The 48,910-nt window shown below is 72.2% G+C and carries 46 protein-coding genes; 17 read left to right on the top strand and 29 right to left on the bottom strand.

Annotation, left to right across the window (positions count from 1 at the left end; translation table 11 throughout):
• Positions 1–400: 400 nt before the first annotated feature.
• The 3 genes from ACFVYX_RS29115 to ACFVYX_RS29105 form a co-directional block, all read right to left on the bottom strand.
• On the bottom strand, positions 401–643 hold the full coding sequence (locus ACFVYX_RS29115; RefSeq protein WP_389684467.1) for a chaplin: 243 nt from the start codon (positions 641–643) through the stop codon (positions 401–403).
• Between the two features lie 152 nt (positions 644–795).
• Positions 796–1,443 (bottom strand): response regulator, encoded by a 648-nt coding sequence (locus ACFVYX_RS29110; RefSeq protein WP_389684466.1) that lies wholly within the window; start codon positions 1,441–1,443, stop codon positions 796–798.
• On the bottom strand, positions 1,436–2,581 hold the full coding sequence (locus tag ACFVYX_RS29105) for a GAF domain-containing sensor histidine kinase (RefSeq protein WP_389684465.1): 1,146 nt from the start codon (positions 2,579–2,581) through the stop codon (positions 1,436–1,438). Before ACFVYX_RS29105 ends, ACFVYX_RS29110 begins: the two co-directional genes overlap by 8 nt.
• A 428-nt stretch (positions 2,582–3,009) precedes the next feature.
• Between ACFVYX_RS29105 and ACFVYX_RS29100 the strand changes: the two genes are divergently transcribed.
• Complete coding sequence (locus ACFVYX_RS29100; protein WP_389684464.1) at positions 3,010–3,774, top strand: transglycosylase SLT domain-containing protein; 765 nt, start codon at positions 3,010–3,012, stop codon at positions 3,772–3,774.
• A gap of 82 nt (positions 3,775–3,856) precedes the next feature.
• Here the strand turns inward: ACFVYX_RS29100 and ACFVYX_RS29095 are convergent, their stop codons facing one another.
• Positions 3,857–6,454 (bottom strand): FHA domain-containing protein, encoded by a 2,598-nt coding sequence (locus ACFVYX_RS29095; protein WP_389684463.1) that lies wholly within the window; start codon positions 6,452–6,454, stop codon positions 3,857–3,859.
• A gap of 197 nt (positions 6,455–6,651) precedes the next feature.
• On the opposite strand from ACFVYX_RS29095, the gene serB reads away from it, so the two are divergent.
• On the top strand, positions 6,652–7,866 hold the full coding sequence (gene serB, locus ACFVYX_RS29090) for a phosphoserine phosphatase SerB (RefSeq protein ID WP_389684462.1): 1,215 nt from the start codon (positions 6,652–6,654) through the stop codon (positions 7,864–7,866).
• A gap of 123 nt (positions 7,867–7,989) precedes the next feature.
• Here serB and ACFVYX_RS29085 read toward each other — a convergent pair whose 3' ends face one another.
• From ACFVYX_RS29085 to ACFVYX_RS29070, 4 genes are all read right to left on the bottom strand, one after another.
• Positions 7,990–8,508: a SixA phosphatase family protein gene (locus ACFVYX_RS29085; RefSeq protein ID WP_389684461.1), complete on the bottom strand. Its 519-nt coding sequence runs from the start codon at positions 8,506–8,508 to the stop codon at positions 7,990–7,992.
• A 35-nt stretch (positions 8,509–8,543) separates the two neighbouring features.
• A complete protein-coding gene (locus ACFVYX_RS29080; RefSeq protein ID WP_389684460.1) occupies positions 8,544–8,747 on the bottom strand; it encodes a hypothetical protein in 204 nt (67 codons plus the stop codon).
• Between the two features lie 156 nt (positions 8,748–8,903).
• On the bottom strand, positions 8,904–9,020 hold the full coding sequence (locus ACFVYX_RS29075) for an SGM_5486 family transporter-associated protein (RefSeq protein WP_389684459.1): 117 nt from the start codon (positions 9,018–9,020) through the stop codon (positions 8,904–8,906).
• A 17-nt stretch (positions 9,021–9,037) separates the two neighbouring features.
• Positions 9,038–10,495, bottom strand: a complete 1,458-nt coding sequence (locus ACFVYX_RS29070) for a CynX/NimT family MFS transporter (protein WP_389684458.1) — start codon at positions 10,493–10,495, stop codon at positions 9,038–9,040.
• Between the two features lie 77 nt (positions 10,496–10,572).
• Here ACFVYX_RS29070 and ACFVYX_RS29065 point away from each other — a divergent pair, with 77 nt between their 5' ends.
• Positions 10,573–11,286 carry a FadR/GntR family transcriptional regulator gene (locus tag ACFVYX_RS29065; RefSeq protein WP_389684457.1) on the top strand — a complete coding sequence of 238 codons (714 nt, stop codon included), beginning with the start codon at positions 10,573–10,575 and terminating at the stop codon, positions 11,284–11,286.
• Here the strand turns inward: ACFVYX_RS29065 and ACFVYX_RS29060 are convergent.
• The 5 genes from ACFVYX_RS29060 to ACFVYX_RS29040 form a co-directional block, all read right to left on the bottom strand.
• A complete protein-coding gene (locus tag ACFVYX_RS29060; RefSeq protein ID WP_389684456.1) occupies positions 11,255–11,641 on the bottom strand; it encodes a hypothetical protein in 387 nt (128 codons plus the stop codon). The two genes, ACFVYX_RS29065 and ACFVYX_RS29060, sit on opposite strands and share 32 nt — an antisense overlap.
• A 177-nt stretch (positions 11,642–11,818) precedes the next feature.
• Positions 11,819–12,595: an enoyl-ACP reductase FabI gene (fabI, locus tag ACFVYX_RS29055; RefSeq protein WP_389684455.1), complete on the bottom strand. Its 777-nt coding sequence runs from the start codon at positions 12,593–12,595 to the stop codon at positions 11,819–11,821.
• A 5-nt stretch (positions 12,596–12,600) separates the two neighbouring features.
• Positions 12,601–13,305: a 3-oxoacyl-[acyl-carrier-protein] reductase gene (gene fabG, locus ACFVYX_RS29050; RefSeq protein WP_389684454.1), complete on the bottom strand. Its 705-nt coding sequence runs from the start codon at positions 13,303–13,305 to the stop codon at positions 12,601–12,603.
• A 179-nt stretch (positions 13,306–13,484) separates the two neighbouring features.
• The gene (locus tag ACFVYX_RS29045) at positions 13,485–15,095 is read right to left on the bottom strand and encodes a hypothetical protein (RefSeq protein ID WP_389684453.1); all 1,611 of its coding nucleotides are present in this window, start codon (positions 15,093–15,095) and stop codon (positions 13,485–13,487) included.
• A 1-nt stretch (position 15,096) separates the two neighbouring features.
• A complete protein-coding gene (locus tag ACFVYX_RS29040) occupies positions 15,097–21,174 on the bottom strand; it encodes a hypothetical protein (protein WP_389684452.1) in 6,078 nt (2,025 codons plus the stop codon).
• Between the two features lie 198 nt (positions 21,175–21,372).
• Here ACFVYX_RS29040 and ACFVYX_RS29035 point away from each other — a divergent pair, with 198 nt between their 5' ends.
• The 3 genes from ACFVYX_RS29035 to tyrS are packed head-to-tail and all read left to right on the top strand — an operon-like array spanning position 21,373 to position 25,605.
• Positions 21,373–22,896, top strand: a complete 1,524-nt coding sequence (locus ACFVYX_RS29035) for a TldD/PmbA family protein (protein WP_389684451.1) — start codon at positions 21,373–21,375, stop codon at positions 22,894–22,896.
• Positions 22,893–24,284 carry a metallopeptidase TldD-related protein gene (locus tag ACFVYX_RS29030; RefSeq protein ID WP_389684450.1) on the top strand — a complete coding sequence of 464 codons (1,392 nt, stop codon included), beginning with the start codon at positions 22,893–22,895 and terminating at the stop codon, positions 24,282–24,284. The genes ACFVYX_RS29035 and ACFVYX_RS29030 overlap by 4 nt, the downstream gene beginning before the upstream one ends.
• A 52-nt stretch (positions 24,285–24,336) precedes the next feature.
• Positions 24,337–25,605 carry a tyrosine--tRNA ligase gene (gene tyrS, locus ACFVYX_RS29025; protein ID WP_389684449.1) on the top strand — a complete coding sequence of 423 codons (1,269 nt, stop codon included), beginning with the start codon at positions 24,337–24,339 and terminating at the stop codon, positions 25,603–25,605.
• A gap of 75 nt (positions 25,606–25,680) precedes the next feature.
• Here the strand turns inward: tyrS and ACFVYX_RS29020 are convergent, their stop codons facing one another.
• Positions 25,681–25,956 carry a GlsB/YeaQ/YmgE family stress response membrane protein gene (locus ACFVYX_RS29020; RefSeq protein WP_389684448.1) on the bottom strand — a complete coding sequence of 92 codons (276 nt, stop codon included), beginning with the start codon at positions 25,954–25,956 and terminating at the stop codon, positions 25,681–25,683.
• A 169-nt stretch (positions 25,957–26,125) separates the two neighbouring features.
• Here ACFVYX_RS29020 and ACFVYX_RS29015 point away from each other — a divergent pair, with 169 nt between their 5' ends.
• Both ACFVYX_RS29015 and ACFVYX_RS29010 read left to right on the top strand, forming a co-directional pair.
• Positions 26,126–26,470, top strand: coding sequence for a DUF3099 domain-containing protein (locus tag ACFVYX_RS29015; protein WP_389684447.1), 345 nt, complete (start codon positions 26,126–26,128; stop codon positions 26,468–26,470).
• A 197-nt stretch (positions 26,471–26,667) separates the two neighbouring features.
• Entirely contained in the window at positions 26,668–26,883 is a 216-nt protein-coding gene (locus ACFVYX_RS29010) for a hypothetical protein (protein WP_389684446.1), read from the top strand.
• 11 nt (positions 26,884–26,894) lie between these two features.
• Here ACFVYX_RS29010 and moaA read toward each other — a convergent pair whose 3' ends face one another.
• From moaA to ACFVYX_RS28995, 3 genes are all read right to left on the bottom strand, one after another.
• Positions 26,895–27,884, bottom strand: a complete 990-nt coding sequence (gene moaA / locus ACFVYX_RS29005) for a GTP 3',8-cyclase MoaA (RefSeq protein WP_389684445.1) — start codon at positions 27,882–27,884, stop codon at positions 26,895–26,897.
• A gap of 165 nt (positions 27,885–28,049) precedes the next feature.
• The gene (locus tag ACFVYX_RS29000; RefSeq protein ID WP_389684444.1) at positions 28,050–29,690 is read right to left on the bottom strand and encodes a cation acetate symporter; all 1,641 of its coding nucleotides are present in this window, start codon (positions 29,688–29,690) and stop codon (positions 28,050–28,052) included.
• Positions 29,687–30,061 carry a DUF485 domain-containing protein gene (locus tag ACFVYX_RS28995; protein ID WP_389684443.1) on the bottom strand — a complete coding sequence of 125 codons (375 nt, stop codon included), beginning with the start codon at positions 30,059–30,061 and terminating at the stop codon, positions 29,687–29,689. The genes ACFVYX_RS29000 and ACFVYX_RS28995 overlap by 4 nt, the downstream gene beginning before the upstream one ends.
• Before the next feature lie 272 nt (positions 30,062–30,333).
• On the opposite strand from ACFVYX_RS28995, the gene ACFVYX_RS28990 reads away from it, so the two are divergent.
• Both ACFVYX_RS28990 and ACFVYX_RS28985 read left to right on the top strand, forming a co-directional pair.
• Positions 30,334–31,872, top strand: a complete 1,539-nt coding sequence (locus tag ACFVYX_RS28990) for a S8 family serine peptidase (protein WP_389684442.1) — start codon at positions 30,334–30,336, stop codon at positions 31,870–31,872.
• Between the two features lie 85 nt (positions 31,873–31,957).
• Positions 31,958–33,259, top strand: a complete 1,302-nt coding sequence (locus tag ACFVYX_RS28985) for a CoA transferase (protein WP_389684441.1) — start codon at positions 31,958–31,960, stop codon at positions 33,257–33,259.
• Here ACFVYX_RS28985 and ACFVYX_RS28980 read toward each other — a convergent pair.
• The 7 genes from ACFVYX_RS28980 to ACFVYX_RS28950 form a co-directional block, all read right to left on the bottom strand.
• Positions 33,249–34,292 carry a zinc-dependent alcohol dehydrogenase family protein gene (locus tag ACFVYX_RS28980; protein ID WP_389684440.1) on the bottom strand — a complete coding sequence of 348 codons (1,044 nt, stop codon included), beginning with the start codon at positions 34,290–34,292 and terminating at the stop codon, positions 33,249–33,251. The genes ACFVYX_RS28985 and ACFVYX_RS28980 overlap by 11 nt on opposite strands.
• Positions 34,293–34,310: 18 nt before the next feature.
• Positions 34,311–34,943: a lysoplasmalogenase gene (locus tag ACFVYX_RS28975; protein WP_389684439.1), complete on the bottom strand. Its 633-nt coding sequence runs from the start codon at positions 34,941–34,943 to the stop codon at positions 34,311–34,313.
• A complete protein-coding gene (locus tag ACFVYX_RS28970) occupies positions 34,940–35,821 on the bottom strand; it encodes a sterol desaturase family protein (protein WP_389684438.1) in 882 nt (293 codons plus the stop codon). The genes ACFVYX_RS28975 and ACFVYX_RS28970 overlap by 4 nt, the downstream gene beginning before the upstream one ends.
• Before the next feature lie 165 nt (positions 35,822–35,986).
• On the bottom strand, positions 35,987–37,213 hold the full coding sequence (locus ACFVYX_RS28965; RefSeq protein WP_389684437.1) for an amidohydrolase family protein: 1,227 nt from the start codon (positions 37,211–37,213) through the stop codon (positions 35,987–35,989).
• Positions 37,210–38,493: an amidohydrolase family protein gene (locus ACFVYX_RS28960; RefSeq protein ID WP_389684436.1), complete on the bottom strand. Its 1,284-nt coding sequence runs from the start codon at positions 38,491–38,493 to the stop codon at positions 37,210–37,212. The genes ACFVYX_RS28965 and ACFVYX_RS28960 overlap by 4 nt, the downstream gene beginning before the upstream one ends.
• An 11-nt stretch (positions 38,494–38,504) precedes the next feature.
• Positions 38,505–39,389, bottom strand: coding sequence for an SDR family NAD(P)-dependent oxidoreductase (locus tag ACFVYX_RS28955; RefSeq protein WP_389684435.1), 885 nt, complete (start codon positions 39,387–39,389; stop codon positions 38,505–38,507).
• Positions 39,389–40,186 carry an acetoacetate decarboxylase family protein gene (locus ACFVYX_RS28950; protein WP_389684434.1) on the bottom strand — a complete coding sequence of 266 codons (798 nt, stop codon included), beginning with the start codon at positions 40,184–40,186 and terminating at the stop codon, positions 39,389–39,391. Before ACFVYX_RS28950 ends, ACFVYX_RS28955 begins: the two co-directional genes overlap by 1 nt.
• Positions 40,187–40,281: 95 nt before the next feature.
• On the opposite strand from ACFVYX_RS28950, the gene ACFVYX_RS28945 reads away from it, so the two are divergent.
• The 6 genes from ACFVYX_RS28945 to ACFVYX_RS28920 all read left to right on the top strand — a co-directional run bounded on the left by ACFVYX_RS28945 (position 40,282) and on the right by ACFVYX_RS28920 (position 45,743).
• The gene (locus tag ACFVYX_RS28945) at positions 40,282–40,950 is read left to right on the top strand and encodes a TetR/AcrR family transcriptional regulator (protein ID WP_389684433.1); all 669 of its coding nucleotides are present in this window, start codon (positions 40,282–40,284) and stop codon (positions 40,948–40,950) included.
• The gene (locus ACFVYX_RS28940) at positions 40,947–41,933 is read left to right on the top strand and encodes a DEDDh family exonuclease (protein WP_389684432.1); all 987 of its coding nucleotides are present in this window, start codon (positions 40,947–40,949) and stop codon (positions 41,931–41,933) included. The genes ACFVYX_RS28945 and ACFVYX_RS28940 overlap by 4 nt, the downstream gene beginning before the upstream one ends.
• Before the next feature lie 64 nt (positions 41,934–41,997).
• A complete protein-coding gene (locus tag ACFVYX_RS28935; RefSeq protein WP_037631103.1) occupies positions 41,998–42,231 on the top strand; it encodes a hypothetical protein in 234 nt (77 codons plus the stop codon).
• Between the two features lie 108 nt (positions 42,232–42,339).
• On the top strand, positions 42,340–43,158 hold the full coding sequence (locus ACFVYX_RS28930; RefSeq protein ID WP_389684431.1) for an SURF1 family protein: 819 nt from the start codon (positions 42,340–42,342) through the stop codon (positions 43,156–43,158).
• 34 nt (positions 43,159–43,192) lie between these two features.
• A complete protein-coding gene (locus ACFVYX_RS28925; protein WP_389684430.1) occupies positions 43,193–44,983 on the top strand; it encodes a glycoside hydrolase family 15 protein in 1,791 nt (596 codons plus the stop codon).
• A 4-nt stretch (positions 44,984–44,987) separates the two neighbouring features.
• Positions 44,988–45,743 (top strand): SDR family oxidoreductase, encoded by a 756-nt coding sequence (locus tag ACFVYX_RS28920; RefSeq protein WP_389684429.1) that lies wholly within the window; start codon positions 44,988–44,990, stop codon positions 45,741–45,743.
• 22 nt (positions 45,744–45,765) lie between these two features.
• On the opposite strand, the gene amaP is transcribed toward ACFVYX_RS28920, so the two are convergent.
• From amaP to ACFVYX_RS28895, 5 genes are read right to left on the bottom strand one after another with little or no spacing between them, the layout of a single operon-like run.
• The gene (amaP, locus tag ACFVYX_RS28915) at positions 45,766–46,353 is read right to left on the bottom strand and encodes an alkaline shock response membrane anchor protein AmaP (protein WP_389684428.1); all 588 of its coding nucleotides are present in this window, start codon (positions 46,351–46,353) and stop codon (positions 45,766–45,768) included.
• A gap of 5 nt (positions 46,354–46,358) precedes the next feature.
• Positions 46,359–46,982, bottom strand: coding sequence for a DUF6286 domain-containing protein (locus tag ACFVYX_RS28910; protein WP_389684427.1), 624 nt, complete (start codon positions 46,980–46,982; stop codon positions 46,359–46,361).
• Entirely contained in the window at positions 46,979–47,335 is a 357-nt protein-coding gene (locus ACFVYX_RS28905) for a hypothetical protein (protein ID WP_389684426.1), read from the bottom strand. The genes ACFVYX_RS28910 and ACFVYX_RS28905 overlap by 4 nt, the downstream gene beginning before the upstream one ends.
• A 3-nt stretch (positions 47,336–47,338) precedes the next feature.
• Positions 47,339–47,530 (bottom strand): hypothetical protein, encoded by a 192-nt coding sequence (locus ACFVYX_RS28900; RefSeq protein ID WP_389684425.1) that lies wholly within the window; start codon positions 47,528–47,530, stop codon positions 47,339–47,341.
• A 57-nt stretch (positions 47,531–47,587) separates the two neighbouring features.
• Positions 47,588–48,064 carry an Asp23/Gls24 family envelope stress response protein gene (locus tag ACFVYX_RS28895; RefSeq protein ID WP_389684424.1) on the bottom strand — a complete coding sequence of 159 codons (477 nt, stop codon included), beginning with the start codon at positions 48,062–48,064 and terminating at the stop codon, positions 47,588–47,590.
• A gap of 93 nt (positions 48,065–48,157) precedes the next feature.
• Between ACFVYX_RS28895 and ACFVYX_RS28890 the strand changes: the two genes are divergently transcribed.
• Positions 48,158–48,841, top strand: a complete 684-nt coding sequence (locus ACFVYX_RS28890) for a hypothetical protein (RefSeq protein WP_389684423.1) — start codon at positions 48,158–48,160, stop codon at positions 48,839–48,841.
• Positions 48,842–48,910: the final 69 nt, after the last annotated feature.

Raw genomic sequence — 48,910 nt, 5'->3', positions numbered from 1 at the left:
AACGGAGCGATCAACGCCCACGACTCATCCGTCAGTTCATGTCGACGCACCACGAACAGAGCAACGAGCCACCAACTTTACGGACACGCCCTAGGCCTGGGAGGCGTCTCGGCGCCGAGCGGCGCGGGGGCATCAAGCCCATCGGCGCGGGGGCATAAAGAGGAGGCGCCGGCGTCAGGGGGTGTTGTGGCGCCGCGACGCCCGCCGCCGGGGTGGTCAGGGTGGTGGGGCGGCTGCGCGCCGGTGGGGCTGGTGGGCCCGTCCGTGCCGGCCCCTGCGGAACGTATGGGTGCGTCCGTCCCCGTGCCGCCCCCTGCGGAACGTGTGCCCGCACCAGGGCGGAACGGCAAACCCCCGGCCGCGGGGGGATCGTCCGCGGCCGGGGGTTGGATGACGGGGGTCAGCCGTTGATGGCCTGGTTGCCGAAGGCCGGGTTGAGCAGGCCGATCACGTTGACCGTGTTGCCGGAGACGTTCACGGGGACGTGGACCGGGACCTGCACCAGGTTGCCGGAGGCGATGCCCGGCGAGTTGAGGGCCTTGCCCGTGGCCTCGGCGCCGTGGGCGGAGGCGACACCCGCGCCGGCGGCGACGATGCCACCGGCGACCATGGTGAGGGCAGCGGCCTTCTTGAGGTTCTTCACTTGGTACATCCTCCTGGTCATCGCTGCGGCCGGTCAGCCGCAGCACGCCATGGAGAACGCCGTACGCCCCCACAGGTTGCGCCGAATGGGGGACATATACACGACGGTATGAAGTACTGAACGGTCGTGCGCCCGGCGTGCGAGGGGGCGCGTCAGTTGGTGAGGCCGTGGCGGACCGCCCAGAGGGCTGCCTGGGTGCGGTCCGCGAGGTCGAGTTTCATGAGGATGTTCGATACGTGCGTCTTGACCGTCTTCTCCGAGAGGACGAGCGCGCGGGCGATCTCGCGGTTGGACCGGCCGTCCGCGATGAGGCCGAGGACCTCGCGCTCCCGTTCCGTGAGCGTCGTGCCGCGTCCCGTGCCGCCCCCGGCGGAGTCGTCCCGGGCGAGGAGCGCGTCCGCGACCTCGGGCTGGAGCAGGACGTGCCCCGCGTGGACGGAGCGGATCGCGCCGGCCAGGGCGTCGGGGTCGATGTCCTTGTAGACGTATCCGGAGGCGCCCGCGCGGAGCGCGGGGACCACCGTGCGCTGCTCGGTGAAGCTGGTGACGATCAGGACCCTGGCCGGGTTGGCGAGCTCGCGGAGCCGCTTCAGCGCCTCGATGCCGTCCGTACCGGGCATCTTCACGTCCATGAGGACCACATCGGGGCGGAGCTCCTCGGCCCTGGCGACGCCCTCGGCGCCGTCGGACGCCTCCCCCACGACCTCTATGTCGTCCTGTACCTCCAGGAACGTGCGCAGGCCCCGCCGGACGACCTGGTGGTCGTCGACGAGCAGGACGCGGATCCGGTTGTCAGCCACCGGGGACCTCCATCTCGATCGTGGTGCCCTCGCCCCGGGCCGAGGTGACGGTGAGCGATCCGCCGGCGCCGCTCGCCCGGTCCCGCATGGAGACCAGGCCGAGGTGGCGCCCGGCGCTGCGGACCGTACGCGGGTCGAAGCCCTTGCCGTCGTCGGTGACGGTCAGCCGCGCGCCCTGGCCGGCGCGGGTGAGGGAGACCGTGACGAGCTGCGCGTCCGCGTGCCGCAAGGCGTTGTGCAGGGCTTCCTGGGCGACGCGGAGCACGGCCTCCTCCTGCGCGGCGGGCAGTGCGCGTGCCCCCTGGCTGTCGAAGGTGACCCGGGCGGTGTGGGCGCGGTCCAGGACCTGGATCTGGGTACGGAGGGTGTGGACGAGTCCGTCCTCGTCGAGGGCGGCGGGGCGGAGCTCGACGACGGCGGCGCGCAGTTCGTCGGCGGCCTCGGCGGCGAGCGCGGCGACCTGCTGGAGCTCGCCCTTGGCGCGGGCGGGATCGCGGTCGACGAGGGCGGCGGCGGCCTGGGCGGTGAGCCGGAGGGAGAAGAGCTTCTGGCTGACGGCGTCGTGCAGCTCGTGGGCGAGGCGGGAGCGCTCCTCGGCGATGGTGAGCTCGCGGCTGCGCTCGTACAGACGGGCATTGGTGAGGGCGATGGCCGCGTGCTGGGCCAGGATCGAGAGCAGTTCCTCGTCCTCGGAGGTGAAGCCGCAGCCGCCGCCCTCCTTCGGGCAGCGCTTGTTGGCGAGGAAGAGGGCGCCGAGGATCTCGTCCCCGTCCCTGACGGGGAGGCCGAGGAAGTCGGACATCTCGGGGTGGGCGTCGGGCCAGCCGAGGAAGCGGGGGTCCTCGCGGACGTCGGCGAGGCGCTCGGGCTCGGCCTTGTGGAGCATCGACGCGAGGATGCCGTGCTGCCGGGGCAGCGGGCCGATCGCCTTCCACTGCTCGTCGCTGACGCCGTCGACGACGAACTGGGCGAAGCCGCCGTGGTCGTCGGGGACGCCCAGGGCGGCGTACTCGGCGTCGAGCAGCTCGCGGGCGGAGGCGACGATCGTCTTGAGGACGTCGCGGACCTCCAGGTGGCGGCTCATCGCCAGGAGGGCGGTACTCACGGCGGCCAGGCCGGAGCTCGGTCGATGGCTCATGGGGTCACCGTACCGGCGGGCGGTGACGGTGCGTATCCGTCCGAAGACCTCGGAGGAGGGGGACCGGGGACCTAGGTCGCAGGGCCCCTGGGGCCCTCTCATCCTTCAGGTGGAGGGGGCTCACTGTGTGCATTGCTGCCGCAACGAGGGGTGAGGTGGGTAGCTGCCCGGTGTGAGCCCGGGCATAGGACCCACATCACTTACGAAGCCCCCTAGTGGACGTCCGGAGGGCCGGGCAGGGTGGGGTGAGTCCGACATAAGGGCCCTTCGGTGGCCCGTGCACGGGCCCCTGATCCACTACCCGGGATCGTACGTCACACCTTTGCCACAGGATTTTGCTGCCGCTAAGAATTGCCACCGTCGCCGCCAAGCAGGCGCAGCGCCGCCCCGGCGGAGCGACTCCCAGCGATTCGAAGAGGTAGTCCGGAATGTCTGCGAACACCCCTGGCCACAGTCGTGGTCTCAAGAAGACCCACAAGGCCACGATCGCCGGCGTCGCCGCTCTGGGCGCCGCAGCCCTCACTCTCTCCCTCGTGCCGGGCAACGGCAGCACCGAGACGGAGCCCCAGGCCCTCTCCGGTACTCAGCAGGTGGCCTGGTCGTACAACGCGAACAGCCCCCAGGCGAAGGCGCTGGCCGCCAGCGTCACCGAGCAGCAGACCACCATCGGTCTGAAGGCCAAGCAGGAGGCCGAGGCGAAGGCCAAGGCGGCCGCCGCGGCCAAGGCGAAGGCGGACGCCCAGGCCAAGGCCGAGGCGAAGGCCAAGGCGGACGCCCGGGCGAAGGCCCAGGCCCAGGCGAAGGCCGCGGCGAAGAAGCGCGCCGCGGAGAAGGCGGCCGCGAGCCGTTCCGTGGCCCGTACCCCGGTCTTCGCGAACAACCTCGACGGCTGGATCCGCGAGGCGCTGTTCATCATGGACAAGCACAACATCCCGGGCACCTACAACGGCCTGCACAAGAACATCATGCGTGAGTCCAGCGGCAACCCGCGGGCCATCAACAACTGGGACATCAACGCCATCAACGGCGTCCCGTCCAAGGGTCTGCTGCAGGTCATCTACCCGACCTTCAAGGCCTACCACATCCCCGGTACCAAGTTCGACCAGTACGACCCGGTCGCCAACCTCGTCGCCGCCGCCAACTACGCGGCCGACCGCTACGGCTCGATCGACAACGTCAACAGCGCCTACTGATCCCGGTCGGTCCGCTGTCGTACGCCGAAGGGCGGCACCCCCGTGCGGGGTGCCGCCCTTCGGCGTACTGCCGTTCCCGTGGCTACTTGCGCATGACCTCGGGCTCGTGGCGGCGCAGCAGCCGCGCCACGACGACGCAGCAGACGACGGCCATCAGCAGCTGGATGCCGAGGTCCATGCTCCACTGGCCGACCGTGTGCTCCCACAGCGGGTCGGTGTTGGTGGGGTTCTTCGGGTCCCACGGCGGCATCAGGCGAGCCAGATCGAGCGTGGTGCCCGCGCCCGCGATGCCCCAGCGGGAGGGCATCAGCCAGGCGAACTGCTCCAGGCCGGGCGAGCCGTACACCTGGAAGAGGATGCCGGTGAACACGACCTGGATGATCGCGAACATGACCAGCAGGGGCATGGTCTTCTCGGCGGTCTTCACGAGCGCGGAGATGACCAGGCCGAACATCATCGAGGTGAGGCCCAGCGCGATGACCTGGATGCACAGCTCGACGGCGGGAGGCATGAAGAGGCCCTCCTCGGGCAGCGCCCGGGTGGAGAAGCCGATGCCGCAGATGATGACGCCCTGCAGGGCCGTGATCACACCGAGGACGATGACCTTGGACATCAGGTACGCCGAGCGGGAGAGGCCGGTGGCGCGCTCCCGTTCGTAGATGACCCGTTCCTTGATCAGTTCTCGGACCGAGTTGGCCGCGCCGCTGAAGCACATGCCGACCGCGAGGATCAGCATGATCGTGCCGGCGTCGCCGTTGAAGCGGGACGGCGGCGTCGGCGAGCCCAGGCCGAAGTCGGCGGGAATGACCACCGAGACCGCGCCGAGGACGGCGGGCAGGATGACCATCAGGCCCAGGAAACCCTTGTCGGAGGCGATCACCGAGACGTAGCGGCGCATCAGGGTCCACAGCTGGGAGCCCCAGCCCTGCGGCTTCGGCGGCCTCGACATCGCCTGCTGCGGCATCTGGACGGGCTGGGCGGCGACGGCGTCGATGTCCGCGGCGTAGAGCTGGTAGTGCTGCGAGCCCTTCCAGCGGCCGGCCCAGTCGTAGTCGCGGTAGTTCTCGAAGGCGGAGAAGACATCGGCCCAGGTGGAGTAGCCGAAGAAGTTCAGCGCCTCGTCCGGCGGGCCGAAGTACGCCACCGAGCCGCCGGGGGCCATCACGAGGAGCTTGTCGCAGAGGCCGAGCTCGGCCACCGAGTGGGTGACGACGAGGACCGTGCGGCCGTCGTCCGCGAGGCCGCGGAGCAACTGCATGACGTCACGGTCCATGCCCGGGTCGAGGCCGGAGGTCGGCTCGTCCAGGAAGATCAGCGAGGGCTTGGTGAGGAGCTCCAGGGCGACCGAGACGCGCTTGCGCTGACCACCGGAGAGGGAGGTGACCTTCTTCTCCTTGTGGATGTCGAGCTTGAGCTCGCGCAGCACCTCGTCGATGCGGGCCTCGCGCTCGGCCTCGGCGGTGTCGCCGGGGAAGCGGAGCTTGGCCGCGTACTTGAGGGCCTTCTTGACGGTCAGCTCCTTGTGCAGGATGTCGTCCTGCGGGACCAGACCGATGCGCTGGCGCAGCTCGGCGAACTGCTTGTAGAGGCTCCGGTTGTCGTAGAGGACATCGCCCTCGTTGGCCGGGCGGTAGCCGGTCAGCGCCTTGAGCAGGGTGGACTTTCCGGAGCCGGACGGGCCGATGACACCGATCAGCGACTTCTCCGGGACGCCGAAGGAGACGTCCTTGAGGATCTGCTTGCCGCCGTCGACCGTGACCGTGAGGTGGCGGGCCGAGAAGGAGACCGAGCCTGTGTCGACGAACTCCTCGAGCTGGCCGCCGACGAGCCGGAAGGTCGAGTGACCGACACCGACGATGTCCTGCGGGCCGAGGAGGGCCGTGCCGCCCTTGGTGATCGGCTGACCGTTGACGTACGTGCCGTTGTGCGAGCCGAGGTCACGGATCTCGAAGCGGCCGTCGGGCGTCGCGTGGAACTCGGCGTGGTGCCGTGAGACCTGGAGGTCGGAGACGACCAGCTCGTTCTCGAGGGCACGGCCGATGCGCATGACGTGGCCGAGGGCCAGCTGGTGGAAGGTGGTCGGGCTGCGGTCGGCGTAGGCCGAGGAGGCACCCGCGGGTCCGCCGGTGGCCGGAACCTTCTGCGCGAGCTGCTCGACGGGGCCGCCCTGCCCCGGGTGGCCGGCCGGGACCTGCTGGTGCGGGACCTGCTGGTGCGCGGGGGCGTGTCCGCCCTGTGCGCCCTGCTGCGGCCAGCCCTGCTGCTGCGGGGGCGCCTGGTGCGTGGCCCAGTCGGCCTGGGCGGCGGCTTGGCGGGCCGGGGCGGCCTGGTGGGCCTGGGCCGGGGCCTGCTGCCCGGGCACCTGGTGCTGGGGCGCGGCGGCGGCGAGGCTCAGCCGCGGGCCGTCGGTGGCGTTGCCCAGGTGGACGGCCGAACCGGGGCCGATCTCCACCTGGTGGATCCTCTGGCCCTGGAGGAAGGTGCCGTTCGTGGAGCCGTGGTCCTCGATGACCCAGCTCCGGCCGCCCCAGCTGATGGTGGCGTGGCGCCACGAGACCCTGGCGTCGTCGATGACCAGGTCACCCTGAGGGTCCCTGCCCAGGGTGTACGACCGGGACGGATCGAGCGTCCAGGTCCTGCCGTTCAATTCCAGTACGAGTTCTGGCACTCCATGCCCCACTACTTGTCCCCCGATGTACCCCCGTCGTCGGGAGTCCAGGGATGGCGAATCATCCTGGGGAACTATTTCAGGCCCGGTCCCGTATCGGAAAGTCGGGCCGCGTGAAGACCTTCGGGGCGACTCCTGGAGCAGTCGGGTGTCCGCAGGGCGGGACGGGGGGTCGGGTGGCACGAGGTGCCCGATACGGTGGAAGCACCATGAGCGCATCGCAGACCTCAGACGTTCCCACCCTTCTCGTCAAGATCTTCGGGAAGGACCGTCCCGGGATCACCGCGGGACTCTTCGACACCCTCGCCGCCTACTCCGTCGACGTCGTGGACATCGAGCAGGTCGTCTCCCGCGGCCGTCTCGTCCTGTGCGCGCTCGTCACCGAGCCGACCGTCGCCTCGCAGGGCGAGCTCAGGGCCACCGTGCACAGCTGGGCCGAGTCCCAGAAGCTGCAGGCCGAGATCATCTCCGGTACGGGTGACAACCGGCCGCGCGGCAGTGGCCGCTCCCATGTGACCGTGCTCGGGCACCCGTTGACCGCGGAGCAGACGGCGGCCATAGCGGCCAGGATCGCGGAGACCGGCGGCAACATCGACCGCATCTTCCGGCTGGCGAAGTACCCGGTCACGGCCGTCGAGTTCGCCGTCTCCGGCTGTGAGACCGAGCCGCTGCGGACCGCGCTGGCCACCGAGGCGCACACCATCGGGGTCGACGTGGCGGTGGTGTCGGCCGGGCTGCACCGGCGCGCCCAGCGGCTCGTCGTCATGGACGTCGACTCGACCCTGATCCAGGACGAGGTGATCGAGCTCTTCGCGGCGCACGCGGGCTGCGAGGACAAGGTCGCCGAGGTGACGGAGGCCGCGATGCGCGGCGAGCTGGACTTCGAGCAGTCCCTGCACGCGCGGGTGGAGCTGCTCGCCGGGCTCGACGCCTCGGTGGTCGACAAGGTCCGCTCCGAGGTGCGGCTGACGCCCGGGGCCCGGACCCTGATCCGTACGCTCAAGCGGCTCGGCTACCAGGTGGGGGTCGTCTCCGGCGGCTTCACACAGGTCACCGATGATCTGAAGGAGCGGCTCGGTCTCGACTTCGCCTCCGCCAACACCCTGGAGATCGTGGACGGCAAGCTCACCGGACGGGTGACCGGCGAGATCGTGGACCGGGCGGGCAAGGCGCGGCTGCTGCGCCGGTTCGCGACGGAGGCCGGCGTGCCGCTGGCGCAGACGGTGGCGATCGGGGACGGGGCGAACGACCTGGACATGCTGAACGCGGCCGGGCTCGGGGTGGCGTTCAACGCGAAGCCGGTGGTGCGCCGGGCCGCGCACACGGCCGTGAACGTGCCGTTCCTGGACACCGTGCTCTACCTGCTGGGCATCACGCGTGAAGAGGTCGAGGCGGCGGACGGTCCCGAGGACCTGCTGCACTGAGCGGTGACGGCGGCGCGTGTACGCCGAAGGGCCCGGCCGTCATATGACGGCCGGGCCCTTTCCGTACGGTTCGGGGGTGCCGGTCGGACGTGCCTGGCCGGGCGGCCCGGGCCGGCGTGCCGGTCAGGAGTGGGGCGTCCAGAAGTCGACGAGCCGTCCGGCGCCGTGCTCCAGGGACTTCCAGTCGCCACTGAAGGTGAGGACGGCGAAGGCGGAGGTCGGGAAGGCGCTGCGGGTCATCCGGGAGAGGGTGTCACCCTCGGAGTCGCCGGCCAGGGCGTCGGCGAGGGCGTGCATGCCGGGGTTGTGGCCGATGACCAGGAGGTCGGAGACGTCGTCCGAGGTCTCGTTGAGCAGGGCGATGAGCTCGCCGAGCGAGGCCTCGTACAGCCGCTCCTCGTACACGGTCCTGGGGCGCTCCGGAAGTGCCTGCACGGCCAGCTTCCACGTCTCGCGCGTTCTGACGGCGGTCGAGCAGAGGGCAAGGTCGAAGGCGATGCCGGTCTCGGCGAGCTTTCGGCCCGCCAGGGGGGCGTCCGCGCGGCCTCGCTCGGCGAGGGGGCGCTCGTGGTCGGACTCCTGGTTCCAGTCCGCCTTCGCGTGTCGGAGCAGCACGATCCTGCGGGATGTATCGACGCTCATGGTCATCAGCTTCGCACGAAACGGCCCGCGCCGACTCAGAGAGAGAACGTTTGCCGGATCTGCTCCAGGACGCCGCCGGCTCCCCGGTCACCAGCCGCAGCGTGAGCCCCGCCAGGCCCTGCTATCAGCAGCAGCAGAGCGGTGAACGCGGCCACGGGGAGGGCGAGCGCCCACCAGGGCAGCCGGGTGTCGACGCCGGTCGGCAGGGGCCGGGTGCTGGTGTGCGATCGGGCCGACATGGCCGCCTCCGGGGGATGGGGAACCGTCGCGCCGGTGTCTCCGACGGTGTTCTCCAACGTACGGATCGGGCGTCCTCCGGCCCATCAGGTGATCCACCCAGTTCACCCTGACACTCACCCCCTAGGGGATACGGGGGTTGTCCCCACCCCCGGGGGTCACGGCGAGGCGAACGAGGCGATGACGCCGATGACCACCGTGATGCCGATCATCGCGCCGAACACGATGAGCAGCTTCTTCTGGCCGTTCGGGGGGTTGGGTTCGAGAACTGGCATGACCCCAGTCTCTCATCTCAGTATTCGTCCTCGACCGTCCGGTCCCGGCCCGCCAGGATGCCGACGATCATCTGCGGCACCATGAGTCCGCCCATGAGCGCGATCGGCAGTTCCCAGCCGCCGCTGTGCTGGTAGAGCACGCCGACGAGGAGCGGTCCCGGGATCGAGATGAGGTAGCCGACGCTCTGCGCGAAGGCGGAGAGGCGGACGACACCGCCGCCGGTGCGGGAGCGCATGCCGATCATGGTGAGGGCGAGCGGGAAGGCGCAGTTGGAGACGCCGAGCAGCAGCGCCCAGGCCCAGGCGCCGGCGGCCGGGGCGAGGAGGAGCCCGGTGTAGCCGCCGAGGCCGCAGAGGCCCAGCGCGACGACGATCGGGCCCTGGGTCCTCATCCGGGTGGCGAGCCGGGGGATGACGAAGGCGAGCGGGACGCCCATGACCATGGTGACGGCGAGGAGCACGCCCGCGGTGGAGGCGGGGACGCCGGCGTCGCGGAAGATCTGCGGCATCCAGCCCATGGTGATGTAGGCGCCGGTGGCCTGGAGGCCGAAGAAGCAGCCGAGGGCCCAGGCGGTACGGCTGCGGGTGATGCGGGACGGGGCGGCGGCCCTCGCGGTGACCGGGGTCGGGGTCGCGGACGGGGTGACGGCCGGGGCCGCGGTCGCGTTCGCGGACGGGGTCGCGGTCGAGTTCGTGTCCTCCTCGGCGGCGCGCCTGCCCGTACGGACCGGGGTGTCGCGGTCGCGCAGGAGCGGGAGCCAGGGCAGGACGGCGAGCGCGGCGACGGCCGCCCAGACGCCGAGCCCGGCTCGCCAGTCCCCGCCGAGGGCGTCGGTCATCGGGACGGTGGCGGCCGCGGCGACGGAGGTGCCGAGGGCGAGCGCCATGGAGTAGAGGCCGGTCATGCTGCCGACGCGGTCGGGGAAGTACCGCTTGACGATGACGGGCATCAGGACGTTGCTGACGGCGATGCCCATCAGGGCGAGGGCGCTGGCGGCGAGGAAGCCGGCGGTGCCGCCCGCGAAGGGCCGCAGGACGAGGCCCGTGAAGATCGCTGCCATCCCCGCGCAGACGACGGCGACGGGGCCGAAGCGGCGGGCGAGGCGGGGGGCCGTGATGCCGAAGACCGCGAAGCAGAGCGGGGGTACGGAGGTGAGGACGCCGGCGACGCTGCCACTCATGTGGAGGCCCTCGCTGACCTCTTCGAGGAGGGCGCCGAGGCTGGTGATGGCGGGGCGCAGGTTCAGCGCGGCCAGGACGAGTCCGACGGTGACGAGGCCGAGGGTCCATCGGTGCGCGGAGGTGGCGGGGGCCGCGGTGCCGGCCCGGGCGTCCCCGCCGGTCCGGGGGACGCGGTCGGGTGCGGGAGAATCCGCTGCGGTGGCGGCCGGTCCTGGCGGTGCCGTGGTGGTCGCCGGAGCGGTGGTCCTGGCCGTTCGCGCGGCAGGGTCGAGGGTCTTCGGCTCGTCAGGCATGAGGCCATCATAGAATCATGGGATGATTGGTTGTCCAATCTCGAACAACCAGTCCGCAACGAATGGGAAGGTGCTTCATGGCCCTCGGTCACCCGCGGCGCGCAGGCCTCTCCGACCAGGTGATCGCCGAGCTGCGGAACCAGATCACCTCCGGCGAGTGGCCCGTCGGTTCCCGCATCCCGACGGAACCCGAACTCGTAGAGCAGCTGGGGGTGGCCCGTAACACCGTGCGCGAGGCCGTACGGGCGCTCGCCCACAACGGGCTGCTCGACATCCGCCAGGGCTCCGGCACCTACGTCATCGCCACCAGCGAGCTGGCGGGCGTGATGCACCGCCGCTTCGCCGGCTCCGACCCCCGGCACGTCGCCGAGCTGCGCTCGACGCTGGAGTCCGCGGCGGCGCGGTTCGCGGCCGGCAGGCGCACCGAGCGGGATCTGAAGCAGCTCGACGCCCTGCTCGTACGGCGGGAGGAGGCGTGGGAGTCCGGTGACGCGGAGCGGTTCGTGACGACCGACGCGGCCTTCCACCACGCGGTCGTCGCCGCCTCGGGCAACGAGGTCCTCACGGAGCTGTACGCGGACCTCGGCGACCTGCTGCGGGAGTGGCTGCGCGACGACGTGGGGCAGGTGCTGCGGCCCGAGAACCACATGGACCACGCGCGCCTGGTGGACGCGATCCGGGACGGCGACGCGGAGCGGGCCGGTACCGAGGCGGCCGGCTATCCCTTCATGTGCCTGCGGAGCCCCGCCCAGGAGGCGGTCACGGAGCCCGGTCCGCCGGCTGGTGCGTGACCCAGGCGGCCCGGACCTCTTTCCAGCAGCGTCCGGTGACCTGCGCGTGGGCGGCGGGTTCGACGTCCACGGGGGCGCTGTCGCTGTCGACGTCCCACCAGCGCTCGCACTCGACGTGGAGGCGGACCCGGTCGGTGCTCGGGTACGGGTTGCGGCAGTGGGCCGTGACGCGGGAGCCCTGGACGACGGTGCGGCAGGAGGCGCCGAAGTTCTCCCGCTCCTCGGTCGCGGGGGCGGCGACGGGGAGCTCCTCGACGGGGGCGGGGGCGGCCCGTACCTCGGCGGCCACGGCTATTCCGGTGAGCAGTACGGCTACGGAGGCGAAGGCTCCGAAGCCGTTGCGTATGGCGTGCATACCCGTACCTCCTCCCCGTCCGTAAAAGGAACCGCAGTAGCAGGAACTTCACGCTCTGCCCCAGTCTGGGGTGATTCGCGCGACTTTTCGAGTCGGGCAGGAGTTGCGCAAACGCGAGGGCCGTGGGCCGCCCCGGGGGGGGCGGGCCCACGGCCCACTTCGGCTGCGCGGCGCGCGCTAGGCGCCGATCGCGTGCAGACCGCCGTCGACGTGGACGATCTCGCCCGTCGTCTTCGGGAACCAATCGGAGAGCAGCGCCACGACGCCACGGCCGGCCGGCTCGGGGTCGGCCAGGTTCCACTCCAGCGGGGAGCGGCTGTCCCAGACGGCGGCCAGCTCGCTGAAGCCCGGGATGGACTTGGCGGCCATCGAACCGATCGGGCCGGCAGAGATCAGGTTGCACCGGATGTTCTGCTTGCCCAGGTCGCGGGCCATGTAGCGGCTGGTGGCCTCGAGAGCGGCCTTGGCCGGGCCCATCCAGTCGTACTGCGGCCAGGCGTACTGCGCGTCGAAGGTGAGGCCGACGACCGAGCCGCCCTCCGTCATCAGCGGCAGCAGCGAGGTCGTCAGCGACTTCAGCGAGAAGGCGGAGACGTGCATCGCCGTGGCGACCGACTCGAACGGCGTGTTGAGGAAGTTGCCGCCGAGCGCGTCCTGCGGGGCGAAGCCGATCGAGTGCACGATGCCGTCGAGACGGTCACCGAGGTGCTCGCGGACCTGACCCTCGAGACGGGCGAGGTGCTCGTCGTTGGAGACGTCGAGTTCGAGGACCTTGACCTTCTCGGGCCTGGGGAGCTTCTTGGCGATGCGCTCGGTCAGCGACGGCCGCGGCCACGCCGTGAGGATGATCTCGGCACCCTGCTCCTGGGCCAGCTTGGCGGTGTGGAAGGCGATGGAGGACTCCATCAGCACACCGGTGATCAGGATGCGCTTGCCTTCGAGAATTCCGCTCATGGTGATCAGTGACCCATGCCCAATCCGCCGTCAACGGGGATGACGGCTCCAGTGATGTACGAGGCGTCGTCGGAGGCGAGGAACTTCACCGTGGCGGCGATCTCCTCCGGCTGCGCGTAGCGGCCCAGCGGCACCTGGGACACGATGCCGGCGCGCTGCTCGTCGGTGAGCACCGCGGTCATGTCGGTGTCGACGAAACCGGGGGCGACGACGTTGAAGGTGATGTTGCGGGAGCCGAGCTCCCGCGCGAGGGAACGGGCGAAGCCGACCAGGCCGGCCTTGGAGGCGGCGTAGTTGGCCTGACCCGCGGAGCCCAGCAGACCGACGACCGAGGAGATCAGGACGACGCGGCCCTTCTTGGCGCGCAGCATCGCCCGGTTGGCGCGCTTGACGACCCGGAAGGTGCCGGTGAGGTTGGTGTCGATGACGGACGTGAAGTCGTCGTCGGACATGCGCAGGAGGAGCTGGTCCTTCGTCACGCCGGCGTTGGCCACGAGGACCTCCACCGGACCGTGCTTCTCCTCGATCTCCTTGTACGCCTGCTCCACCTGCTCGCCGTCGGTGATGTCGCACCGGACGGCCAGGAAGCCCTCGGGCGGCTCGCCGGAGCGGTACGTGATCGCGACCTTGTCGCCGGCCTCGGCGAACGCGCGGGCGATGGCGAGGCCGATGCCCCGGTTTCCTCCGGTGACGAGAACCGAGCGGCTCAACGGATCACCCTTTCGATAGCGGTCTGGTAGCCGAAAACCTATCGGTATCGCCCTCCACATGAGGAATCGACCTCCGACAGTGGCGTACGGGCGTCACTGTCGGGTCCCTACAGCTCGGAGGCGGTGCCGACCGGCCGGCCGCCGTTGGCGGACCGTCCCTGGCGTGGCCCGCCTCGGTCCTACGGCGCCCGGAGGTCCGCCTGGGAGAGTTCGTCGCACAGCTCGTCGAGTGTCCGGTCGTACAGCACGGACCGGTGCGCGAGCACGTTCCGCGTGGTGACGAGGAGCCGCAGGAGCCGCGCGTCGCCCGGGGGAAGGGCGAGCGCTCCGCTGATGTGGGCCCGCAGCAGCTCCCCCACCTGGAGTTCCAGGAAGGCCCGCTCGGGGGCGGTGCCCCGGTGGGCGGGGGGACGGTCGGCGTAGTCGGCGACGAGCGTGGCGACCGGCCGGCTGAGGTGGCCGAGCGCCCGGACGGCGAGGCCCTGCCGGGCGTCCTCGATCCACGGCGCCAGGACCCGCTGCTGCGCCTGGGAGACCAGGGCGTCGAGCCGGGTCCGTACGTCGGCGTCGCCCGGCCCGTACGGCGGAGCGGCCGGGTGCCAGACGGCCACGTGCGGGCGGAGCCGGCCCTCCCAGGAGACGACGGCGCCCCTGGCCCACGCCTGGCGGAGTTCCGCGCCGGGGCGCGGCAGGGCGCCGATCCGCCGCAGCGGCGGGCAGTCCGCCGGGGCGGGGCTGCCGGGCAGCCGGGCGAGGCAGTGCCCGAGGACGGGTCCGAGGGTGTGCCGCGTGCCGTCCCACTCCAGGGCGAGCAGACGGGCGAGCTCCAGGTCGGGGCCGCAGATCTCGACGACGGTCTCGGACCGCACGGCACGGCGGATCCGTTCCCTCAGCGGGTCGCGGTCGCGTCCGGAGGTATCGGGCACGTGGTCGAGGATCGGCGCGATCGCGGTGGCCGTGTCGAGCCTGCCGAGCGCGCCCCACCACCAGTGCACGGCCGTGTCGCCGAGGCCGTGCCTGAGCTCGTCCGGAAGCGATTCCGGCAGGTCGCCGGCCCGGGCGACGACCAGGAGGCGGGGGCGTTCCCCCGGAGGGAGGCCGGCGGCCCTGACGGCGGCGGCGAGGAGGCGGAACAGCCGCTCGACGGCGGCGCCGCGCGGTCCGGTCCCGGCACCTGAGCGTCCACCCGCGCGCGTGTCCGTGTCCGTACGACCGGCACCCGGGCCCTCTCCCGTACCGCCGTCGTCCTCGGCCCAGGCGCGGATGCCGACGACCGGGCGGCGGTCACGGCCGGGGGCGACCAGGGCCGCGACGGCGTCGTCGGCGTCGACCGAGAGTTCCTTGCCGAGGCGGGCGAGGAGCCCGTGGGGGTCGTGCCGGGGGCCGGCGGGCCTCGCCCGGGGCGCGGGGACGCGGGGCGGGCGGCCTTCGAGGGACCAGCCGAGGTCGAGGTCGAAGCCGTCGTCGGGCAGGTCGAGGAAGGGCAGCTCGTCGATGTCCGCCCACCACTCCCCCGCCGCCTCCTCGGGGACCGGCTCCGGCACGGGCTCCGCCTCGCGCGCGCGTGCGGACGGCGGGGCCGGTACGTCGACGCGTACCGGAGTGCCGTACAGCGCGCCCCGGTACAGCTCGTCCGCGAGCCCCGACTCCACCATGGCGTCGGTGACGAGCCAGAGGCAGTTGAGCCCGGCCGCGAGGTCCGCGACGACCCCGCGCAGCTGCCCCCGTACACCCGGCAGGTCGCCGGTCCGCACGGCGGGCGCGTCCGTGCGGGAGTCCGCCTCCGTCACCTCACTTCTCCCCGGCGGCCGCCCGGGAGCGCACCGCGCGGTACGTCACCGGTTCCACCGCGAAGCCCTCGGGCGTCTCGTCGAGGACGCCGAACCGGCCCAGGTGGTGCAGCCAGGCGTCGGTGTCCGCGTCGGAGAGTTCGACCGCCGCCGCCACGTCGTCGCGCGGCACCCCTTGGCCTTCTTCCACGTAGCCCGTCCAGGCCGCCAGGAGGTCGAGGTCCCGTGCGTCGAGCCCGGAGAGCCGCAGGTGCTCCTCCATGTTGCGAGGGCCTGCGATGAGGGCGCGTATCCGCTCGACGGCGTTGTCGAGGGTCGCCCCGTGCACGGACACGTCCGTCACCGCGGCCTCCATCCAGCGGGGCCAGCCGCCGGTCGCGGCGACGAGCCGGTCACGGTCCTCGCGGGAGACGAAGGGGCACTCCGACCAGGCGCGCAGCGCGTCCGCGGTCCACCGCTCGGGGCGCAGCCACCGTACGGACAGCTCCTCCTGCCCGTCGTCGGCGGCGAGTTCGGCGACGCCCGCCGCGTCGGCGAGGACCACGACGGAGCGGTTCTCGTTGCCGCCGCTGCGCCGCTCGGTCTGCCGGACGAGGCGGTCGGCGGCGGGACCGGCGTGGACGAGCAGGGAGCGGACGGTCTCGCGCAGTGCGGCGGTGGGGGCGCCGCGGAGGTCCGCGACGATGACGTGGGCCTTGCGGCGGCGGCTCTTGAGGAGGGTGGCGAGGTCCTCGCCGTGGGCGTACGGGACGACGTCGACGCCCCGGTTGACGGCGAAGGCGGTGACCGCCTGGCGGACGAGTTCGGGCCGGTGGAGCGCGGTGGTGCCGATCAGGCTGACGCCGGACTGCGCGGTCTCGTGGAGCTGTTCCTCGGTGAGCGGGCTGTACGTCTGCACGTGCCGGGCGTCGCGACCGAGGATGCGGCGGGCGGCGTGCGGGTTGTAGTCGTACGGGAGGCCGAACTCGGTCTCGCGGAGTTCGAGTTCGAGCTCCTCCCGGGTGCCGAGCATGTTGACGACGTTGGGGCTGCGGACGGCGAAGCGGGAGCGGTCGCCGAGTTGGATGAGCAGGCCGAGGCCGACCATCTCGGTGAGGAAGATCTGCGCCTGCTTGGCGCTGAGCATCTCGAAGCCCTCCGGCCACGCCTCCCTGGCCTCCTGGAGCAGTTCGCTCGCGGAGTAGTCGCCGCGGTAGCCGTCCTTGAGGCTGCGGAGGGCGATGACGAGGGCGAGGACCCGGTAGCGGTCCTCCAGGTTGATGGTGAAGCGGAGCCGCTCGGCGATCTGCCGGCGTACGGTCTCCGACGCGGCGACCTTCTGGACGTCGTCCTCGGTGATCCTGACCGGGCTCCCGGACCAGGTGTACGGGCGGTCGTGGAGGACGCGGACGAGTTCGCGGCAGAAGATCTGTACGAGGTTGGCCTGGTAGTTGGTGATGGCGAGGATCCGCCAGACCAGTTCGGGGCGTTCGAAGAAGTAGCCGAGCGCGGCCATGGGTTCGGTGACGAGCCGGACGGCGGCCTGGGTGCCGAGCGGGCCGACGAGGACGTCGGGGCCGCCGTGCACGGTGGAGACGTTGGAGAGGTGGCCGAAGCGCTGGACCTGGTGGAGACCCGCGAAGACGATCTTGAAGCGTCGTTCGGTCTGTTCCATCAGTCGCTGGAAGTGCATGACGTTGGGGAACGTCGACTCGCTGCCGACGCGGTAGGCGCGGCGTGAGTCGGTGTTGAGGAAGGCGTCCGCCTCGTCCGCGAGGACCAGGATCCGCCGGGTGTCGTCCTCGTCCAGCCAGGCCTGGATGTTACGGACGACGACGTCGGGGTTGGCCTGTTCCGACATCTTGCTGGTGAAGACGCTCTTGCGTTTGAGGTCCTCGACCAGCCGGCTCCAGATCCGGTCGGGGGCCTCCGCGTGGCCGATCTCCGCCTTCAGCAGGTCGAGGTAGACGGCGACGTGGGCGTCGGCGCGGCTGGGGAAGATCTCGGCGACCCGGCGCAGCAGCGCGGACTTGCCGAGCTGGCGGCCGCCGTAGAGGAACATGCCGCCCTCGCGGCCCATGACCTCCCGCATCTCCTCGTCGCGGCCGTAGAACACCTCGGGCGGGACGAGACCGGCGACAAACGGCGTGTACGGGTTGTACGCGGCCCAGGGCAGGGTCACGCGCTGGAGCGAGCGGAAGGAGCCGGGGGCGCGGGCGGCCATCCAGCCCATCACCGCGGAGTCGACGACCAGCGCCTGCTGGGCGAAGGAGCGGGCGGACTCGGCGAGGCCGCGCCGCCCCTCCATGCCGAGCGGGTGCAGGTAGAGCACGATGTTGGCGCCGACGTCGGCGTCCTCCAGGTGGGCGAGCGGGCCGTCGGCCGGCTGCTCCTCCCAGATGAGCAGGACGGTGTACGAGGAGGCCCGGGAGCCGAGCGCGGCGACGTAACCGGCGCGTTCGGCGACACGTGCGCGCACCTTGAAGCGGCGCATGCCCTGGCCGAGTGCCACCCGCTCGGCGGTGACCTGGTGGGTGGAGAGTTCGAGGCCGAGCAGGCGCAGCAGCCGGGGGATGTGCTGCTGCCATTCGCCGCGCCGGCCCTGCGGGGTGCAGAGGGCCGCCCAGGACTCCAGGCCGTTGCCCGCCGCCGGGGTGAGGGAGGCGTCCGGGTCGCCGTAGTGCTTCGCCCACCACTCGGCGTCGATGCCCTCGCCGCCGGCCTTCGGCGCGTCGGGCGCGGTGACGCCGGTGAGGAACGCGGCGAGCTCCGATCCGTCGTCGGCGGGGCGCTCGGGCAGCGGCTTGTGGCTGGTCGCGAGGGCGAGGAACTCCTGGGCCGTGACCGTGTCCTTCTCGTCGATGAGGCGGGCGATCCGGTCGTGGTCCCCGGCGGAGAGCGGCCGGTCGGGGCGGGAGCGCAGCTGAGCGAGGTTCTCGCGGAGCTGCCTGGTGTAGTCCGCGACGAGGGTCCGGAGCTCCGCCTCCAGGGTGCGGAGCGAGTGCACGGCGAAGCGGTAGCGGCCCGACTCCTCGCCGTCGGCGAACTGCTGGAGGCGGCCCACGAACTCCCGTTCCTGGTCGGCCGCCAGCTGGTTGAGCGTCCGCATCTCGGCGAGCCGCCCGGCGGCCGCTCGGTGGCGTTCGGCGACCTCGCGCCGCCAGTCCTCGTGGCTCTGGGCGAGCCGCCGGACCGCCGTCTCGTTCCAGTCGGGGTCGGTGCAGCCGTACTCCTCCGGCTCGCGCTCGACCGTGGCGATCAGCGCCTGCGCGAGGTGCAGGTCGCCGTCGTCGAGGTAGCGGACGAGGGCGTACTCGGCGTCGGCGGGGGTCAGCAGGGCGGCGATCCGGCGGGCCGCCCTGGGGTCGGTGAGGTCCGGCTCTCCCTCGGTGTCCCGGGGCAGGTCGGGCAGGCGGAGGAGGACGTCGGCGGGCGGCACGGGGCCGCCGTCCTCGCGGAGCCGGTCGGCGGCCGTGTCCTCGGACCGTACGTGCTCGCCGGTCAGCCAGGACCGCAGCAGCGCGAGCGCCGCGCCTCCCGTGCCGGCCGGGGCGGGCTCCTCGGCGACGTCCCGGAGGACGGAGGCCAGTTCGGGGATGCCGCGGTCGCTCAGGCCCGGGTGGGGCCGGGCGGCCGTGTGGGCGGCCTCGGCGCGCATGAGGAGTTCGCCGACGGACCGGCAGGCGGTGTGCAGCTGTCGGAGCGCGCCGGCGGTGATCGGCTCCTTGGCCTGCTTCGACGTACGGAACAGGGCGTCGGTGTCCTCGATGAGCCGGTCGATGTCCTCCGCCCGCCACAGCTCCTCGCCGAGGGCACGGAAGCCGGGCGTGCCGGTGTACTGCGCCGGGCTCTGGCCGGACCACACGATGACCTCGTTCAACGCGTGGCGCACCGGGCCGGAGGGACCGACGAGGTACTGGAGCACCTGGGATGCCCGCTGGTACTTCATCTTGCGGCGCGGCAGGTCGTCGAGCAGCTGCCGGGCGGTGAGCCCGATCTCCTCGCGGGTGGCGGCCTCCTGGTCCTCGGCGCTGCCCTGGAGCATGCCGGGTTCGAAGGCGCGGCCGTCCCGGACGGCGGCGACGAGGACGGTGAGCAGCTGCTGCCAGGGGGTGGTGAGCCCGGACGGCATGACGAAACCGCTGATCAGGCCGTGCGGCCAGCGGGTGGTGAGTCCGGTGCGCAGTGCGGCGGCGACGGCCACGAGGTGGGCTTCGCGGTCCTGTGCGGCGAGGGCGGGGTCGAGTTCGTGCGCCATCTGTACGGGGGTGGCCTCGCTGTCCGAGACACAGCTGAACGCTGCGGCCGCGAAGGCGAGGGCCCGGGCCCGCGCCGCGCTCTCGCGGGAGGCCACGGTCATCCAGTACGCCTCGGCGGCCCGCCCCTCCCGCAGCAGCCTGCCGACGGGCGGCTCGCTGCCGGTCTCCCAGGGGGCGTACGGGTCCCAGTCGGGCGCGTCGATGCCGGGCGGCCACGGCTCGTCCTCGACGGGGAGGGGCGCGGGGGCGGGGGCCTGGGCGTGGGCGGGCCTGGGGGGCCGCGCCCGAGGCGGGACGGGCGCGGGGGGCTGCGCCCTCGGCGGTACGGGGGCTTCGGCGGCGGGGCCGGGTGTACCGGCGGGGGTGGTCAGGGGCTTCAGGTCCGGGGCGACGGCGGGCGCGGTGGCGGCGGTCGGCGCGGGGGGCGACGCGGGCGCAGGCACGGGCACGGGCACGGAGGACGGAACGGGCAGGGGCGTCGGGGACGGCGGCGGCTGGGGCGTGGCCGTCGGGGTCGGCGTGGGCGACGTGACCGACAGGGACGGCGTGGGCGGCGTGACCATCGGGGACGGCGTGGGCGAGGTGACCATCGGGGACGGCGTGGGCCGGAGGGCCGGGGGCCGGGGTTCCACCGCCCGGCGGACGGCCTCGATCGCCGAGGCGCCCATCCTGGCCCGGCCGGTCAGCGGGGTCGCGTCACCGGTGACGTGCTCGGTCCGTCCCGACGGGGTGTCCTCCACCGGTTCGGCGCCCTCGCCGTCCGCCCCGGCAGCCCCGGGCGGGCCTGCGGCCCCCTCCGGCTCCCGCGCCACGGGGACGGTGGCGACGGCCTCCTCCCCCGGCACGGCGCCCAGTTCGCGCAGCTGCGTCTCGGTGCGTTCGAGGTGACGGCGGAGGTCGGCGGCCTCCTCCTCGTCGTCGGCCCACTCCAGGAGCTCGGCGTACCGGCTCGCCTTGCGGCGCAGGGCGTCGGTCTGCTCGGCCCGCGCCTCCCGCAGCCGGTTCAACTCGGCGCCCGCTTCGGCGTATCCGAGGTCCGGCCCCCAGGCGACCCCCTCGGCGGCGAGCGCCCCGGCGAGCCGCTCGCGCTCCCCCGTCCAGGCGGCGATCCCCTCACCGGGGGCGTCCACGGGGAGAAGCCCGGCCTCGACGGCGTCCGCCGCACGGCGCAGGACGACGGCCAGCCGCTCGCCGGACACTTTCAGGAGGTCGAGCGAGGCGGCGAGGCCGGCCGGCGCCTGGGGTACGGCCATGGGAGCGGCTCCCTCACACTCGGGGTTCGTCATCAGAGGTGCGGGGCCGGAGCCGGCGGTGTCCGGGGCGGCACGCGCCGGGTCGTCCGGGGCTGCGGGGTCCGAGGCTTCGAAGCGCGGGCCGATCTCCTGCGCGTCGGGCGGCGGGCTGCTGTCCGCCGCCGTCCGTAACGCGGCCTCGTGAAGCGCCGCCAGCGGTCCGACCGGGAGCCGGCTCGTGCCCGGCAGGAGCATCCCGTAGAGGGCGCAGCGGGCGAGGGGCGGGTCGAGCACCCTGAGCATGGCGTGGAGTTCGTCGAGGGTGGGCTCGGTGAGGGCGCGCTGCGAGAACCCGTACTCCGTGTGGAGCGCCTTCACCGCCCAGACGAGTCCGCAGGCGGCGATGCCCGTCAGCTGTTCCTGCCGCGCCTTGGCGAGCCGTACCCGAGCGGTGTGCAGTTCCCGTCGCGAGGGAGGAGACGGGGGCCGGTCCGACGTGTGGGAGTGTCTGTCGCCCCGTAAGCAGTGGTGCCGGGTCAGCAGGGATCCGAGTGCGTCATCGTCCAGCGACGACAGCCAGGACCTGACTCCGTTCACCCACCCGTGCATGGCGTCGATCATCTCATCCCACCACCACGGGTGCTATGCCCGTGCCCTATTCCGATCGCGCAATCAGCTTGTCCGGCAGGCGGGTTGGAGCGGTTTCCGCTGCGGGCACACATCAATGCGCCGACCCGGAGACGCGTCCCGTGATTGACTTCCGGGGCAGATCGACCCCCCTTCCGATCACCGAGAGCGAGGCCGCTCGTGGTCCATCAGATCGACCCTTCGTTCGTCGCGCTGCCCCTGCGGGCGCTCGCCGACGCGGCGCTCGCCCGAGCGCGTGCGCTCGGCGCCGAGCACGCGGACTTCCGTCTGGAGCGGGTGCGCAGCGCCTCCTGGCGGCTGCGTGACGCCAAACCGTCCGGTTCCTCGGACACCACGGACCTCGGCTACGCGGTGCGGGTGGTGCACGGCGGGGCCTGGGGGTTCGCGTCCGGGGTCGACCTGACCATGGACGGGGCCGCGCGGGTCGCCTCGCAGGCGGTGGCGATGGCCAAGCTGTCGGCGAAGGTGATCGCGGCGGCCGGTTCGGACGAGCGTGTGGAGCTGGCCGAGGAGCCGGTGCACGAGGAGCGCACCTGGGTCTCCTCGTACGAGATCGACCCCTTCTCCGTCCCCGGCGAGGAGAAGAGCGCGCTGCTCGCCGACTGGAGCGCGCGGCTGCTGCGGGCCGAAGGTGTGGCGCATGTGGACGCCTCGCTGCTCACCGTCCACGAGAACAAGTTCTACGCGGACACGGCGGGCACGGTCACCACGCAGCAGCGGGTCCGGCTGCACCCGCAGCTCACGGCGGTCGCCGTCGACGAGACGACCGGTGAGTTCGACTCGATGCGGACGATCGCGCCGCCGGTCGGGCGGGGCTGGGAGTATCTGACGGGCACCGGCTGGGACTGGGACAAGGAGCTCGACGAGATCCCGGGGCTGCTCGCCGAGAAGATGCGTGCGCCGAGCGTCGAGGCGGGCCGGTACGACCTGGTCGTGGACCCGTCGAACCTCTGGCTGACGATCCACGAGTCGATCGGGCATGCCACCGAGCTGGACCGGGCCCTCGGCTACGAGGCCGCGTACGCGGGCACCTCCTTCGCCACCTTCGACCAGCTGGGCAAGCTGGCGTACGGCTCCTCGATCATGAACGTGACGGGTGACAGGACCGCCGAGCACGGTCTCGCGACCATCGGGTACGACGACGAGGGCGTCGAGGCGCAGTCCTGGGACCTGGTGAAGGACGGCACGCTGGTCGGCTACCAGCTGGACCGGCGGATCGCGAAGCTCACGGGCCTCGGCCGGTCGAACGGCTGCGCCTTCGCGGACTCCGCCGCGCACGTGCCGGTGCAGCGGATGGCGAACGTCTCGCTCCAGCCGGATCCGGGCGGTCTGGCGACCGAGGACCTGATCGGGGGCGTGGAGCGGGGCATCTACGTGGTCGGTGACCGGTCCTGGTCGATCGACATGCAGCGCTACAACTTCCAGTTCACCGGGCAGCGGTTCTTCCGCATCGAGAACGGGCGGCTCGCCGGGCAGCTGCGGGACGTGGCGTACCAGGCGACGACCACCGAGTTCTGGGGCTCGATGGAGCAGGTCGGCGGTCCGCAGACGTACGTCCTCGGCGGCGCGTTCAACTGCGGCAAGGCCCAGCCGGGCCAGGTCGCCGCGGTCTCCCACGGCTGCCCCTCCGCCCTCTTCCGGGGCGTCAACATTCTGAACACGACGCAGGAGGCCGGACGATGAGCCGCGTCAGCAAGCCGTACGAGATCGTCGAGCGGGCCCTTGAGCTGTCCCGTGCCGACGGGTGTGTCGTCATCGCCGACGAGGAGTCGTCCGCCAATCTGCGCTGGGCCGGGAACGCGCTCACGACGAACGGCGTCACCCGGGGCAGGACCCTCACGGTGATCGCGACCGTCGACGGCGCGCAGGGCACCGCCTCCGGGGTCGTGTCCCGGTCCGCCGTGACCGTCGACGACCTGGAGCCCCTGGTCCGGGCCGCCGAGGCCGCCGCGCGTGCCGCAGGGCCCGCCGAGGACGCCCAGCCGCTGGTGGCGGACGTGCCCTCGTCGCCCGACTTCACGGACGCCCCGGCGGAGACGTCCTCCGCCGTCTTCGCCGACTTCGCCCCGGCGCTCGGCGAGGCCTTCGCCCGTGCCCGGGCCGGCGGCCGTGAGCTCTACGGGTTCGCCAACCACGAGCTGAACTCCACCTACCTGGGTACGTCCACGGGGCTGCGGCTCCGGCACGACCAGCCCAAGGGAACCCTGGAGCTGAACGCCAAGTCGCCCGACCGCTCGCGCTCCGCCTGGGCCGGGCGCTCGACCCGGGACTTCAAGGACGTCGACCCGGCCGCGCTCGACGCCGAGCTCGCGACCCGGCTCGGCTGGGCGGAGCGGCGGATCGAGCTGCCCGCCGGGCGGTACGAGACGCTGCTGCCGCCGACCGCCGTGGCCGATCTGCTGATCTACCAGCTGTGGTCGTCGGCGGCCCGGGACGCGGTGGAGGGCCGTACGGTCTTCTCCAAGCCCGGCGGCGGCACCCGGCTCGGCGAGACCCTCTCCCCGCTGCCGCTGACGCTGCGCAGCGACCCCAACGAACCGGGTCTGGAGTCCGCGCCGTTCGTGATCGCGCACTCCTCGGGCGACGACTCCTCCGTCTTCGACAACGGGCTGCCGGTCGCACCGACGGACTGGATGCGGGACGGACGCCTCGAGCGTCTGATCACCACCCGGCACACGGCCGAACTTACTCGGTTGCCCGTGGCGCCCGTGGCGGGCAACCTGATCCTGGACGGCGGGGGCGAGCGCTCACTCGAGGAGATGGTCGCCTCGACGGAGCGCGGTCTGCTCCTCACCTGCCTCTGGTACATCCGCGAGGTCGACCCGGCGACGCTGCTGCTCACCGGTCTGACCCGGGACGGCGTCTACCTCGTCGAGAACGGCGAGGTCGTCGGCGAGGTGAACAACTTCCGGTTCAACGAGTCGCCGGTGGACCTGCTGTCGCGGGCCTCGGAGGCCGGCCGGACGGAGAAGACGCTGCCGCGCGAGTGGAGCGACTGGTTCACCCGGGCGGCGATGCCCGCCCTGCGGGTGCCCGACTTCAACATGAGCTCGGTCAGCAAGGGAGTCTGACCCACCTAGACTGGGTCGTCGTACCACCAACAACCTGAGGAGACTGACGGTCGTGACGGACATCGTCGACGAGCTGAAGTGGCGTGGGCTCTTCGCCCAGTCCACCGATGAGGACGCACTGCGCAAGGCTCTCGCGGACGGTCCCGTCACCTTCTATTGCGGTTTCGACCCGACCGCGGCCAGTCTCCACGTCGGCCACCTGGTCCAGGTCCTCACCGTCCGCCGGCTCCAGCGGGCCGGGCACCGGCCGCTGGCGCTGGTCGGCGGGGCGACCGGCCAGATCGGTGACCCGCGGCCGACGGCCGAGCGCACCCTGAACGACCCCGAGACGGTCGCGAACTGGGTGAACCGGCTGCGGACGCAGATCGAGCCGTTCCTCTCCTTCGAGGGGGAGAACGCGGCCGTCATGGTGAACAACCTGGACTGGACCGCCGGCCTGTCGGCGATCGAGTTCCTGCGGGACATCGGCAAGCACTTCCGGGTCAACAAGATGCTCACCAAGGACTCCGTCGCCCGGCGCCTGGAGTCGGAGCAGGGCATCAGCTACACCGAGTTCAGCTACCAGCTGCTCCAGGCCATGGACTTCCGGGAGCTGTACCGCCGCTACGGCTGCACGCTCCAGCAGGGCGGCTCCGACCAGTGGGGCAACCTGGTAGCCGGCCTCGACCTGATCCACCGCCTGGAGCCGGGCGCGGAGGTACACGCCCTCGCGACCCCGCTGATGGTCAAGGCGGACGGCACCAAGTTCGGCAAGACCGAGAGCGGGGCCGTCTGGCTGGACCCGGAGATGACGACGCCGTACGCGTTCTACCAGTTCTGGCTGAACGTGGACGACCGGGACGTCTCGACGTACATGCGGATCCTGTCCTTCATGTCCCGCGAGGAGCTGGAGGAGCTGGAGCGGCAGACCGCCGAGCGGCCGCAGGCGCGGGCCGCGCAGCGGGCGCTCGCCGAGGAGCTCACCACCCTCGTCCACGGCGCCGAGCAGTGCGCGGCCGTCATCAACGCCTCCAAGGCGCTGTTCGGTCAGGGCGATCTGGCCGAGCTTGACGAGGCGACGCTGGCCGCCGCGCTGTCCGAGCTGCCGCACGCGCGGGTGACCGAGCTCGGCCAGGTCGTGGACCTGTTCACCGAGGTCGGGCTCGCGCCGAGCAAGTCGGGCGCGCGCCGCACGGTGAAGGAGGGCGGGGCCTACGTGAACAACGTGAAGGTGACCGCCGAGGACGCCGAGGTGACGGCGGAGGAGCTGCTGCACGGCCGCTGGCTGGTGCTGCGGCGCGGCAAGAAGAACCTGGCGGCGATCGAGTTCGCCGGCGCCTGACCGGTACGCGTACACCGGAGGCCCGGTACGGCACACAGTGGTGTGCCGTACCGGGCCTCCGGTCTTCCGGCGGGCTCACGCCCGTCGGCGGGTGCCCTTCATCGAGGCCCACAGCATGTCGCCCACCCCGACCACGGCGACGGCGCCAGCCAGCTGGAGCAGGTGGCGGGTCCAGTCGATGCCCTTGGTGTCGTTGACTCCGATCCAGGTCGCGACCGCGTTGCCGAGCACGCTGCCGAGAATGCCGAACACGACCGTCAGCCACAGCGGGATCTGCTGCTTCCCCGGCAGGATCGCCTTCGCGATCAGACCGAGGACCAGTCCCACGATGATCGCCCACAACCAACCCATCGTCTCCTCCTTGTACGCATGTGGGCCCAGTCTCGACCCATCGGTCATACAACGCATGTCGGACAGCGCCATACGTGCCCCGGTCTCGTCGCCGCCGGAAGGCGGGCGTACCGTGGGACGGAGGTCCGGACCGGGAGCGTCCGGCGCGACCGGGTGGGTGGTGACGGCGATGCCGAAGCGTGGCGGGACCGAGGTCTTCCGGATCACGGGAGCACGGCAGGGGCTCGCCGACGACGTGCGCGGGCGGCAGCGGCGCTACATCATCTCCATGACGGTGCGGACGCTCTCCGTGATCGCGGCCGCGGTGCTGTGGAACGTCGAACGGCATGTGGCCGTCGTGGCCCTCGCCCTGGGCATCCTGCTCCCCTATGTCGCGGTGGTCATTGCGAACGCGGGCCGTGAGACGGCTCCGTCCCTTCCCTCCACCTTCGTACCGGCTCCGGTGCGGCCCGCGCTCGGCGCGCCCGAGGCCTCGGAGGACGCCGGCACGGAGCGCCCGTACGGCCGGAACTGATCACACACAGTGGCCGGAAAGCTCAAGAAAAGCTCAGATCAATCGTGAAGTTCCGGTGCACCGCACCCCATGTGCCGTGACATACTGCCTACGCGCTCCGCATCCCCCGTCGGAGCGACGGACCGATGCCGGGCAGCTCCCCCCGTGGCTGCTCGGCATCGCCCTTGCTGGACAATGATCAGGTGATCAATGGTCCAGTGAGCGAAGAGAAGCCGACCTGTTCCGCCAAGGGCTGCCGCGCCGACGCCGTCTGGGTACTCGCGTGGAACAACCCCAAGCTGCACACGCCCGAGCGCCGCAAGACCTGGCTCGCGTGCGAGGAGCACCGCGAACACCTCTCCCAGTTCCTGGGAGTCCGGGGCTTTCTGAAGGATGTCGTACCACTCGCGGAGTGGGAGTCCGGCGAGGCCTGAGGCCTCCGGGCTCAGCCGCCGATCGCGGACATCGGGCGGTCGGGCTGGAGGAAGCTCGGGTCGTCGAGGCCCGAGCCGGCCTTCTTGCCCCACATGGCCTGCTTCCAGATCCGGGCGACCTCGTCGTCCGACGCGTCCGAACGGAGCGTGGCCCGCAGATCCGTCTCCTCGGTGGCGAACAGACAGGTCCGCACCTGGCCGTCGGCGGTGAGCCGGGTGCGGTCGCAGGCCCGGCAGAACGGGCGGGTGACGGAGGCGATGACCCCGACGGTGTGCGGTCCGCCGTCGACGACCCAGCGCTCGGCGGGCGCCGAACCGCGCTCGTCGGAGCCCTCGGGCGTCAGGGTGAAGCGGGTGCGCAGGGACTCCAGGATGTCACCGGCCGTGATCATGCCGTCGCGCTTCCAGCCGTGCTGGGCGTCGAGGGGCATCTGCTCGATGAAGCGGAGCTCGTAACCCTCCGCCACCGCCCAGGCCAGGAGGTCGGGGGCCTCGTCCGCGTTGAGCCCGGGCATCAGGACCGCGTTGACCTTGACCGGGGTGAGACCGGCGTCCCGGGCGGCGGCCATGCCGTCGAGGACGTCCCGGTGGCGGTCCCGGCGGGTGAGGGTCTTGAAGACGTCGGGGCGCAGGGTGTCCAGGGAGACGTTGACCCGGTCGAGGCCGGCGGCCTTGAGGGCGGCGGCCGTGCGCTTCAGCCCGATGCCGTTGGTGGTGAGGGACATCCGGGGGCGGGGCTCCAGGGCCGCGCAGCGCTCGACGATGCCGACGAGGCCGGGGCGGAGCAGCGGCTCGCCTCCGGTGAAGCGGACCTCGGTGACGCCGAGGTCGGTGACGGCGATGCGGATCAGCCGGACGATCTCGTCGTCGGTGAGCAGGTCCGGCTTCGCGAGCCACTGCAGTCCCTCTTCGGGCATGCAGTAGGTGCAGCGCAGGTTGCACCGGTCCGTGAGCGAGACGCGCAGGTCGGTGGCCACCCGGCCATAGGTGTCGATGAGCACTGTGGGCCCCCTCCCCGTCTTGCGGTTGCGTGTGGTTCGAGCCTACGTGAGCGGACGGACAACGAGCAGGGCAGATTGTCACGAGGACCGGTGAGGCCGCGTCGTAGAACTCTACGACGCGGCCATCGGGGAGTCGCGGAACGTATACGAACCGCTGCGCTCCGGTCAGTGCTTGACCGCGGCGGCGACGCCGACCCCGGTCAGGGACTTGACCTCCAGCTCCGCGTACTTGCCGGCGTCCGGCTCCTCCTTGGAGAGGAGGGAGCCGAGCCAGCCGAGGAGGAAGCCGAGCGGGATCGACACGAGGCCGGGGTTCTCCAGCGGGAACCAGTGGAAGTCCACGCCCTTGAACATCGAGGCCGGCCCGCCGGAGACGACCGGCGAGAAGAGGACGAGGACGACGGAGGAGATCAGTCCGCCGTAGATCGACCAGAGCGCGCCCTGGGTGGTGAACCGCTTCCAGAAGAGCGAGTAGAGGATCGTCGGCAGGTTGGCCGAGGCGGCGACCGCGAAGGCGAGGGCGACCAGGCCGGCGACGTTGAGGTCGCGGGCGAGGGCGCCGAGCGCGATCGACACGATGCCGATGAGGACGGTGGACCAGCGGGCGGCCCGCATCTCCTCCTTCTCGGTGGCCTTCCCGCGCCTGATCACGTTCGCGTAGATGTCGTGCGCGAAGGACGAGGAGGAGGCCAGGGTGAGTCCGGCGACCACGGCGAGGATGGTGGCGAAGGCGACGGCGGAGATGACGGCGAGGAGGATCGCGCCACCGGTGGAGTCGGCACCGCCGCCGACCTCGAGGGCGGTGAGCGGGGCCGCCGTGTTGCCCGCCTTGTTGGACGCCCTGATGGTGTCGCCGCTGAGCAGGGCGGCGGCGCCGAAGCCGAGGACGATCGTCATCAGGTAGAAGGCGCCGATGATGCCGATGGCCCAGTTGACCGACTTACGGGCGGCCTTGGCGGTCGGCACCGTGTAGAAGCGGATCAGGATGTGGGGCAGGCCCGCGGTGCCGAGGACGAGGGCGATGCCGAGGGAGAGGAAGTCGAGCTTCGAGACGGAGCTCAGGCCGTACTTGAGGCCGGGCTCCAGGAACGCGTCGCCCTTGCCGCTGTTGGTGGCGGCGGCGCCGAGCAGCTGCGAGAGGTTGAAGTCGAACTTCAGGAGGATGAGGAAGGTGATGAGGAGCGTGCCCGCGATGAGCAGGACGGCCTTCACCATCTGCACCCAGGTGGTGCCCTTCATGCCGCCGATCGTCACGTAGACGATCATCAGGACGCCGACGAGGGCGACGATCGCGATCTTGCCGCCGTCGCTGGTGATGCCGAGGAGCAGCGAGACGAGGACGCCCGCGCCCGCCATCTGCGCGAGCAGGTAGAAGATCGAGACGACGATGGTGGAGGTACCGGCGGCGGTCCTGACGGGTCGCTGGCGCATCCGGTAGGCGAGGACGTCGCCCATGGTGAAGCGGCCGGAGTTGCGCAGCGGTTCGGCGACCAGGAGCAGGGCGACGAGCCAGGCGACGAGGAAGCCGATCGAGTAGAGGAAGCCGTCGTAGCCGTAGAGGGCGATGGCGCCGCTGATGCCGAGGAAGGACGCGGCGGACATGTAGTCGCCGGAGATCGCGAGGCCGTTCTGGAAGCCGGTGAACTGGCCGCCGCCGGCGTAGAAGTCGGCGGCGCTGCGGGTCTGGCGGCCGGCCCAGACGGTGATGCACAGGGTCGCGATGACGAAGGCGCCGAAGAGGGCGATGATCAGGGGCCGGTGCTCGGTGGTGGCGCTGTCGGCCGCGAGCAGGACGGGGGTGGTCATGCGTCGCCCTCCATACGGTGCCTGATGGCCTCGGCCTTGGGGTCGAGCCGGTCCGCCGCGTGCCGCGAGTAGAGCCAGGCGATGAGGAAGGTGGTGAGGAACTGGCCGAGGCCCAGGACGAGCGCCATGTTGATGTTGCCGAAGACCTTGGTGCCCATGAAGCCGCCCGCGTAGTTGGAGAGCAGCACGTAGAGCAGGTACCAGGCGATGAAGGCGAGGGTCAGGGGGAAGGCGAAGGAGCGGTACGTACGGCGCAGTTCGCCGAACTCCGCGCCCTCCTGCACCTCGACGAACTGTTCCGTCGTGGGCGATACGGGAGCGGTTGCGGCCTCCGTCCCTTTTCTGGGCGGCGGCGGTGCTTCGGTAGCCACGGAATCTCCTCGTGACGCGGGGGCGGACGGCTTGGTCAAGGGGGCCTCACCAGGGGTGCGGGAGCCGGGGTTCCGGAGGAACCCCTCCCCTGCACAACGGCACGGAGCGGGAAGCGAAGCGGTTCACACGAGGGATTTATTCGTACAGATCTTCATGAAGTCTTCTCAACTCATTGAAGCGCCGGGAAGATCAGCGATAGCTTCACTCGTCATGCACCTGTCCGCGCGCAAACCCGCGCGCGGACAGTACATACGGATGATGTGGAGAACCCATGGCTCATCTGGGATCGAGGCGCGGCCGAGCTCTTGCTCTGCCGGTTGGTCTCGCGCTCACGGCCTCGCTCGGCTTCCTTCCCTCCGGCGCCGCCTCCGCCGCGGAACTGAGTGACGCACCGACGTCCGCCGTGGCGACGAACGGGCCGAAGCTGACGTACGTCGTCAACGTCGCGGGGGGCCGCTGGACCGCCTCCTCGGTGAAGAAGGCGATAGCCGCCGCGGGTGGCGAGGTGGTCGTCTCGTACGACCAGATCGGCGTGATAGTCGTCCACTCGCAGAACCCCGAGTTCGCGAAGACGATCCGCACGGCGCGTGGCGTGGTGTCGGCCGGTGCGACCCGTACCGCTCCGCTGTCCGCCCAGACGGACACCGCCGTCGACGAGGGCGCGCAAACGCTGACCCCGGCCCAGATCAAGGCCGCCGCGGCAGCCGCCACGGCCGGTCAGGACCCGATGGAGCCCCTGCAGTGGGACCTCCCGGCGATCAAGGCCGACAAGGCGCACAAGAAGACCCTCGGCAGCAGCCGGGTCACCGTCGCCGTCATCGACACGGGCGTCGACGACACCCACCCGGACCTGGCGCCGAACTTCGACGTCAAGGCCTCCGCCAACTGCGTGTCCGGCAAGCCGGACACCACCGCCGGTTCGTGGCGCCCCAACCCGGGCGAGAGCGACCACGGCACGCACGTCGCCGGCACGATCGCCGCCGCCAAGAACGGCATCGGCATCACCGGTGTCGCCCCGGGCGTCAAGGTCTCCGGCATCAAGGTGTCCACCCCGGACGGCTTCTTCTACACCGAGGCCGTGGTCTGCGGCTTCATGTGGGCGGCCGAGCAGGGCGTCGAGATCACGAACAACAGCTACTACACCGACCCGTGGATGTTCGCCTGCAAGAACGACGAGGACCAGAAGGCCCTCATCGAGGCGGTCACCCGCGCGACCCGCTACGCGGAGCGCAAGGGCACGGTCAACGTGGCGGCGGCCGGCAACTCGAAGTTCGACCTCGCGGCCGACTCGATCGTCGACAACAGCAGCCCGAACGACACCACGCCGGGCGACCGGGTCATCGACCCGAAGGAGTGCCTCGACTACCCGGCCATGCTGCCGGGCGTCGTCACCGTCTCCGCGACCGGTGCCAAGGACCTGAAGGCGTCCTACTCCAACTACGGTCTCGGCGTCATCGACGTCGCCGCCCCCGGCGGCGACCGCACCGAGTACCAGACCCCGGACGCCCCGGCGATCAACGGCCGCATCTGGTCGACCACGGTCAACGGCGGCTACAACTACAAGGCCGGCACGTCGATGGCCGCGCCGCACGCCGCCGGTGTGCTCGCGCTGCTGAAGTCGACGCACCCCTACGCGAGCCCGGCGGCGCTGAAGGCGCTGCTGTACGCGCAGGCCGACGACCGCGCCTGCACGAACCCGTACGACATCGAGGGCGATGGCAAGATCGACGCCGTCTGTGAGGGTGGCAAGAACAAGAACGGCTTCTACGGGGCCGGTCTGATCGACGCGCTGGACGCCGTCCGCCGCTAGTCGCGGAGGTCCGGTGAGGGAGGGTCCCCGTGGGGTGTGCCACACGGGGGCCCTTTCGCATGGCACGGAGTGCCACACTGCCTCCATGGACAACACGGTGCGTACGGGTACGGAGTTGCTGTGGTCGGCGCTCGGCGGCGATCCCGCCCTGGTCGACCGGGTGTCGTTCGCCGGACCCTCGGGGTTGCTTCCGGCCCGGCTGCCGGTGATGGACCTGGCGCGGGCGACGGTCGCGGTCGCCGGGCTCGCCGCCGTCGAACGGGCGGGGGCGCCGGGGCGGGTACGGGTGGACGACGGGGCCGTCGCCACCGCCTTCGTGAGCGAGCGTCATCTGCGGGTCGACGGACGGGCGCCGGTGAACTTCGCGCCGCTGTCGCGGTTCTGGCGGGCGGCCGACGGCTGGGTCCGTACCCACGCCAACTACCCGCACCACCGGACGGCGTTGCTCACCGCCCTCGCGGTTCCCTCCGGGTCGGTGGAGGCGGTCGCGGCGGCGATCGGCGCGCGGAAGGCCGTCGAGGTCGAGACGGCGGTGTACGCGGCCGGGGGCCTTGCCGTCGCCCTGCGCACGCCCGGGGAGTGGGGGGCGCACGAACAGGGCCGTGCGGTGGCCGCGCGGCCGCTGCTGACCCGGGAGCGGCTGGACGAGGCCCCGCCCCGGCGTCGTACGGGCCCCCTGCGGGTCCTGGACCTGACCCGGGTGATCGCAGGTCCCGTCGCGACCCGGACGCTCGCGCTGCTCGGCGCGGACGTGCTGCGGATCGACCCGCCGGGCAATCCCGAACTGCCCGACCAGCACGCGGACACGGACGTCGGCAAGCGGACGGCGGCGCTCGATCTGGACCGGCCGTCGGACCGGCGTACCTTCGACGAGCTCCTCGACTCCGCCGACGTCCTGGTGACCGGCTACCGGCCGGGCGCCCTCGACCGCTTCGACCTCGACCGGCCCGGCCTGGTGACCGCCCGGCTCTCGGCCTGGGGCGACTACGGGCCCTGGGCCGAGCGCCGCGGCTTCGACTCGCTGGTACAGGTGGCGACCGGGATCGCCGCGACCGAGGGCTCGGCCGACGAGCCGGGCGCGCTGCCCGCGCAGGCCCTGGACCACGGCACGGGCTATCTGCTCGCGGCGGCGGTGCTGAGGTCGCTGACCGAGCAGGACCGGGACGGCGGCACGCGGCTCGTACGCCTGGCTCTCGCACAGACGGGCCACTGGCTGACGCACGCACTGCCCGGGTACGAGCCCGAGCGGTACCTCACCGAGTCGGAGGGCCCCCTGGGGCGGCTGCGGCACGCGCTGTCGCCGGTCGCGTACGAGGGCGGCCCGGCGGGCTGGTCGCGCCCGCCGGGTGTCGCCGGGGCCGATGCCCCTGTCTGGACTACGGCGTGACGAGGACCTTGAGCGCGGTGCGCTCGTCCATCGCCTTGTAGCCGCCGGGGACGCCGTCGAGGCCGACGGTCAGGTCGAAGACCGGGGACGGGTCGATGGTGCCGTCGAGGACGTCCGGGAGCAGTTCCGGGATGTACGCGCGCACGGGGGCGACGCCGCCGCGCAGCGCGATGTTCCGGTCGAACATGACGGAGAGGTCGAGTCCGGTGCCGCTGCCGTGGGGGACGCCGACGTAGCCGATGGCGCCGCCGTCGCGGGCGATGGCGACGGCGGTCCGCATGGACTGCTCGGTGCCGACGGCCTCGATGACGCCGTGGGCACCCTGGCCGCCGGTGAGCTCGCGGACGGCGGCCTCGGCGGCCTCGCCGCGCTCGGCGACGACGTCGGTGGCACCGAAGAGGCGGGCGATGTCGGTGCGGGTGGTGTGCCGCCCGAGCGCGATGATCCGCTCGGCGCCGAGGCGCTTGGCCGCGAGGACGCCGCAGAGGCCGACGGCGCCGTCGCCGACGACCGCGACGGTGGAGCCGGGCCGCACGCCCGCGCCGAGGGCGGCGTGGTGGCCGGTGCCCATGACGTCGGAGAGGGCGAGCAGCGCGGTCAGGAGCCGGTCGTCGGAGGCTGCGTCGGCGGGGAGCTTGACGAGGGTGCCGTCGGCGAAGGGGACGCGGACGGCCTCGCCCTGGCCGCCGTCGGAGCCGACGGAGCCCCAGAACCCGCCGCGCGGGCAGGAGGTCTGGAGGCCCTCGGCGCAGTAGTCGCAGGTGCCGTCGGACCAGACGAAGGGGGCGACGACGAGATCGCCGGCCGAGAAGCCGGCGACGTCCGCGCCCGCCGCCTCGACGATCCCCAGGAACTCGTGGCCGATGCGCTGGCCCGGCTGCCGGGCGGACTCGCCGCGGTAGGCCCACAGGTCGCTGCCGCAGACGCAGGCGCGCAGGACCCGGACGACGACGTCGGTGGGGTCCTGCACCACCGGGTCGGGCACGTCCTCCACGCGCATGTCGAACGGGGCGTGGATGGTGGTGGCGCGCATGACGGAGGGTCCTTGCTGTCAGTCGGTTGTACGACATTCACCGTACATCGCCCGGAGCGCTCCCGCCGTCAGCAGGTACTGCGCCGCGATGTACGTCAGCATGACCCAGAAGTCGGGCACGGGCAGCTGGGGCCACGCGGCGACCCCGGTGGCGATGAGGGTGTCCGACAGCAGGAAGAGGGCGCCGCCGAGCCCGGCCAGGAGGCCGAGCGAGCTCGCGCGGTAGGCCATCGCGGTGAGGAGCAGCGAGTAGCCGGCGACTGGGATCCGCAGATCGGCGGGGAGGTCGGGCCAGAGCAGGGCGACGGTCCCGGCGAGGGCGGCGGTGTACGCGATCCCCAGGGGTACGGACGTACGGCGCCGCCCGAAGAGGACCAGGTAACAGACGTGTCCGGCGGCGAAGGAGCCCATGCCGACGAGGAAGGCCCAGTCGGCGTCGGAGAGCAGGAAGACGTCGCCGCCCCAGCCGAAGAGGAGTGCGGCGGTCAGCAGCCTGGGGGCCCCGCGGGTGACGGCGTACGCGGCGAGCAGTGGCATCAGGAGCGGCTTGGCGAGCTGGTGGCCGAGCTCGGCGCCGGCGAGCAGGGAGATCAGGTCGGCGGCGGTGGCGAGCCCGAAGGCGACGAGCAGGGCCCGCGAGGAGTTCGTCACGCGGCCGGCTCCGCCGCCGTGGTCTTCGGCGGCCGGGGGCCGGCCGGCGGTCCGGGTTGCCAGCCGGGGCCGCGGAAGACCCGGCCGGCCCGCTCGCGCCAGTCGTGCGCGGCCCGGAGGTCGCGGGCGATGGCGGCGTACTCGTGGGTGGCGACCCGGAGCGGGTTGTATGTCTCGATGTTCTTGGTGAGCCCGTAGACGGGCCGGTCGGTCTCGCCGACCCAGGAACCGAACATCCGGTCCCAGACGATGAGGATCCCCCCGAAGTTCCGGTCCAGGTAGCCGCCCTGGGAGGCGTGGTGGACCCGGTGGTGGGAGGGGGTGTTGAAGAGGTACTCGAAGGGCCGGGGCAGCTTGCCGACCCGCTCGGTGTGGATCCAGAACTGGTAGACGAGATTGACCGAGTAGCAGAAGGCGACAGCCGCCGGGTGGACGCCGAGGGCGATCATCGGCAGGTAGAACGGCCAGGAGGTCACGCTGGTCCACGGCTGGCGCAGGGCGGTGGTGAGGTTGAACTTCCGGCTGCTGTGGTGGACCACGTGGCAGGCCCAGAGGATGCGGATGACGTGGTGTCCGCGGTGCTGCCAGTAATAGAAGAAGTCCTGCGCGAGCAGCATGAGCGGGATCGTCCACCAGAGGACGGGGACGCGGAGCGGGGTCAGCTCGTGGACAGCGGTGTAGATCGCCACCACGGGGATCTTCCACAGCGCGTCGAAGGCCAGGCTCCCGAGGCCCATGCCGATGCTGGTGGCGGCGTCCTTGGTCTCGTAGCCGGCGGCCTCCTCGTCGGGGTGGATCCGGTGGCTGACCATCTCCAGGACGGTGAGCAGGACGAACGCCGGTATGGACCAGAGCACGACATCGGGCAGGTTCGGCATGCCGTCGACGGTAGGGGCGATGGACGGTGCGGGGCTAGACGGTGTTACCAACAAGTATGCGAGACGACTTGTCAGCAAGCTTTGGCACCTTCCGACAACACGGGGCGCCCGTCAGACCCCTGCCGCACCGTAGGTGACGGCCCCGGGAGGGTCTCACCCCCTCCGTCACCAGACACGGACCGACCCGCCCGGGGCGAAGGCGGGGCTGGTCGCCCCCTCCGGGACCTTCTCCAGGGGCGTGGCGATCTCCGCGACCTCCGGGCCGTGGACGGCGGCGAGAGGGTCGAGGAGGGCGAGGTCGAAGCCGTAGACGCGGGCCGCGTTGCCGCCGACCATCGCCGCGACCTCCTCCTTCGGCACGCCCGCGTAGGCGATCCTGAGGCCTTCCCTGGAGTACGGGGTGGTGCCCTCGTCGTGCGGGTAGTCGCTGCCCCACATGATCTTGCCGAGGCCGATCCGATGGCGCAGCGGCACCTCGTGGGGGCGCATGAAGCTCGCGCCGACGAAGCAGTTGTCGCGCCAGACCTCGCTGGGCCCTCTGCCCATGGACGCGGCGAGCCCGGCGCCGAACCTGGACTCCGCGGTGGTGGCCCGGGAAGCCGCGGCGACAAGACGCTCGTGGTAGTAGTCCAGCATGTCCAGGATCCCGGGGATCCAGCCGGAGCCCTGCTCCGTCAGAACGAGCCGGAGGTCCGGATGGCGGCGGAACGCCCCGCCGAAGACCAGGTGCCAGAGAGCCCGGTGGGAGAACCAGGTGGTCTCCACCATGAAGACGGCACGGGCGGCCGGTTCGTCGCCGAGCGGCGGCGACGCCGAACCGCCGTGGTGGTTCACCGGTACGCCGAGCTCCGCGCAGGCCGCCCAGATCGGGTCGTACGTCTCCGAGTACAGCTCGGGCAGCCCCGATCCCGGCGGGGTGCCCGGCAGCAGGATCCCGCCGGTGAGTCCCGCCTCCGCGGTCCGGCGGATCTCCCGTACCGCCTCGTCGACGTCGTTCAGGAGGATCTGGGCCACTCCGGCGCGGCGGCCGGGTGCCCGGGCGCAGAACTCCGCCAGCCAGCGGTTGTGCGCCCGCAGACCCGCCCAGCGGAGCTCGTACTCCTCGCGGGTCGGCGCGGGCGCCATCAGTGAGGCGGAGGGGAAGAACGGCGGGACGGTGTTCGGGAAGACGACCTCGGCGACGATCCCGTCGGCCTCCAGCTCGCGCAGCCGGCGCTCGGAGTTCCAGTTGCGGTCGGCGGTGTCGGCGAGCAGGTCCTCGTACGGGTTGACGTAGGCCGCCGCCCAGGCGTCGAAGGCCTCGTGGTGCCTGCTCTCCAAGTAGGGCCTGTAGTCGAGAAGGTCGGCGCCGGCGTGGCAGTCCGCCGAGATGACGGTGTAGCGGTCCGTCATGGCGTGACCCCCAGGACGGGGAAGTCGTGCTCCGTCAGCCAGTGCCGGCCGACCTCCCGGGAGCGGGCCCAGGAGGCCTCCACGGCGGCCTGGTCGGCGGGCTGGCCGAGGTCGGCGGGGGTGGGGCCGATCCGCCGGGATATCGGATCCAGTATTCGAATATCGAATCCGAAAACCTCGGCCGCGGCGAGCCCCAGCATCCGGCGGGTCTCCTCCACCGGGATGTCGTGGAAGGTGTTCCGCAGCCACGCGCGCGTGTTCGGCCAGGTCCCCTCCGGGTGCGGGAAGTCCGATCCCCACAGGATGTTGTCCACGCCGATCTCGTACCGCTGGGCGAGTTCGCGCCGCTTGGTGTTGGTGGCGCACACGAAGACCTGCCGGTCCAGGTACGCGCTCGGCGGCCGGCTCAGCTCCGCGAACGGGGACAGCTTCTTGCCGCCGTGCGCGCCCAGGTAGAGCCGGTCCATGAACCAGAGCAGGTTCGGCAGCCACCAGCAGCCGGACTCGGCGACGCCGAACCGCAGCCCGGGGTACCGCTCGAAGACTCCCGACCAGAGCAGGAACCACAGCGGCCTGGCCGGCCACCAGGTGACCTCGGAGACGTAGATGCCGAGGTGGTCCCCGTACTCCTCGCGCGGTGCCGCGCCCGAGTGCGTGACAAGCGGCATCCCGGTCTCGGCCGCGGCCGCCCAGACCGGGTCGTAGCGCCGGTCGTGGTACGGCGCCTTGTCCACCCACATGGACGGGATCATCAGCGCGCCGAGCCCCGACTCCTTGGCCCGGTGGATCTCGGCGACGACCTCCGACGGCTCCGCGGTGATGGGCAGCAGCGCCACTCCGCAGTGCCGGTGGGGGTTCTGCCCGACGAAGTCGGCGAGCCAGCGGTTGTGCGCCCGCGCGCCCGCCATGCCGAGCGCGGGGTCCTGGTCGCCGGAGAGGCCGAGGCCGACGCCGAAGGGGGCGGCGGTCCGGCTGTCGACGGCGTCCGCGTCGGGGAAGACGACCTCGGCGGCGACCCCGTCCCCGTCGAGCTCCTTGAGCCGCTGGACGGCGTCCCAGCCGCCGCGCAGGCCCTCCTCGTTGTCGCGGAACCAGCGGTCGGCGAAGGCCTCGTTGCGGACCCCGAGCCGGGTCATGGCCTCCCGGCGCGCCTCGCGCCCGGCGAGGAACTCGTCGAAGTCGCGATGGAAACGGGGGTCGAGATAGGGCCGGTACTCCTCGGTGGGGAGCCCGGCGTGGCAGTCGGAGGAGATGATCAGATACGGGTCCTCATGGCTCATGGCGAAGCCCCTCAGTCGAGGATGAAGCTCTCCAGGTACGACGGATTCGCGCGGTCGAGCATCGACCGCGAGCGCGCCCTGATCTGCCGGTCGCTGTGCTCGCTCTCCGGCAGCATCCAGAAGCGGTCGGCGCGGATGCCGTCGACGACGTGCCCGGCGACCTCCTCCACCGGGGTGAAGGCGACCTCGTGACCGGCCTCCTTCATCGCGGCCTCCCACTGGTCGAGGCTGCGGTACGGGGTCCTGCGCGGCCGCTGCTTGGCGTACCGCTCGGGCCGGTTGCGGTGCGACTCCCAGAGGCCGGTGCGGAGCATGTGGGGGCCGGGGAAGAGCACGGACGCGCCCACGCGCGCGTGCTCGGCCCTCAGATGGGCGTAGAGCGACTCGGTCATGGTGACGACGGCCGCCTTGGTGACCGCGTACACGGAGGCGGTGGGCAGCGGGCCGATGCCGCCGTCGCCGGAGGAGGTGTTGACGACATGGCCCGGTTCGCCGCCCGCGAGCATGCGGGGCACGAAGGCCTGGATGCCGTGGAAGACGCCCCAGACGTTGACGGAGAAGGCCCATCGCCAGTCCTGGGGATCGTGTTCCCACATCCGGCCCTCGGCGCCCGAGCCGACACCCGCGTTGTTGCAGAGGACGTGGACGGCTCCGAAGGTGGCGTAGGCGGCGTCCGCGAAGGCCCGGACCGCGTCTGCGTCCGAGACGTCGACCGTCCGCGCGAGGACCTCCGCCCCGCTCTCCATCAGCTCGTCGGCGGCCTCCGCGAGCGCGGCCTCCTCGACGTCCCCGAGGACGACGGCCAGGCCCTCCTCGGCGAAGCGGCGGGCCAGGGCGAGCCCGATGCCGCTCGCCGCGCCGGTGACGACGGCGACCTGCCCCGCACGCAGCTCCATCAGACGCTCCCTTCCGCCGGACCGTCGAGGATCTGCTGCGGATCGTCGTAGCGCTGGTGGATGTACGGCAGCAGGGCCCGCGCGGAGACCCGTTCGGCGACCGTGCCCTTCTGGTCGGTGGACTTCTCGCCGATCGTGATCTCCACCAGCCGGCGGACGGGGAGGTCGGCGACCGGGTCGTACATGGACTCGCGCAGGACGACGTCGCCGGTGATCCGCTCCAGCCTGCGCACCCGCTCGTTGCGGACGCAGTGGACGAGGACGGGGTCGGCGTCGAAGCCCGAACCCTCCACGCCCGGCAGGAACTTGAAGTAGAAGTCGGTCTTCTCGGCGGGCTCCGGCAGGGGCAGCGGCCCCGAGACCGCGCCGCGGACCTCCACGAACGCGATGCCGTGCCGGGCGAGCGCCGCGCGGACGACGAGCCCCTCGCGCTCGACCGTGACCTCGCCCAGCTTCTTCGGCTCGCCGAAGACCTCACGCCCGCCGACGAGGGCCCGCTCGTGGGTCATCGGCATGACCAGCGGGTACCAGCCCTCCCGGTCGCCGTGGGCGGCGGCGACCGCCACCGACCCGGCGCCGAGGGGGTGGCCGGGCAGGTCGACCCTGCTGACGGTGGCACGGACCAGGGGCCTCGCGGTGGGTTTCAGCGGGGGCGGCAGGACCGCGGCGACGACGTCCGGATCGGTCTCCCAGACGGCGACCACCCCCGTGGACCAGATGGCGGGGAGCCGGGAGCTCCGTGCGCGGGCCGCCGCCGCCTCGGCGTCGGTGCGCGCCCCGTACCGTACTCGTCCCATGACGTACCGCCTTTCGGGATCGTCGGTCTGTAACACTGTTACACCGTCGCCCGCGAAGGGGAAAGAGCCGTGCAGGCACGGGAGTTGGGGGATCAATGGCACGCTCCGCGCTGACCCGCGACGATGTCCTGGACGCGGCGGCCGCCCTGGTGCGGGAGCACGGCCCGGGCGCCCTGACCATGCGCAGGCTCGCCGCCGAGCTCTCCACGGCGGTCACCTCGATCTACTGGCACGTCGGCAACCGCGAGTCGCTCCTCGACGCGCTGGTCGACCGCACGGTCGCCGACCTCGGCACGATCCGCCCGCACGGCACGACGCCGGCGGAGCGGATGGTGTCCGTCGCCCGCGCGCTGCGCCGCGCGCTGCGGGAGCGCCCGCACCTGGTGGCGATGGTCCACGAACGGGGGCTGACGGAACGCATGTTCCTGCCGGCGCAGCGGGCCCTCGTCCACGAGGCGCACGCGGCGGGACTGCGCGGGGCGGCCGCCGCGCGGGCCGTCCGCGCGGTGCAGTTCCAGGTCGTCGGCCATGTCCTGGTGGAGCGCAACCGCGAACGCGCTCCGGCCCAGGCGCCCGCCGAGGAGGAACTGTGGCGGGGGGAGGACGCCGAGTGCGACGGAGCCCTCGCGCGCGCCCTCGCCGCCCCGGTCGACACCGAGCGGCTGTTCGTCGACTCCGTACGGGCCCTGGTGGACGGCCTGCTCGCCGGGGCCTCCGGGGACACCGGGGACGGAGTTGTCGGTCGCGGGCCGTATTCTCAGTGACCGTGCTTGACGACCGTACGACAGCAGCGACGTGGCCGGCCGCCTACCCGCAGGGGTACGCGGTCGTCGACGTGGAGACCACCGGACTCGCCCGCGACGACCGGATAGTGTCGGCTGCCGTCTACCGGCTGGACGCCCAGGGGAACGTCGAGGACCACTGGTACACCCTGGTCAACCCCGAGCGTGATCCGGGCCCTGTCTGGATCCACGGCCTCACGAGTGCCGTCCTGGAGGGCGCGCCGCTCTTCCCGGAGGTCGCGGCGGAGTTCGCGGCCCGGCTCGACGGGCGGGTCCTCGTCGCGCACAACGCGATGTTCGACTGGCAGATGATCGCCCGGGAGTACGCGCGCGCCGAGTCCGCCGCTCCGGTGCGGCAGCGGCTGTGCACGATCGCGCTCGCCAAGGAGCTGTCGCTGCCGCTGCCCAACCACAAGCTGGAGTCGCTCGCCGCGCACTTCGGCGTCGTGCAGCGGCGCGCGCACAACGCGCTCGACGACGCGCGGGTGCTCGCCGAGGCGTTCCGGCCGAGTCTGCACGCGGCGGCCGAGCGGGGCGTACGGCTGCCACTGCTCGAATGCCGGCCGCTGACCGAGTGGGTCCCGTCGCCCGAGCGGCCCCGGATCGGTCACCAGGCCTCGGGCTCTTCCGCGTACCGGGCGAACAGCTGGCGTCCCTCACGGAGGCGTCCGGCGTGCCCGTACCCCAACCCCGGCCGGTACGAGACGGGCAAACCGCTCAAGCAGGGCATGCGGGTGGCCTTCTCCGGGGACACCTCCGTCGACCGCGAGCTCCTCGAAGACCGCACCGTGGACGCCGGCCTCCATGTCGCGGGCAGCGTCTCCCGGCTGACCAGCCTGCTCGTCACCAACGACCCGGACTCCGCCACCTCCAAGATCGTCAAGGCGAGGTCCTTCGGCACACCGGTCGTCGACGAGGCCGCGTACACCCAGCTCCTCCGGGACGTGAGCCCGGCAGACGGGTGATGCCCCGGGCCCTGCGGGCGTGCCGAGCTGCGCACGCCCGCCGGGAGCCCCCACCCTGTGGCGCATGGCACGTTGTGAGGTCTGCGGAAACGATTACGGCATGTCCTTCGAAGTCCACGCGCAGGGCGCGGTCCATGTCTTCGACTGCTTCGCCTGCGCCATCCACCGCATGGCGCCCATCTGTGAGCACTGCCGGGTCCAGATCATCGGACAGGGCGTCGAGGTCGACGGCAACTGGTACTGCGGGGGTCACTGCGCCCGCGCGGAGGGAAAGGTGGGCATCGTGGACAGGGTGTAGACCGGGCCGGCGTCCGGACCACCGTGAGGAAACGATCCTCTGATGACTTCCGGCCCCCTTCGGCACCCGCCGCGAGGGGGCCTTTCGTCACGTTGTACCGTCTTCGGCGTGTACCGCTTCCTGTTGTCCCGGCAATGGGTGATCCTCACCCTCATCGCTCTCGTCCTCGTTCCGACGATGATCGAGCTGGGCTTCTGGCAGTTCCACCGGCACGAACGGCGGGTCGCCCAGAACGCCCTGATCGCGGACAGCGTCGCGGCGAAGCCGGTCCCGGTCGAGGAGCTCACCTCCCCCGGCCACACCGTCCCGCGCGCCGACTACTGGAAGCCCGCCACGGCCACCGGCACCTTCGACACCGCCCACGAGGTGGTCGTCCGCCGGCGCACCAACTCCGACGACCGGGTCGGCGTGCACGTCCTGACCCCGCTGGTCCTCCGGGACGGCCGGATCGTCCTGGTCAACCGCGGCTGGATCCCGGCCGCCGCCGACCAGCACTCCTTCCCACCGGTGCCGCCCGCACCCAAGGGCGAGGTCACGATCACCGGCCGCCTCAAGGCCGACGAGACGACCGGCGCGAGCGGCATCAAGGACCTGAAGGGCCTGCCGGACCGCCAGGTCATGCTGATCAACAGCGGCCAGCAGGCCGAGCTCATCGGCCGCGAGGTGCTCGGCGGCTACCTCGAACAGATCGAGCCCGCCCCCACGGGCGACACCCCCGAACTGATCCCCGAGCCCGACCACGACTCGATCGGCGCCCACATGGCGTACGCGGTGCAGTGGTGGCTCTTCGCGGCCGGGGTACCCGTCGGCTGGGTGATCCTCGTCCGCCGCGAGAAGCGCGACCAGGAAGCCGCGGCGGCCCGTTCGGACGACTCCGGAGCCCCGGAGAAGAACGCGGACGCGATCCAGGCCACTCCGTCCCGCTGATTGGCCGTCGCCTCTACCGGGAACAGCCCAAAGCGTGACGCAACGTATCGACGACTACGCCCTGATCGGCGATCTCCAGACCGCCGCGCTCGTCGGCCGCGACGGATCGGTCGACTGGCTGTGTCTGCCCCGGTTCGACTCGGCCGCCTGCTTCGCCGCGATCCTCGGCGACGAGAACAACGGCCACTGGCGGATCGCCCCCAAGGGCGCCACGACGTGCGCCACGCGCCGGTACGTCGAGGACACCCTCGTCCTCGAGACCTACTGGGAGACCCGTACGGGCACCGTCAAGGTCGTCGACTTCATGCCCCAGCGGGACAGGACCCCGGACGTGATGCGGATCGTGGAGGGCGTCAGCGGCAGCGTCGAGATGAGCTCCGTCCTGCGGCTCCGCTTCGACTACGGCTCGATCGTCCCCTGGATGCGCCGCGCCGACCGCCACCGGGTCGCGGTCGCCGGACCTGACGCCGTCTGGCTGCGCAGCGAACCGCCCGTGAAGACCTGGGGCCAGCAGTTCTCCACCTGCTCCTCCTTCACCGTCGCCGCCGGCGAGAAGGTCGCCTTCGTCATGACCTGGCACCCCTCGCACGAGCCGCGCCCCGCGCTCGTCGACCCCTACGAGGCCCTGGAACAGTCCCTCGCGGACTGGCGGGAGTGGACGGCGCTCTGCACCTACCGGGGCCCGTACCGGGAGGCGGTGCTGCGCTCCCTGATCACCCTCAAGGCCCTCACGTACGCCCCGACCGGCGGGATCGTGGCCGCCCCCACCACCTCCCTGCCGGAGGAGGTCGGCGGCGTACGGAACTGGGACTACCGGGCCTGCTGGCTGCGGGACTCCTCGCTCACCCTCGGCGCGCTGCTCTCCGCCGGATACGTCGAGGAGGCCCGCGCCTGGCGGGACTGGCTCCTGCGCTCCGTGGCGGGCGACCCGGCCGATCTGCAGATCATGTACGGGCCGGCGGGCGAGCGCCGGCTCCCCGAGACCACCCTGCCCTGGCTGCGGGGCTACGCCGACTCGGCCCCGGTCCGGACCGGGAACGCGGCCGTGGACCAGTTCCAGCTCGATGTGTACGGCGAGGTCATGGACTCGCTCCACCGCGCGCGTGAGGCCGGGATCCCGCCGGAGCGGCACGCCTGGAACCTCCAGCTGAGCCTGCTCGGCTTCCTGGAGTCCACCTGGCGCGAGCCGGACGAGGGCCTCTGGGAGGTGCGCGGGCCGCGCCGCCACTTCACCCACTCGAAGGTGATGGCCTGGGTGGCCGCCGACCGCGCGGTCCGCACCCTGGAGGCCGACCCCTCGCTGCCGGGGGACGCGGCCCGGTGGCGGGCGATGCGGGACGAGATCCACGCGCAGGTGTGCGCCAGGTCCTACGACCCCGTCAGGAACACCTTCACCCAGTCGTACGGCTCGCTCGAACTGGACGCGGCGACCCTGCTCATCCCCCAGGTCGGCTTCCTGCCGCCGGACGACCCGCGGGTGGTGGGAACCGTGGAGGCGGTACGGGCGGAGCTGATGCACGGCGGATACCTCCGCCGGTACAGCACCGACTCCGGCGCGATCGACGGTCTGCCGGGCGAGGAGGGCACCTTCCTGGTCTGCTCGTTCTGGCTGGCGGACGCGCTCCTGCTGATCGGCAGGCCGGAGGAGGCCCGCGAGCTCTTCGAGCGCCTCGTCGTCCTCCGCAACGACGTCGGCCTCCTGGCGGAGGAGTACGACCCGGTGACGGGACGCCAGCTGGGCAACTTCCCGCAGGCCTTCAGCCACATCGGCCTGGTGGGCACGGCGTTCGCGCTGGCCCGGGAGGATCAGGACCCGGCAGGATAGGACCATGGATCTTGGACTGAAGGACCGTGTGTACGTGGTGACCGGGGCGACGCGGGGGCTCGGGCGTGCCTCCGCCGAGGCGCTGCTCGCCGAGGGCGCCCGGGTGCTGGTCACCGGGCGGGACGAGAAGACCGTCGCCGACGCGGTGGACGGCCTCGGACCCGGCGCGGCCGGGATCGCCGCCGACAACGCCGATCCGGAGACCCCGGCCCGGCTGGTCGCCGAGGCGCGGGCCCGCTTCGGCGGCTTCGACGGCATCCTGATCAGCGTGGGCGGTCCGGCGCCCGGCTTCGCGGCGGACAACACCGACGAGCAGTGGGCGGCCGCCTTCGACACCGTCTTCCTCGGGGCGGTACGGCTGGCCCGCGCGGCCGCCGAGAGCCTCACCGAGGGCGGGGTCATCGGCTTCGTCCTGTCCGCTTCGGTCCACGAGCCGATCCCCGGTCTGACCATTTCCAACGGGCTCCGACCGGGTCTCGCAGGCTTCGCGAAGTCCCTCGCCAACGACCTGGGGCCGCGCGGGGTGCGGGTCGTCGGGCTGCTGCCGAGCCGGATCGACACGGACCGCGTGCGGTCCCTCGACGCGCTCTCCGGCGACGCGGACGCGGCCCGCGCGGCCAACGAGGCCGCCATCCCGCTGCGCCGCTACGGCACCCCCGAGGAGTTCGGGCGGACGGCGGCCTTCCTGCTGTCGCCGGCCGCCTCGTACCTGACGGGCGTCATGCTGCCGGTGGACGGCGGAGCGCGCAGCGGCTTCTGAGGGCTCGTGCCCCGGCCCGCCGTCAGGTGACGCGCCGGGCCCGGTGCTTCACCGCCCGCAGGCGCGCCTCGGTGGGAAGGGCGGAGAGGCCCGTGGACGTACGGGCGTGAGCGAGGGCCTGGGTGCTGAGGGTGTTCAGGGCGTCCCCGGGGGAGGCGTACGGCTCCAGGTGGAGCGCGACCCGGGTGCGGGGGGCGCTGCGGCGGCCGGTGAGGGAGACCCTGGCCCTCGCGACGCCCTCCTGGGCCGCGGCGTCCGCCTCCAGGACGGCTTCCAGGGCCCGCCCGCGGACGACGGCCTCGTCGCCGTCTCCGCTGTCGACGGCGACCTCGGCGAGCCGGGCCCGCCGGAACTGGACGAGCAGCCACCACAGGGCGAGCAGGACGACGAGCCCGAGGACGGCGATGACCACCGGCCACCACCAGCCCTCGTCCCGCCAGCGCTGCCGGTCCGCGGTGGAGAGCAGGACGTCCGAGGGGCCCGACCAGGGCCACCAGGACGGTACGGACAGATCGAGGGCGGCGGCGAGGACTCCCCCGCCGCCGAGGACGAGGAGCAGCCCGGCGAGGCCGAGCAGGACGCGGTTGACGCGCCGGAGGACGACCGTCACCGCGCTCACCCCTTTCTGGGCGGCCGGGCCACCCGTACGGTCACGGCGGGCGGGTGGGCGAGGGCCAGTTCGTCGACGCCGTCGGCGAGGGCCGATTCGACGTCGGCGCGGACCTCGTCGAGCGCCCGGAAGTGCGAGACGGCCCTGGCGTTCACCTTGGCGCGGCCGACGCGCACCCGGACGGACTGCACGCCGGAGACCTCCATGGCCCGGTCCCGCAGGGCGAGGGCCGCGGCCTCGCGGTCGAGTCCGGCCCGTACGTCGGCGTGTGCGCGGCGCATCGGGAGGACGGCACGCAGGCCGGGGGTCGCCGCGAGGACGAGGAGCCAGATGCCGAGGACGACCGCGAGGGAGGCGCCCGCGAGGATCAGGGGGTCGTCGAGCGGGCGGGTCGCGAGGGCGTCGGCGAGTCTGCGCCGCCAGGACATGGCGGTGCGGTCGGCCCGTACGGCCGCCACGTCGTAGAGGAGCAGCCCGGCCCCGCCGAGGACGAGGGCCGCGAGCACGGCGGCGGGGATGCGGCGCACGGCCCAGAAGCGCCGGACGGACGAGGCGGGGGCGTCGGCCAGGACGGGTACGTCGTCGCGGCCGGGGGCGGGGCCCTTGTCCAGGTCGGGCGTGGTCGTCATGACAGGCGGTCCCTCCGTGTGGCCTGCCGGGTCAGCGGGGAGTGGAGGCGTTCCACATGGACGGTGACCTCGTGGACCTCCATGCCGACGAGCTCCTCCACGCGCGCGCGGACCCGGCCCCGGACGGCGCCGCACCGGCGGCCGACGTCCGAGGGGTAGTCGAGTTCGAGGCTCACCGCGACCCTGGCGACGTCCCGGTGGACGACGACGGAGGCATGCGGCCGCGCGCCGCCCTCGGGGACGGCGTCCAGGGCTTCCCCGGCCGCCTGGGCGGCGATCTTCGCGACGACCCGGTCGGCGATCGTGGTCGCGCCCCGGCCCCGTACGGGGTCCGGGGCCGGCTCCGGGGCCATCCGTCACCGCCGCCGGTCGCCGCGGTCGCGGCCCCGGAACAGATCGCCGGGTTCGAGGTCGCCGTCGAGGAAGCGGCCCGCCACGAAGCCGACCGCTCCCAACGCCGCGACCAGTACAAACGCCCCGAAGCCGCCGAAGTATCCGGCGAAGCCGAGGGCCATGCCGGCCAACAGGCCGACCACAGCCATGCTCATTCCTGACCCCTTCCTGAGGATCTCCTGGCCCCCTGTACCGTGCCCGGCCGTCGTCGGCTACTGGAGCCGCTGTTCCGGCTCCTCCTCCTCGTCGTCGGGCAGCTTCACGTCGCTGACCGCGATGTTCACCTCGACGACCTCAAGGCCCGTCATGCGTTCGACGGCCGCGATGACGTTCTCTCGGACGTCGCCGGCGACGTCCGAGATGGAGACGCCGTAGACGACCACGATCTCCAGGTCGAGCGCGGTCTGTACCTCCCCGACCTCGGCCTTCACGCCTCGGGTGACGTTCGACTTGGCGCTGCCGCCGGGCACCCGGTCGCGTACGGCACCGAAGGTGCGGGAGAGGCCGCTGCCCATGGCGTGGACGCCGTCGACGTCGCGGGCGGCGAGACCGGCGATCTTCTCGACGACTCCGTCGGCGATCGTGGTCCGGCCCCGGGAGGCGGGGTCGCCGCCGCCCCGCTTGCTGACCGAGGTGCTGCGGCGGGGTTCGTCGGCGGCGGTGGCGCCGGAGTGGGTGGTGTCCGTCATTAGTTTTCGCCCCTTCTGGGATATTTCGGGGTTCTTCGCCCACACTAAGGGCGGTTACCCGGTCCCGCCCCGGGGATACGGCAGGCTGGGGCAATGACGACGAGTGACGGTTGGAACGCGGCGGTGAGGGACCGCCTCGCCCCGGGCAGGCTGCTGCCGCTCGGGACGGCGACGGACGATGCCTGGATCACCGAGCGGGCGGCGCGTGAGGTGCTCGGCAGGGCCGCCGCGACGGTACGGGGGGTGGTGCCCGGCACCCTGCGGATCGGCCCCGCGGACCCGGAGCCGGAGCCGGAGCCGGAGGGCTCGCCCCAGCGGGAACCGGCGCGGGAACCGGGGGCCCTGCGGGTCTCCGCCTCGTTCGGCCTGGTGGCCGGCCGGCCGCTCCCGGAAGTCGTCGACGAGCTCAGGGCGGCCCTGTTCGCGGCGGCCGGGGACGGGATCGGCCTGGTGACGGCCGCGGTCGACCTGCGGGTGACGGATCTCCTCGACGCGGCACCGCCGAAGGAGGGACGGGCCGCTCCCCCACAGGGCGGGACCTCGCCGACGACGGACGATCCGGTGGCCCTCGCGGCGCTCGGGGTGACGGGTGTCGCGGCGGTGACGGACGCGCTGGGCCCACCGGTGCGCCGGGGCTCCGACGGGGTGCGGGTCGAAGTGGCCGTGACGCTCGGCGCCCGCCCCCTGGACGTGGCGCGCGCCGTACGGACGGCCGTGACCGCGGCCCTCCCCGAGGAGGGCGCGGTCACGGTCGTGGTGTCGGAACTGCGCGGGTGAGAGGCGGGCGCCGGTCACCGAGGCCATCAGGTCGCGCGCAGGCGTCAGTCGCGGGTCCCGCCAGATCGC

This window comes from Streptomyces sp. NPDC058326 (assembly GCF_042879855.1).
Taxonomy (GTDB): domain Bacteria; phylum Actinomycetota; class Actinomycetes; order Streptomycetales; family Streptomycetaceae; genus Streptomyces.
The sequence above is the reverse complement of the archived record's forward strand: the minus strand, read 5'-3'. Positions and strand labels throughout refer to the sequence as shown.

Excerpts from the sequence above, each read along its gene's own strand:
- ACFVYX_RS28910 (WP_389684427.1), bottom strand. The coding sequence starts at position 46,982 with ATGACGACCACGCCCGACCTGGACAAGGGCCCCGCCCCCGGCCGCGAC.
- ACFVYX_RS29065 (WP_389684457.1), top strand. The coding sequence starts at position 10,573 with ATGGCCCTCGGTCACCCGCGGCGCGCAGGCCTCTCCGACCAGGTGATC.
- ACFVYX_RS28905 (WP_389684426.1), bottom strand. The coding sequence starts at position 47,335 with ATGGCCCCGGAGCCGGCCCCGGACCCCGTACGGGGCCGGGGCGCGACC.
- ACFVYX_RS28920 (WP_389684429.1), top strand. The coding sequence starts at position 44,988 with ATGGATCTTGGACTGAAGGACCGTGTGTACGTGGTGACCGGGGCGACG.
- ACFVYX_RS29015 (WP_389684447.1), top strand. The coding sequence starts at position 26,126 with ATGCCGAAGCGTGGCGGGACCGAGGTCTTCCGGATCACGGGAGCACGG.
- ACFVYX_RS28965 (WP_389684437.1), bottom strand. The coding sequence starts at position 37,213 with ATGACGGACCGCTACACCGTCATCTCGGCGGACTGCCACGCCGGCGCC.
- ACFVYX_RS29020 (WP_389684448.1), bottom strand. The coding sequence starts at position 25,956 with ATGGGTTGGTTGTGGGCGATCATCGTGGGACTGGTCCTCGGTCTGATC.
- ACFVYX_RS28970 (WP_389684438.1), bottom strand. The coding sequence starts at position 35,821 with ATGCCGAACCTGCCCGATGTCGTGCTCTGGTCCATACCGGCGTTCGTC.
- ACFVYX_RS29080 (WP_389684460.1), bottom strand. The coding sequence starts at position 8,747 with ATGTCGGCCCGATCGCACACCAGCACCCGGCCCCTGCCGACCGGCGTC.
- ACFVYX_RS28960 (WP_389684436.1), bottom strand. The coding sequence starts at position 38,493 with ATGAGCCATGAGGACCCGTATCTGATCATCTCCTCCGACTGCCACGCC.
- ACFVYX_RS28955 (WP_389684435.1), bottom strand. The coding sequence starts at position 39,389 with ATGGAGCTGCGTGCGGGGCAGGTCGCCGTCGTCACCGGCGCGGCGAGC.
- ACFVYX_RS29000 (WP_389684444.1), bottom strand. The coding sequence starts at position 29,690 with ATGACCACCCCCGTCCTGCTCGCGGCCGACAGCGCCACCACCGAGCAC.
- ACFVYX_RS28890 (WP_389684423.1), top strand. The coding sequence starts at position 48,158 with ATGACGACGAGTGACGGTTGGAACGCGGCGGTGAGGGACCGCCTCGCC.
- ACFVYX_RS29105 (WP_389684465.1), bottom strand. The coding sequence starts at position 2,581 with ATGAGCCATCGACCGAGCTCCGGCCTGGCCGCCGTGAGTACCGCCCTC.
- ACFVYX_RS29060 (WP_389684456.1), bottom strand. The coding sequence starts at position 11,641 with ATGCACGCCATACGCAACGGCTTCGGAGCCTTCGCCTCCGTAGCCGTA.
- ACFVYX_RS28945 (WP_389684433.1), top strand. The coding sequence starts at position 40,282 with ATGGCACGCTCCGCGCTGACCCGCGACGATGTCCTGGACGCGGCGGCC.
- ACFVYX_RS29030 (WP_389684450.1), top strand. The coding sequence starts at position 22,893 with ATGAGCCGCGTCAGCAAGCCGTACGAGATCGTCGAGCGGGCCCTTGAG.
- ACFVYX_RS28985 (WP_389684441.1), top strand. The coding sequence starts at position 31,958 with ATGGACAACACGGTGCGTACGGGTACGGAGTTGCTGTGGTCGGCGCTC.
- ACFVYX_RS28895 (WP_389684424.1), bottom strand. The coding sequence starts at position 48,064 with ATGACGGACACCACCCACTCCGGCGCCACCGCCGCCGACGAACCCCGC.
- ACFVYX_RS29070 (WP_389684458.1), bottom strand. The coding sequence starts at position 10,495 with ATGCCTGACGAGCCGAAGACCCTCGACCCTGCCGCGCGAACGGCCAGG.
- fabI (WP_389684455.1), bottom strand. The coding sequence starts at position 12,595 with ATGAGCGGAATTCTCGAAGGCAAGCGCATCCTGATCACCGGTGTGCTG.
- ACFVYX_RS28950 (WP_389684434.1), bottom strand. The coding sequence starts at position 40,186 with ATGGGACGAGTACGGTACGGGGCGCGCACCGACGCCGAGGCGGCGGCG.
- ACFVYX_RS29075 (WP_389684459.1), bottom strand. The coding sequence starts at position 9,020 with ATGCCAGTTCTCGAACCCAACCCCCCGAACGGCCAGAAGAAGCTGCTC.
- ACFVYX_RS29085 (WP_389684461.1), bottom strand. The coding sequence starts at position 8,508 with ATGAGCGTCGATACATCCCGCAGGATCGTGCTGCTCCGACACGCGAAG.
- ACFVYX_RS28935 (WP_037631103.1), top strand. The coding sequence starts at position 41,998 with ATGGCACGTTGTGAGGTCTGCGGAAACGATTACGGCATGTCCTTCGAA.
- ACFVYX_RS29100 (WP_389684464.1), top strand. The coding sequence starts at position 3,010 with ATGTCTGCGAACACCCCTGGCCACAGTCGTGGTCTCAAGAAGACCCAC.
- ACFVYX_RS28990 (WP_389684442.1), top strand. The coding sequence starts at position 30,334 with ATGGCTCATCTGGGATCGAGGCGCGGCCGAGCTCTTGCTCTGCCGGTT.
- ACFVYX_RS29040 (WP_389684452.1), bottom strand. The coding sequence starts at position 21,174 with ATGCACGGGTGGGTGAACGGAGTCAGGTCCTGGCTGTCGTCGCTGGAC.
- serB (WP_389684462.1), top strand. The coding sequence starts at position 6,652 with ATGAGCGCATCGCAGACCTCAGACGTTCCCACCCTTCTCGTCAAGATC.
- ACFVYX_RS28980 (WP_389684440.1), bottom strand. The coding sequence starts at position 34,292 with ATGCGCGCCACCACCATCCACGCCCCGTTCGACATGCGCGTGGAGGAC.
- ACFVYX_RS28900 (WP_389684425.1), bottom strand. The coding sequence starts at position 47,530 with ATGAGCATGGCTGTGGTCGGCCTGTTGGCCGGCATGGCCCTCGGCTTC.